We start from the raw sequence: 56302 nt of genomic DNA on the forward strand, positions 1-56302 counted from the left end.
GATCAACTCCACGCTCGAGAAGAAGCGCTGGCTCGACCGGGAGCATCGCTACCTCCAGGAGATAAAAGCGGAAAAGCTGCGGGCGGATTCCCTCATTCGCGCGATCCTGCCCGACCAGATCGTTGCGCGGCTGCAGGATGGCGAAGAGATCATCGCCGACCGCTTCGAAGAGGTCTCCATTCTATTTGCCGACATCGTCGGCTTTTCGCCCATTGCAGCAAGATCGACTGCTTCCGATCTGGTCAGGCGCCTGGACGGAATGTTCAGGAGGTTCGATCTGCTTACGGAGCAGCACCGTGTCGAGAAGATCAAGACCATAGGAGACGCCTATATGGCCGCCTGCGGGATTCCGGAGCCTGCGCCGGATCATGCCGACCGGGTCGTGGCCCTCGGAAAGTCCATGCTTCGATCCTTGCAGGACACGGAAGCCGGGCCCGACCGTTTTCGGGTTCGGATCGGAATCCATACGGGGCCCGTCGTCGCCGGACTGATCGGGCGGCTCCGGTTCGTCTACGATGTTTGGGGAGAGACGGTGAACATAGCGAGCCGGCTCGAATCCCAGGGGGTGGCCGATTGCATACAGATCTCCGAGGCGACGAAGCGCGCGCTGCGCAGTCAATGGACGCTCGAGCGCCGTTGCGCCCTGGAGCTGCGAGGCATAGGCGCAGTCGAGAGCTACCTCGTTCGATGACGGCTCCGGTTTCCGGGGAGGTTCTTTCCGGCATCCCGGCTCTTCGCCCTGCGGGCAGCCTTTATTCCGCCCGTTTCTTCATTCTCTGTTAAGGAATACATTCCTCTGAGGAGATGGTGCTCATGGCCCTCGGCGCATCCCAACGTTTGCATGACGGTGTTGCGGCCGTGGAAACCATGACGCGTTTTGCACTTGCGGTGCTGGCGCTTGCCTCGGGCGTCTATACCTATCTCGGCGTCCGCAGCATTCTCGACGGCTCCCCGACGTCGGTCTTCTTCGCGGCGATCATCTACTCGGCCTCGGTTTCCGTCGGCATCTACGCCTTCTGGTCCTATATGGCCCGCTTCTATCCGCATGTGACCAACCATACGGGCCGAGCCGCCATGCTGGGCGTGATGGCTCTGGGTGCGGCGATGATCATCGCCATGTCGAGCTGGCTCAATGCGGCGGCGCTGGCAGGTTCCGCCGCGCTCGAACAGCATCTTGCGGAAACGGTGGAGGATTATACCGCCGACCTGGACCAGGCGCATCAGAACGCGCTTGCGGCCCAGAGCCTGCTGCCCGATATCCAGCGCGCATCCGAACGCTTCGCCCAGCTTGCCGCTTCGGAGCGGCAATCGGGAGCGCTCACCGGCACGACGGGGTCCGGAAGCGTGGTGCAGCTTCTGTCGCAAATGTCGGCGCAGATGAAGGATCTTGAAAACGGTATCAACGCCTCCCGCGAACAGGTGACGATACTCTTCAACCAGGGACAGAAGCGGCTCGAGACGATGCGGACGCTGGTTTCCGCGCCGGGTGCGGTCGCACCGCGTGCCGATCAGTTCTCCTCGGAAGTGGTGGCGCTCACAGGCGTCATAACGTCGCTCGGACAGACTTCGATCGCGCCTTCGATCCGCCGTGCCGCAGACGACCTGTCGCTCGGCTTCATCGCACCCGTGGCCGACGGCGGCGATGCCGATCTCGTCAATCGTCAGGACCGGGTGATGGAGACTGTACGAGCCTCGGTGGCAGCGCAATCCAAGGTTCTCTCCGAAGCGGCTGACGAAATATTGGCGCGTGCGCCGGTGGCGGAGCGGCGTTTCGTTCCGCTTTCATCCGCTGAGGCGGTGCTGCGCTATGCGACCGATTTCATTCCCGCCTGGGCGGGCGCCATTTCCATCGACCTGCTGCCGGGGGTGCTGGTCTTCATTCTGGCCGCGGTTCACAGCGCCATCCGCAAGCAGGAGGAGAAACTGCCCTTTGCCGAGCGCATCACGGCGGCCGAGCTCCTGCAGGCCTTGGAAGTGCAGCGCGCCGTGACGGCGAATGGCGGGCAACTCGGCGATATAGTCGCTCAGGCGGAAGCGGAGGAGCCGAACAACATCACCAGCCTCGACCCGAGGACGCGTGCAAAGGATCGGTCGCATGAGGATCGATGAAGCGATCAAGGCGCTGGTCCGGATCGACGACGGTGTGCTGATGCGCGGCGCCTTCTTCGCGATGCTGGCGGCCGCGGGGGTCTTCCTGCTGATCGACTTGCGCGAAATCTCCGCAAGGAATGCCGGACTGCCCGGTTTCGATCCGATGCTCGAGGATCGGCCGGTCCTGCCTCCGGCATTGACCGAGGCTGCGCCCAACGGCCCGCCAGTCCAACCGGGAAGCTCCGACGAAGTGCTGCGCCAGCCGATGAGGTTCGATCTCCGATCCGGCGGTGTCCTGCTCGCCGAGGGCACGATCGACCTCGGCGCCGGTTCGCGCTTCGCCGAGGAGATCGAAGCGCGCGGCGAATATGTAAGGACCGTGGCCCTCAACTCGCCCGGTGGTTCGGTGGACGATGCGCTCGCGATGTCGAACCTGATCCGCGAGAAGAAGCTCGATACCAAGGTGGCATCGAAGGCGCTCTGCGCGTCATCCTGCCCGATCGTTTTTGCCGGGGGTGTCGCGCGTGTGGCGGAAAAGGACGCACTGATCGGCGTGCATCAGGTTTTCAGCGGCGGCGGGGAACGGCCGACACCGGCCCAAGCCATGTCTTTCGCACAATCCACCACGGCCAGAGTCGCCCGCCATCTCGATACGATGGGAGTAGGCCCCGGCCTCTGGATCAACGCTCTCGAAACACCGCCGGACCGGCTCTATTACCTGACTGAAAAGGAGATGGTTGATTTTCACCTGACCACGGAGCCGGTCGCGACAGCCAAGACGAAGGGTTAGGTGCAGCGGTTTCGGGCGGAGATGTGTAATATTTAGAGGCGTTTCACTTCTTCATTGAAACACTGAAAGCCTCACGTCTCGTACATCTCAGTCACCCTCATCGGGTATGTTGAGCAGATGACCGCAGGCCTTGCAGTGGACGGCGTCGGTGTCGTGCCTCTGCAAGCCGCATTGAGGGCAGGGGAAACTGACCTTGTAGGGCCTGACAACGGCCTGGGCGAGCCTTACGAACAGCGATATGCCGACGATCATCGTGATGACCGAGGTGAGCTTGCCGAGCGTGCCCGGCAGGGTGATGTCCCCGAAGCCCGTCGTGGTGATCGTAGCCACCGTGAAATAGAGTGCATCGACGAAACCTTCGCCGCCTTCCCGGTGATAGAAGAACGTCGTGTAAACGAAGCCGGTGACGACGAAGAGGAACACGAGAAAGTTCAGGCAGGCACGGAAGACATCCTGCAGATGCGACCATCCGGCGCGGCGAAGACCTTCGAGCAGGAGCGGACTCTTGCCGATCGCCCAGATGCGCATCACCCTGAGGAAGGCGAAGTTGAACAGCAGGTCGGGGAAGAGAAGCGTGCCGAGAATGACCACATCGATCCAGGTCATCGGCCGCCGGAGGAAACGCTCGATCGAAGGCGCGGCCAACGCTCTCGCGATGAGCTCGCAACCGATCCATGCGGCGATGATGTAGTCGATGATGAGATAGGACGGACCCGCTCTCAGATAGGGGCCGAGGATGAAAAAGGCGAGGATGCTGAGGTCGATGATGGCAAGCAGCGCCTGCCAGCGCAACGCCCACGGGTCCCGCCCGCGTTCCAATCTCTGAAGCGCCAGCCTTGTCGAATTTAACTTCGAATGCGCCCGCAGCTGGTCAGTCATATCCATGGAGCTGAAATAGGGGACGCCGAATCCCGGGTCAAGGAGCATGCCTTGGCTGTTCAGGAACGTGGCGAGCTCAAAGTTGCAGCCGTGCCGTTCAGGAAGCAATCCCAATTCAGCATGGGCGCGAGTGTCAGACGCCCGCAAGCTTCCTCAGGTCGTCGACTGCGCCGGGCGCGGCGGCAAGGACGATCGAGCCGCGCGTCAAACTCTCTCCCTCAGTGGGGAAGGGCAGGTGCCAGCCGCCCGCTTCCTGGACGAGACAGTAGCCGGCGAGACAATCCCAAGCGTGCATATAGGGCTCGTAATAGCCCACTAGGCGGCCGGCGGCGACATAGGCAAGCATGAGTGCGCCGGAACCGTTGCGCATGAAGGTGCCGCCGGCCTCCAGCAGGTTTTCCACCATCTGTCCGACGAAGGCCGGCTTGACATAGTTGTTGGCGCCGAGCCCGGTCACGTGGTTGCGGATGGTGCGCGAACCATCGAGCGTGAGCGCCTTGCCGTTGAGACGCGCGCCGAGGCCGAGTGCCGCCGCGTAGAGTTCACCGTGGCATGGTGCGGCGATGACCCCCACCACCGGTATGCCGGCATGAACGAGGGCGATGGAGACGCACCAGTTGGGCATGCCGTTGACGAAAGGGCTCGTGCCATCGATCGGATCGACCGCCCATGTGAAGCCTGAGCGGCCGGGAACGAGACCATATTCCTCGCCGAGCACGCCGTCGTCCGGGTACGCTTCCGCGATCCGATCGCGGATGAGATTTTCGACTTCGCGATCGGCAATGGAAACCAGGTCCTGCGGGTCGCGCTTCGTTTCGATGATCAGCGTTTCGCGGCGCGCGAAAAAATCGAGCGCCATTGCGCCCGCCTCGCGCCCGATGGTTTCGGCCAATGCCAGGCGGGCTTCGAGCCCGGGGACGACGTGAGATGTCATTAGGGAATCCTTGGTTGCAAATTGCCGGGGCTAACCGTTGATGAGGGCAATGCCGCGCTCCTTGAAGGCGATTGCCACATTCGTTTGGGGCGCAAGTGCCCGCTCCACCGCCGGGTCGACCACGAAGAGCGTCCCGGCTGCCGTCTTGACCTCGTACTCCACGTGATCGCCGAGATAGGCCGTATGGGTGATCTCGCCTGAAAAACTGCCGGCTGCGGACGGCTTCAGCGTGATCGCGTTCGGGCGCACCGCAAGCTTCGCCGGTCCGGGGCGCATTCCGCGGCCCCTCACGCGATGCGTCAGCCGTTCCACACGGATCGTGGCCTCGTGACCGTCGACGTCGATCACGTCGCAGGCAACGACATTGGCTTCGCCCATGAAGTCGGCGATGAAGGCGGAGGCCGGCGTTTCGTAGAGTTCGCGCGGGGGACCCTCCTGGGCTATGCTCCCGTCCTTCATCACGATGATGCGGTCGGAGACGGCAAGGGCTTCGTCCTGATCGTGCGTGACATAGACCGCGGTGAAACCGAGCCGCTGCTGCAGTTCACGGATTTCGGTCCGGACGCGGCGCCTCAGCCTTGCATCGAGATTTGACAGCGGCTCGTCGAGGAGAAGAACCTGGGGCTCCAGCACCAGTGCACGGGCGACCGCGACGCGCTGCTGCTGCCCGCCGGAGAGCTCGGCCGGCAGGCGCTGGCCCATGCCGGGCAGGCCGACCAGGGCCAGTCCTTCCTCGGCTCTTTCGCGCGCTTCCTTGCGCTTCATGCCTGACGACTCCAGGCCGTAGGCCACGTTGTCGAGGGCGTTCATGTGTGGGAAGAGAGCATAGGACTGGAAGACCATCGAGACGTCGCGCTCATTTGCGGGCAGCATCGTCACGTCCTTGCCGCCGATCAGGATGCGGCCGGATGTCGGATGTTCGAGGCCGGCCAGCATCCGAAGCGTCGTCGTCTTGCCGCAGCCGGAGGGTCCGAGCAAGGTGACGAGCGTGCCTGGTTCGATGGTCAGCGACAGGTCGGGAATGGCGGTGAAGGCACCGAACTTCTTGCATATGTTCCGGAAGACGACGGAACCGGGAGCCACGACGGTCATGCGGTTTTCTCCTGGGGAAGGGGAGCGGGCGCGCGGGCAACGGCCTGGACGCGGTTTTCGCGCCGAAGCCTGCGTTCGCCGACGACAAGCTGGAAGCCGGCGATGACCGATATCATCACCACGATCAGCATGGAGGAATAGGCGATCGCCACGCCGTATTCGCCGTTTTCGACCAGCCCGACGATATAGGCCGTCGCCATGTTGTACTCGGCGCTGACCAGGAAGATGACGGCGCTGATCGAAGTGATCGCGCGCACGAAGGAATAGACGAGGGCGGCCGTGATCGCCGGCCGCAAAAGCGGCAGAATGATCTTGCGGATGGTGCGGAAGCTATCGGCCCGGAGCGTCAGAGATGCCTCGTCGAGGCTTCGGTCGAGCTGGCTCATCGCCGCCACCCCGCCGCGCACGCCGACGGGCATGTTGCGGAAGACGAAACAGGCAACGAGGATCAGAGCGCTGCCGGTCATTTCGAGCGGCGGCAGGTTGAAGGCCATGATGTAGCTGATGCCGATGACCGTCCCCGGAATGGCGAAGCTCATCATCAGGGCGAACTCGAAGAGTTCGCGGCCGGCGAACCTCTGGCGCACGATCAGATAGGCGGTCAGGAGCCCGACGGCTGCCGTGAGCGGTGCCGATATCAGGGCAATCTCCATCGTCGTCCAGAAGGAGTTCCAGGCAACGCCCGTCCAGGCGATGCCGCCGTCGCGGAACTCGACGGAGAATGCCTTTACGTAGTGGGTGAGCGTCAGCGAGTTGTCCAGCCCCCAGGTCTTCACGAAGCCGCCGACGAGGATCATGCCGTAAACGACGAGCGTGAAGAGCGCCCAGGGGATGACCAGGGCATGGACCGCGATTGAAACCGTGCGCGGCAGGGCGGCGTGGCTGCCGCTGTCGCCCTTTCCGGTAACCGTCGCGAAGCTCTTTCCCGAAAGCCAGAAGCGCTGCGCCAAAAAGGCCGTCAGCGTGAAACACAGGAGAATGATGGCGAGCACGGCGGCGCGGGAGGGATCGTTCTGCGAGCCGACGACGGCGAAGAAAATTTCCGTCGAAAGAACGCCATGGCTGCCGCCCAGCACCAGCGGATTTCCGAAATCGGCCATGCTTTCGATGAAGCCGATGAGGAATGCATTGGCAAGCCCCGGCTTCATCAGCGGCAGCGAGATGCGCCAGAAAGTGCGCCAGCGGTCCGCCCTCAGCGTCTGCGACGCCTCCTCCATTGACGGGCTGACGCCTTCGACGACTCCGATCAGCACAAGGAAGGAGATGGGCGTAAAGGACAGGACCTGCGCAATCCAGATGCCGGTGAGGCCATAGAGCCAGCGGCCGGGCTCGACGCCGATCAGCGTGGACAGGGCTTCGGTGATGACGCCGGAACGACCGAAGAGCAGGGTGAGCGCGAGGCCGACCACGAAGGGCGGCGTGATGATCGGCAGCACCGTCAACAGCCGGAGGCTCCGTTTGTAACGGAAGCCGGTACGGGTCGCGACGAGGGCGAAGGCAAGGCCGAGGATGGTCGAGCCGCCCGCGGTCATCACCGCCAGCCAGAAAGTCCGCCAGGCGATCCCGCAGCGCCCGCCGCCGACGACACAGTCGAGACTCCAGATCGACGGATCCATTATATTGCGGGTGAAGCCTTCCGGATTGAAGGAGCCGTCGAAATCCTGGAAGGCGCCGACCAGCATGCTCCCGACAGGATAGAAGACGAAGACGGCGACGAGAAAGACAAGCATCGAGATGGCCGAGACGACGAAGGCGTCGCCCTTCATCACGCCGCGTTCGGCCAGCCCGAAGGCGAAAAGGAGGACGAAGACGAGCGCCGCGAGCACCGCTCCCGCGCCCATTGAGGGCTGGCCGTCCGCAAGCGCGCCGAACAGCGCTTCGCTAATCGTCCAGTTCCAGCCGGAAAAGCCGATGGCGAGGCCCTGAAGGGCCAGAACGGCGATGCCGCCTGCGCCCGTCCAGGCAAGGAAGCTTCCTCGCCGCGCGGGATCGTGGATGAGGCGAGCAGCGGCGGCGACCATCATGGCCAGCGCCGGAAGTATCAGCCACCATTTACCGAAGGAAGCGATCTGAAGGAGACCCGGCGCTGCGGCCGGTTCTTCCGGAAAGGCGGAAAGCCAGCCGAAGCCGAAGAAACCGCCGTCGATCCTGTACCAGGGAAGGAGGACGAAGGCGGCAAGCCCGAGAGCCAGCGCGATATCCAGTCTGCGGTTGTGGGTTTTCATGGATGGGCTGTCCGTGCCGCCGTGTCACGATGAGTTGTTCCGAATACAAGCGAGATCGCTGCCGCTAGAAAAGAACGCGATGCGAGCGGAACAGCTCATCTGGCCGAGATTGCCGGAGTCGAGCCGACGGTTTCCCGACGGCTCGACTCCGTTTGAAAGGCGCGTTGCGCGATCAGTTCGCGGCTGCGCCGATCTCCCGGTCCCAGCGCTCCAGGAGCTCTTTGCGTTTGGCCGGATCGCCGTAGGTCTTGAAGTCGTAATCGATCAGCTTGATGTCCTCGAACTTCGGCGCCTCTTCCGGCACCTTGGCCGTCTTGTTGGAAGGAAGCTGGAACGATTTCGCCTCCTTCATACTGGACTGCACGTCGGCGGAGAGCGCCCAGTCATACCACTTTTTGGCGCTCTCGAGGTTCTTTGCACCCTTGATGATCGACATCGAGCCGATTTCGTAGCCGGTGCCTTCGCAGGGCGCCACGGACTTCACAGGGAAGCCTTCCACCGTCTGCGCCACCGCATCGTGCATGAACACGATGCCGATTGCGGTTTCCCCCCGCGCCGCGGCCTTCACCGGTGCGGACCCGGACTTCGTGTATTGCGACACGTTTGCGTTCAGCTTCTTCAGATAGTCGAAAGCCTCGTCCTCGCCCATGATCTGAACGAGCGTTGCGAGCGCGGTATAGGCGGTGCCGGAAGAATTGGGGTTGGCAATCTGGACTTCACCCTTGAAGGACGGATCGAGCAGGTCCGCCCAGCACTTCGGCTCCTTCAGGTTCTTCTGCTTGAAGATCTCTGTGTTGTAGCCCCAGCCGAGCGCGCCGGCATAGACGCCGACCGTGCGGTAGCCGGCACTCTCGGCCTGCTTGACGGCCCATTCGTGCAATTCGCCAAGCATCGGCGACTTGTATTCGAGCGTCAGTCCTTCGGAGGCGGCCTGCAGATGCGGGTCGCCGGTGCCCGCCCACCAGATGTCCGTCTTGGGGTTGCGCGCCTCGGCCCGGATCTTCGCGTAGGTTTCGCCGGAAGACAGGCGAACCATGTTGACGGAGATGCCGGTCTTCTTTTCGAAGGCGCCCTTCATCTGCTCGCAGATCACCACGTCGGCCGAACAGATCAGATTGAGATTTCCGTCGGCCTGCGCGGAAAAGGCAAAGAACGTCGCACCCGCGGCGAGCGCTGCCGCGGCCAGTTTAACCAAACCCATCGGTTTCCTCCCAGATTGTGCCGGCGCCTCCGTGCCGGACGCCTTTTGCAAGCGCGTGCAAATGCTGCACGAGGATACAGGGAGTGTCAATAAATTTGTTCGATATTGCGCAATATGACGGCGTTGCACGCAATTGCAAAATAGTGCAATTCTGCGTGCAGGAGCGAGGAGAGGTCGTGAATGCCGCCGAAGCCGTTTGTCAGCGCCCAGGAAGTCGCAGAGCGGGCGGGCGTCTCACGCTCAGCCGTCTCCCGTACCTTTACACCCGGCGCCAGCGTCTCGCCCGAAACCCGGCGAAGGGTTGTGGAGGCGGCGGAAGCGCTCGGCTACCACGTCAACCATCTCGCGCGCGGACTGATGCGCAACGAGAGTGGCATCGTCTGCCTTATCGTATCCGAGATGAGCACGCCCTACCGCGCCAACCTGATCCGGGCGATGACGCAGCAATTGCAGAACGCCGGCAAGGTCGCCATGCTGATCAACACGGACCGCTCGGACGGCAGTGTGGATCTCGCGTTGCGGCAGGCAATCCGGTACCGTGCAGATGCATCGATCATCCTGTCCGGAATGCCCGACCGGTCGATTACCCAGCTCTGCCTCAAGAACGGCCAGCGCCTCGTCCTCATCAACCGCGACGACGACCAGCAGGGCCCTCTTCGTATCAATCTCGATGACGCGGAGGCGGCGGGGCGGGTCGTCACCGCTTTCGTGCGCGCCGGTTGCCGGCGTCTTGCCTTCGCGAATTCGCAAGCCGGCACCCCGAGCCTGATGGCGCGCGAACACGGCTTCGTGGCGGCGGCAAAAGCAGCGGGCCTCCCGGTTCTGGTCGAGCGTCACGGGCCGACAAATTACGAAAGCGGCCGCGTTCTGGCGCAGCGGCTGCTGACACTCGGCGAGCGTCCCGATGCGGTCTTCTGTGCCACGGATCTCCTTGCATGCGGCTTCATGGATGCCGCGCGCCACCAGTTCCGTGTCTCTATCCCCGATCAGCTCTGTGTCGCGGGTTTCGACGACATTGAACAGGCCGCCTGGTCCTCCTATGACCTGACCACTTTCGCGCAACCCGTGGACAGGATAGCCCAGGAGGCGGTTGCTTGGCTCGTCAACGAGAGGCAGGAGCCGGTCGACCAATCGGTTCGCTTCCGGCCTGACCTCATTTGGCGCTCATCCGTCCGGGGAGGGTAACTCCGGTTCGACTCGGAGCAGATGGTATTCACGAGCCGATTTAATGCGAATACCCCCAATTTGTTACTGGTTATAGTAATACGTTTGTGTAATATCCCACTTGCACCGACACATCTTCTTGCATCGCTATGGCTTGTAATGGGCTGTGCTGGAGACCGTATTGCCGTGTCCGTGCTCTCTTATTGAGCTGGTGGGAAATGAATGGGGCCCTGGCCGATAGCGGTCAGGGCCTTCCGCTCGGGTAAGCCCTGATTCCGCCAGGACGTCGAGCTTCGAACCCATCCGGATTGCCGGCGTGCTGTGCCCCAGCCCCCGGCGAGGCCAGTCGCTGAAGCGCCAGGCCTCTGACCGTCTTCCCCCGTCCGAGACGGCTGACGAAGGACTAGCACGCATAATGCTTCGGCTCCACTGACCCATCAGGGCTATCGCCGGTGAATATCGGGGATATCCGGAGCACTTCCAGGAAAAGTGCGCAGCGGTTTTCCGTCCGGAAGTATCGGCTTCAAGGAGCTAGACGGAAGCTTCCAGAAATGCGCGCGAAAAGCCCGGTTCCGTTACTTCGATCGTCCCTTCGGGGATCTTCAGCAGCCGTTCGACAGCCATCCCGTAGGTGCGCATCCAGCCATCCAGCGTCCGCGCCGCGCCGTCCAGGTCGCCGGCTTCGGTCTGCTGCAGGGCCTGATGCATCGTTTTGGCGACGCCAAGCCGCAAATACAACAGCATCGGCGCGAGGGCTTCAGGATCGGGTGCGTCGAGGCTCCCCTCCTTGTGACCGCGCCTCAGAAGTTCGGTTAGAAAGGGGAGTGTCACAGCGCTGACCGCTACGTCGATGCGATGATAGAGAACGATGTTCTCCGGCTTGAAAAGTGCGTTGAATGTATTCTTCAATTGCGGCGCCATGTCCACTTTCAGGCGCCGCGAGCCCGCGAAAAGGGCATTCAGCTGGCCGACGGCGTCGAGGGAGGGATCCTCGAATACCGTTTGCAGTTCCTTCAGGCTTTGGCGTGCCATGCGCGCGGCGACCGCCTCCAGCAGTGCCTCCTTCGAAACGAAGTAGTGATAGAACGCCCCTTTGGAAACATTCGCTTCCCGGATCACGTCGTTAACGGTTGTGTTTTCGTATCCCTGCTCGAAGAACAGGCGTTCAGCGCAACCGATGATCTCATTCGTTCTGACGTCAGGCGATTTCTTGATTCGTGGCATAGACTTGTCCTGAACCGGAGAAGAACGTTCTACACGTGTTGGCAGGATGCGCGAAGTCCTGTGTGCGATTATAGACCGACGGTCGGTCTAATGCTATCCTGACAGTCTATGCGAGTGAGTTTCAGGAGTGGTTCGTGCGGCTTATGCGGCAGATGAGGCGCTACGCGGCGGGTATTTCGATAGCCGCCGCAGTCGGTGCGGTTGCCTTCTGGTATGCGACCCGAGCGGTGCCCGTTTCGGTCGTGACGCCGAAGCGCGGTGATGCGGCGGAGATCGTTTATGCCAGCGGCGTCGTGGAGCCGCGCGTTTGGGCAAAGGTCACTTCGACAGTGCGCGAGCGGATCGTCGAGCAGTGCAACTGCGAAGGCGACCGAGTGGAAAAGGGTGCCGTGCTCGCGCGCCTGGACGATACGGAGGCGCGGGCGATTCTGAGCGAGCTGCAGGCTCGCCTGTCGCTTGCGCAGGAAGAATACCGCCGCAAGCTCGCCTTGGCCGAACGAAACACGATAAGCGAGCAGACTGTAGACCGGGCCCGCACCGACGTCGCTCAATTGGAGGCATTGATCGCGGGGCAGGAGGCGCGGCTTGCGGCCTATGTGCTGCGCGCGCCCAGCGACGGGCGGGTGCTTCGGCAGGATGGAGAGATCGGCGAGGTCGCCGAGCCTGGGACCGTTCTCTTCTGGGTCGGAGAGCCGCGCCCGCTCATCGTGGAGGCGGAGGTGAACGAGGAGGACATTCCGCGGGTCGAAGTGGGCCAGAATGCCTACCTTCGGTCGGATGCGTTTCCAGAGCGCGCGCTCGAGGCGGTTGTCGACAGCATCACGCCGAAGGGCGATCCCGTCACGAAAACTTACCGTGTTCGCCTTCGGCTGCCGGAGGACACGCCGCTCAGAATCGGCATGTCCACAGACGTAAACATCGTGGTTCGCGTGTCGCGCAACGCCTTGGTCATCCCCGCGGCAGCGGTCAGCGGGACTAGAGTCGCGGTGGTTGAAGGCGGGACGGCGAAACTGCGCGAAATCAAGACCGGCATCCGCGGCACGAACGGCGTAGAGATCCTTTCCGGCCTGGAGGAAACCGCACACATAATCTCGCCCTTGCCCCCCGACTTAACCGAGGGGACTCGGGTGGATGTGGTTGAAACAACGACGAATTGAACGCCATGCGCCTGATCCTCGATATCGCCTTGACGCACGTCGCCGGCCGCGGCCGCCAGACCCTCGTCGCGGTCGTCGGTGTCGCCGTTGGCGTCGGCTTCTCGATCGCCATGGCGGCGCTGATGCAGGGCGGGCAGGACGATTTCGTTCGCCAGCTCGTCGACACGATGCCGCATGTCGATGTGACCGATGAGCAGCGTTCGGCGCGGCGGCAGCCGGCGGAAGACCTCTTCGAAGCCGTCGCCATATCCGGGCTGAGGCCGCGGGACGACCGGCGCGGCATCATCAATCCGACCAAGGCGGTCTCCTGGCTGGAAGAATGGATGCCCGGCAGGCTTGCCGCGGTTCTGAACGTTCAGGGCGTGATCCGCTACTCGGGCCGCGAAGTCGGCGCCGTGGTGATCGGGATCGAGCCGGAGAAGGAGGTGAAGGTCTCGCCCATCGTAGAGGATTTCGAGTCCGGCAGCTTCGGCGCGCTTGCGGCCGGCGGCAACAACGTCGTGATAGGCGATACCATGGCCTCGAGGCTGGGTGCCGGGCTCGGCTATACAATTACCGCCGTGTCTTCGGAAGGCCTTGCCCGCAACTTCAAGATCGTCGGCCTGTTTCATACCGGCACCACGGCGCGTGACGAAGGCGAAGCTTATGTGCTGCTGAAGAACGCCCAGATCCTGTCCAACAGGCCGAATGCAATCAACGAGATCCGGATCAAGCTCGACGACCCGAACGCCGCGCCCACCGTGGCGCGTCGCGTGGAGGCCGAACTCGGCTACAAGGCGGTCGCGTGGCAGGAGGCGAACGAGTCCATTCTCGAAGCGCTCGTCGTACGCAACGTCATCATGTACACGGTCGTCGCCGCGATCATGCTGGTAGCGGGTTTCGGCATCTTCAACATCGTTTCCACCATCACGCACGAGAAGGCGCGCGACATCGCCATCATGAAGTCGCTGGGCTTTTCGCAAGCCGACATGCGCCGTCTGTTCGTGATCGAGGGGCTGGCGATCGGCATAGCGGGTTCCCTTCTCGGCTGGGCGCTCGGTTTTGCGATCACCTACGCCCTTTCACGGGTACGGTTCGAAATTGCCGCGACCGGCCAGGAAATGACCAGGCTACCGATCGCGTGGAGCATTCTTCACTATGCCGTAGCGACAGCCTTCGCCCTGTCCTCGGCAGCGGTCGCCGGTTATCTGCCTGCCCGCCGGGCAGCACGCGTCAATCCGGTGGACATCATAAGGGGTGCGACATGAGCCCGCTGATCGAGGCTCGCGGCCTCACGCGTATATTGCATGAGACGGTTCCGGTAACGCTGGTGAAGGACATCGACCTCATCATCGACGAGGGCGAGTTCGTGGCCGTTACCGGCCCCTCGGGATCGGGAAAGTCGTCGCTGCTCTATCTGCTGGGGCTGCTCGACCAGCCGACGCAAGGCATGCTCCGCGTCCGCGGACGCGATACGGAGCCCATGAGTGAGAAGGAGCGGGCGGAGACCCGCCTCGCCACAATGGGGTTCGTCTTCCAGTTCCATTTCCTCCTGCCGGAATTTACCGCGCGTGAGAACGTCGAAATCCCGATGCGCAAGCTTGCCCGCCTCGGCCGCGCCGCGATGCGGGCCCGGGCGACCGAATTGCTGTCCTCGCTCGGCCTCGCCGATCATCTCGACAAGCGGCCGGATCAGCTCTCGGGCGGCCAGCGCCAGCGCGTGGCGGTCGCACGGGCGCTTGCCAACGATCCGCCGCTGATCCTGGCCGACGAGCCGACCGGAAGCCTCGACAGCAGGAGTTCGGAGCAGGTATTCGCAATTCTCGACGGACTTGTCCGCGAGCGCGGCAAGACGGTCGTCGCGGTGACGCACGATCTGGGCATGGCTGCCCGCATGGATCGTCGCATCCACCTCGTGGATGGCGAGGTCAGCAAGGAAGAATAGATGCGCGAGTTTCGCCGAACGGCGCGGAGCCGGCCGGCGGATGCTCAGCGCTGCTCGTCCATTTCGGCGAGCTTGCGCACCCGGCGCCGGAAATCCTCGTCGGTGGAGAATTCGGCGGCGAGGTAGGCTGCAACGAGATCCCTTGCCAACCATGCGCCGACGATCTGGGCGCCGATGCACATGACGTTGACGTCGTCATGCTCCACCGACTGATGGGCGGAATGCACGTCATGGCAGACCGCGGCGCGGATGCCCTTCACCTTGTTGGCCGCGATCGAGGCGCCGACGCCGGTGCCGCAGACCATTAGCCCGCGATCCGCCTTGCCCGCGATGATCGAGGAAGTGACCGTCTTTGCGATGTCGGGGAAGTCTACCGGGTTCGCATCGTACGAGCCTGCGTCATGCACCTCGTGGCCGAGCGAGGTGACGTGGTCGATGATCGTGGCCTTGAGGTGAAAGCCAGCATGGTCGGAACCGATGATGATACGCATATTGGTGTCTCCTGGAGAAAAGATTACTGGGCGATCAGGCGGGGCAGCCACAGCGTGAAGTCCTTCGCTAAAGTGAGGATGACAAGCGTGGAAACCAGCGGAACGTAAAAGGGCACAAGCGCTCGCAGGAGCTGCCGGATGGACACCTTGGCGATGTCCGACACGAGGAACAGCGACAAACCCATCGGCGGCGTCAGCAGTCCGAGCATCAGGTTGAAGATCGTCACGATGCCGAGTTGAACCGGGTCGACACCGGCCATCACGAGCGGCGGCGCGATGATGGGAACGAGAAGCAGCGTTGCGGTTGTCGAGTCGAGGAACATGCCGGCGACGAAGAAGATCAGATTTGCGATGATCAGCAGCATCAGCGGGTCCTTCGACCAGCCGAGCAGCGTCGCCGCAAAGGTCTGAGGCACCTGCTCGACCGCCAGAATCCAGCCGAAAAGCGCGGCCGAGGCGACGATGATGAGGATCGCGCTGGAGCTGCGGGCCGTCAGAACCGCCGAATGCCACAGATGCGCCAGCGTCAGTTCACGGTACAGGACGCCGCTGATGAAGATGACATAGACGGCCGTTATCGCGGCCGCCTCGGTCGGTGTGAAGGCGCCGGCCGTCATGCCGCCGACCATGAGCGCCGGAGCAAGAATGGCCGGTAGCGCCGGCACCAGCGTGCCGACCAGCTCGCCTGCCGTCGGCCAGCGCTCCGCGCGCGCATGGCCATGTCGGATGGCGACCATCAGCACCGTGAGCATCAGCAGGGCGGTACACAGAACGGCGGGCATGATGCCGGCTACGAGGAGCTGGACGATCGAGACGCTCGTGACCGAGCCGTAGACGATGAGCGGGATGGAAGGCGGGAAAATCGGCCCGAGCGTCGCGGAAGCGGCAGTTACCGCGCCGGCGAAGGATGGATCGAAGCCGCGCTTCTTCATGGCGTCGATCTCGATGCGCCCCAGGCCTCCGATGTCAGCCAGCGCCGCCCCGGACATCCCGGAAAAGATCAGGCTTCCGAAGACGTTGACTTGCGCCAGGCCACCCGGCATCCGCCCGACGAGCGTATAGGCGAAGCGGAAGATGCGATCGGTAATGCCGGAGAGGTTCATGAGGTTGCCGACGAAGATGAAGAGAGGCACGGCCACCAGCGGAAACGAATCCAGCGCGTAGGTGATCCGCTGGGCAAGCAGCCCGAACGGCAAGCCCTCAACAAGTACGTAGAGAATTGACGGCAGCAGGATGGCGTAGACCACCGGGAAGCCAAGCATGAACAGACCGAGGAAGGCCGCAACGACCAGAAAACCCATGAACCAACCTTTCAGACTGCGACGTTCTTATCCGCCTGCGGCGGCTTGCGCAGATGCAGAAGATGGACGAGCGCCGCACCCGCGAAACCGAAGAGCGTGGCGCCCAGAAATATCCAGAACGGGATGCCGAGGGTCGGCGTGGCGTTGGTCAGGTTCCGGGTGATGTTCATGGCCGTGACCCAGCCGATGAACCCCGTTACGCCGATCGCGCAGGCCGAGATCGCGACATTCACGATCGCGCGCGCCCTCCTCGACATTGCCGCCTTGAACTCGCCCATGACGATATTTTCGCCATGCCCGACCACGAGTGGATAGGCGAGGAACACCAGGCAGATGAGCAGGAAGCGGGTCAGTTCCTCCGCACCGATGAAAGGCAGGCCGAAGACGCTGCGCATGACGACTTGAGCCGTCGGAACGATGACCAGCCCCGCCATCACGGCAACCACGGCAATCGTCAGGACACGTTCGGGCAGACGCATCTTCTCCCCTCCCATTCTGGCTAAAAAAATACAGGCGCTGCTGGGACAAGGGACAGTGGCTTGCCCCTGCAGCTGTTCGGTTTACTTCACCGCTTCGATCTGCTCGATGAGCGGTGCGAAATTCGGGAAGTCCTGCCGGATCTGGGCGCTGACCTTTTCACGGAATGCCGCGACGTCGAGCCCTTCGGCCTCGGTGATGACGGTCATGCCGCGGCCCTTGAGTTCCTTCACCAGATCGGCCTCGGATTCGGTCGCCATCTTCAGCGATTTCTGAGCCTCCTCGTCGAGGACCTTCGTCAGAGCCGTCCGCTGCTCTTCGCTCAATCCCTGCCAGACTTCCTCATTGATGAAGACGGCGAGCACGGCGCGCATGTGACCCGTCATCGACAGATGCGATTGCACCTCGTTGAGATTGTTGGAGGCGATCATGGTCAGCGGATTTTCCTGGCCGACGACCACGCCCGTCATCAGCGCTGTCGGGAGTTCGGCAACCTCGACGGGGGTGGGAATGGCGCCGAAGCCCTTGACCATGGAAACCCATAGCTCGAGGGGGACCGCTCGGAAACGCTTGCCGGCAAGGTCCGCCGGCGTCTTTACCGGGAAGTTGGAGGAGATGTGGCGGTCGCCGCGATAGATGCGCCCGATGATCCGCACGCCCTGTGCGATGAGCTTTTCGTTGATCGCCTGGAGGGCGGGCGACGACTGCGGGTCCGTCGCAGCGAGCGCATGGGCGCCGTCGCGGTAGATGAAAGGCGCGTTGAAGACGGCGACCTCAGGCACCAGTCGTGCGAGGGAAGCGAAATCATGATGGCCCATGGAGATCGAACCCATGCGCACACCGTCCACCATTTCCGCAACCCCGCCGAGCTGGCTGGCGGGATAGACTGTGACGGTGATTTCGCCGCCGGTCGCGGCCGCAATGCCCTCCGCTGCCTGTGCCGCATAGACCGTTTGGATGTCCCCCTCTGCGCCCACATGCGCATAGCGCAATTCGGTTGCGGAAGCGGCTCCGGCAAACAATGCGGCTCCCAGCACGGCGCCGGCCATCCGGCCATGTTTCAGAAAGTTCAGCATGCTCTCCTCCTCCCTGGATAAAACTAGCTGTCTGCTTCTTTTTCCTCTTCTTGCGGCGCGCCCTTCCTGGTGAAGGCAGCTATGTAGCTTTTGCGCCGAAGCTCGTCGCCGATGGCGAAATGTTCGCGCAGCATCCTGTCGGCCTTGTCCGGATCGCGCGCAAGAATGGACAGAAAGACCTCCCGATGGGCCTCCACGAGATAGTCGGTGATGCCGTGCGCGTCGCTCGTCTCGGCGCGCCGCTGGACATGGCTGCGCTTCAGAAGGTCGGATATCGAGCGGTAAACCGTGACGAGCGCGGGACTGCGGCTGGCCTCGACGATCGCCATGTGAAAGGCGAAGTCCGCAGCACCCCCGTCTTCCGCGTCGTGAAGCGTGTCCATCAGCCGTGTCAGCAGGCCGCCGATGCGTGAGAGGTCGCTATCCGTCGCGCGGATGCAGGCAAGACGGATAGCCTGGCATTCGATCGCGACACGAGCCTGCATGATGTCGTCGAGCATGTCGGGCTGCTGGGCGAGGCAGAACGTCAGGAAATCGCCGAAGACGCCCACGTCGGCCTTGCGCACGAAGGCGCCCTTGCCATGGCGGATATCGAGGAAGCCCAGATTGGCGAGCGACCGCAAAGCCTCCCTCAGCACCGGCCGCGATACGCCCAGAGCGAGGCAAAGCTCCCTCTCGCCCAGCAGCCTGTCGCCCACCTTGAGCGCACCGGACAACAGCTGCTCCCGGAAGAAGGAGAGCACCTTTTCCGTTCCCGCAAGTTCGTCGGCGCCTTCGGATAGCACAGGGTTCATGGAAATGGTCCCAACTGGTATTACCAGTAAGCACCACATGCGCATGCCGGTCAAGCCGCGCTGCTTGAATTCGCGGAAAATTGTTGAGAATGGTCGGTCCGCCCGCCCGGCCAGGCCCGCGGATCACAAGAATCTCAGATGCGGCGAGGGACTCCGCTGCAGCAGCAACGCGTGCAGCCGGCTTGGGCTGCCGCTTGAACTGCTCAATCCGGGGAGCAGACCGCAGTGGCGAGGATTTCCAGGCGGATACCGGGTGAAAGGAGCTCCGTGACGACCGTCGCCCGCACGGGAAAGGGAGGCGCGAAGGCTCGCCGGTGACCGGGTCTTCCGAGATGTGCACCGACCAGAAAGACCGCCAGGCCGTGGCCTACCGAGCGACAGAAACGACGACGTTGCCGACCGGTTTCCCGCTCTCGACCGCCTCGTGGGCTGCGGCGATGTCGTCCAGCGCGAATGTTTCGGCGATATGATGTCTGAGAAGCCCGGATGCCAGCTGCCCTTTAAGCGCGCCGACGGTCTGCTCGCGCACTTCCGGCGACATCTCATAGACGATGAAGAACCGCGCCGCAGCGCCGGCGAGAATCATCGGAAAGAACTCGAATGAGATTTCCGGTTTGCTGGAGCCGTAGATTACGCAAAGCCCGTCCCGCGCTATAATGCCTGGCAGCATCTCGAGATTCGTGGCGGCGTCCACCTCTATGACACGGTCGACGCCGCGCCCGTTGGTGATGCCCCCTATCCGGTCGACGACATCTTCCGTTCTGTAGTTGATCGTGTGGTCGGCTCCCAGCCGCGTGCAGATTTCAGCCTTTTCCGACGAACTGACGGTCGTGACGATGCGAGCCGCGCCATAAAGCCTGGCGAACTGAATGGCGTAAGCGCCGACTGCGCCCGCACCTCCGGTGACCAGCACGGTTTTTCCAAATACGGCTCCGTCCGTGGTCACGGCGCGAAGTGCCGTCAGCGCTGGAATGCCGAGGCAGGCGCCCTCCTCGAAAGATACGTTATCGGGCAGGTGAACCGCATGATCCTGCGGAAGGACGACATATTCGGCAGCCGTACCGTTCGAACGCCGCCAGGCGGCATTCCAGGTCCATACCCGCTCGCCGATGCGCTCGCCTGCGACACCCGTTCCCACGGCATCGATAATGCCCGCGCCATCACTGTGCGGGATCATTCTCCCGGCAATGAGGGGCCGTCCCGCCCTGGCCTTCACATCGGACGGATTGACGCCGGACGCATGTATGCGGACGCGGACCTCTCCGGGGCCGGGGATAGGCTCGGGAAGGCTGCCAACCTCCAGGACATCGCGGGCGGCGCCATTCTTCTCGTACCATGCAGCTCTCATTGTCGTTGCCTGTCCGTCAGACGTCGAGGACGACGAAACGGTCGCGACCGTTACGCTTTGCCGCGTAGAGAGCCCTGTCGCAGCTGTTCAGCAGCTCCGCTCGTTGCTGCCCATTGGACGGGGCGAGGGCGCCGCCGATGCTGATGCGTGCGAGGACCATCTCGCCGTCGACCCGGAAGGGTTCGCGAAAAGCCGCGACCAGCCGCTGCGAAACCGCTGCGAGCGCTGGTGCATTAAGCGGATTTGGAATGAAAACGGCGAATTCGTCGCCGCCCATGCGGATCGGGATGTCGCCTGCTCTGATGACCGAGCGAATCCGGTTGGCGGCCTCGTACAGAACCGCGTCGCCGGCGGGATGGCCAAGCTCGTCGTTGATCGCCTTGAATCCATCCATGTCGAGGTAAAGAGCCCCGAAGGTCTGACCCGCCGCAATCGCGTGGTGGAGAGCCCCGTCGACGATCGACGAGAGGGCCGAGCGGTTGAACAGGCCCGTCAACGGATCGGTGATGGCCGCATTCTGTAATTGGTTATGGGCGAGGCCCATGACGAGATTCGCCTTCTGCAGGCTCAAAAGCGCACTGGCGACCGCCGCAAATCGGCGCAGGTTCTGCGCCTGCTCGTCGGAAAGATCCCTGGGCCGGCCATCGAGGATGCAGAAGCTGCCGACGGGCAGGTTCTCGAGATAGACGGGCGCGCCGGCGTAAAACCGGAAGTGCGGGCTTCCGACCACATACGGTCTCGTTTTCAGTTCACGGTCTTCCGCCAGATCCGGGATAATGAGGAGTTCGTCCGCGAAGACGACCCGCGTGCATATGGACATCTCGCGCGAGCATTCGCCGATCCTCAAGCCCGCCTGACCGGCGATCCGCTGCCAGTCTTCGTCGATGATGTTTATGGCGGCGTAGGAAACGTCGAAGATGCCCTTGGCAAGCTCGGCCAGGGTTGCGAGTTCGGGCGTGGGAGCGCTGCCGATTGAATTGAGCGAACGGACTGCGAGCAACCTTTGACGCTCGTTCGTGGGGATTCTTACGGCTTGTCCCATTTCTGTCTCCGTCGTTCGTGAAAGATGGCGATCCGGGCGACCCGTCCATTGTTAGGGGAAGCCCGGCGGCGTTCCGACCTATCGCAAAAAAACGTCGGCGCGCTATCCTTAAACCTTAGAGTAATGCGGGCACTCTCCGTCACTCGCCGAAGTTTTACGCAGTTCACCATGGAAACATGCAAATTTGAGGGTTGCTCAGCAAAGAATACCATTCAATCGTGACGGGATGCGGCGAGGCGGACTTGAGTTCGGGCACGGCGTCGCGAGAAGAGTTGCAGCAGCGTATCAGCCGAACGGGCTGACCCCAGTGAGTATTTTGACATGATCCTCAATCATCGGCTCACACGTATTACCGTCGGCATCCTCCTCCTGGCGCTTGCAATTGCCGTCCTGCTGCCCGGGTTGACTGGCTACAGCAGCCTGGATGGGACGGTAAACGCACGCCTTGCCGTGATAAATGCGCCGATCGACGGCGAAATCGAGAAACCGGCGCCTCGAATCGGAACGCCGGTGGCAGAGGGTGAAACGCTCGCGACGATCCGTAAGCAGCGTGTCAACAGAGCGATCCTGGCGTCGCTGCGCACCGATCATCGAACCGCCGTCGAGCGCGTCGCGGCGCTGCGGCGGGAGCGGGATGAACTCGCGCGATTGCGGGACGATCTTGCCGGGCGGCTCGACATCTTCAGGAACGCGACCATCGCCAGCCTGGAGCGCGAGGTTCAGATCCTCCAGAAGAGGGTCGAAGTGTCGCGCGCGCAGGACGTCGTAGCGAGGGTCGACCTCGTCCGGCGGCAGGACCTCGAGGCCAAGGGGATATTCACCCGCAAGATGGTGGAGGCGGCGGAAGCCGCCGGTGCGGCCGCCGGCGGCGAACTCGAGATCAGCAATCTGACCGTGGAATTGCTGCAGCAACGCCTCAAAGCCGTGCGTCAGGGCATATTCATCGTCGGCGATGGTCAGAACGACGTGCCTTATTCCAGGCAGCGCCAGGACGAGGTGATCGTCCGCATCCACGATCTCAATACGCGGATCGCGGAGAACGAGGCACGGGCAAAACAGACGGACCAGCAGATAGCCGAGGAGGAGAGGCGGGTTCTCAGTCTCGAAGCCGCGACGATCCCGTCGCCCCTCGATGGCGTGGTGTGGAGCCGCAACGTGGTCAGCGGTTCCAATGTCATTTTGAACAACGAGATGATGCGCATCCTCGACTGCCGCGAGCTGTTCGTCGATATTCTGGTTCCTGAAGTCGATTATGACGAGATCTATCCCGGCCGCGAGGCGGAGGTCCGGCTCTTCGGTCGCGGAGATGTCTTCAAAGGCCGCGTGCAAGCGGTCAGGGGATCGTCCGCGGTCGTGGAAAAGGACACGCTGGCCGCCAACGAGCCGGAGACAGAGGAGCGAAATGCCCGCATCCGCGTCACGCTCGCTCCGTCGGCACTCAACACCGATTTCGCGAATTTCTGTCAGGTCGGGCGAACGGCCCAGGTTCGTTTCTCCAAGCGCAGCCTTCACCTGGCGCAGTGGGTTCAAAGCTTGTGGTTCAGTCTCTTCTAGCGCTGGCGCCGACCTTACTCGTCATCGCCTTTTTTCTCCTCGGGCCTTTCAACTGGCCGCGCCACAGGAGCTGGTCGCGCGCGGTCACCTGCGCGGTCGTCGCTGCCTTCGCGCTGCGTTACCTGATCTGGCGCTTCACCGAAACCGTTCTCCCCTATCCGAACGACGGCGCCAATTTCTATTGGGTCTGGTTCGTTTTCATCGTGGAGTTCCTCGCCTTTTCGGAGGTTGTGCTCTTCCTCATCCTGATGAGCCGCTACGTCGACCGCAGCGCCGAGGGGGATCGGCTGGAGCGGCAGTTTTTTGAGCGGGATGAACGGGAACTTCCCACGGTCGACGTCTTCATACCGACCTATAACGAGCCGCTCGACGTTCTGGAACGGACGATCGTCGGGGCGCTTGCGCTCGATCATCCCAAGGACAAGCTGAAGGTTTATGTGCTCGATGACGGCCGGCGCGACTGGCTCAGGACGTTCTGCGAGGGGCGCGGGGCGATCCATGTCACGCGCAGCGACAACGCGCATGCCAAGGCCGGCAACATGAACAACGGATTGCGCGTCAGCGCAGGCGATTTCATCGCCGTCTTCGATGCCGATTTCGTGCCCTATCGCAGTTTCCTCCGGCGCACCTTGCCTTTCTTCATGGACGACACCATCGGCATCGTGCAAACACCGCAGCACTTCTTCAACGTCGATCCGATCCAGTCCAATCTCGGACTGGAGAACCTATGGCCCGATGAGCAACGCTTGTTTTTCGACGAGATCGCCCCCAGCCGCGACGGCTGGGACGTCAGCTTCTGCTGTGGCTCCTGTTCGATCGCAAGGCGCAAGGCCGTAGACGCCATCGGCGGATTTCCCACCGAGTCGATCACCGAGGACCTGCTGACGACGCTGTCGATGCTCAACAGGGGTTTCAAGACGCGCTATCTCAACGAGCGCCTTTCGATGGGTCTGGCGGCCGAGAATCTCACCGGCTATTTCGTCCAGCGCGAGCGCTGGTGCCAAGGCGGTATCCAGACGCTCTACCTGCACAACGGCCCCTTGCGCGGGCCGGGTCTCTCGCTCTTTCAGCGCGTCATGTTCCTGCCCATGTCGTGGCTGGTGCAATATCTGGTCCGCTTCATCGTGCTTCTCATTCCCATAATCTATCTGTGGTTCGGCGCCCTGCCGCTCTATTTCACGGATGTGGCCGACTATGTCTCGAACCAGGTGCCCCTGCTCGCGGCCTATTTCCTGCTGATGTTCTGGCTCACGCCGACGCGCTACCTTCCGGTGGTTTCCACCGCCGTCGGTACCTTCTCGACCTTCCGCATGCTGCCGACCGTCCTTTCGAGTCTGGTCAGGCCCTTCGGCAAGCCATTCAAGGTGACCCCGAAGGGCAGCAGCAACGAGGAGAACGTCTTCGACGCCTATACTTTCACCTGGATCGCCGGCTTCATCGTGGTTACCGCGCTGGGCCTCCTGATCAACATCGTTCCGGAGACGGCGCGGGTAGAGGGTTCGTTCTCGGCGATTGCCGCGCTTTGGTCGGGCATCAACATCGTGGTGCTGATCATCGCCTCGCTTATCTGCTTCGAGAAGCCGCGGCGCCTGCTGCAGGCGTTCAAGCTCGACGAGCCGGTGGATGTGGATGGCGTCGAAGGCCGCCTCGTGAGCCTCTCGCTGGACAAGGCGGTGGTGGCGGTTTCGACGGAAACGCGGTTCAAATCGACCAAGGTCAGGTTGAACATCGAAGGCTTCGCGCCGCTCGAAGCGGATCTGAAGCAGGTAACGCAGCGGCGCGGGGACATCACCCGCACCGGCGACAAGCAGCGTTACTACCTTCATCTTCACTACGACCTGCGTGGATTCGAGCGGGACAAGATGATCATCAAGCTCTACACCGGGCGCTATTCCCGGGACGTTCCCGATATCGACAAGATCGCCGTTTCGGTGAATTTGCTGTTGCGCGCTTTCGGTCGCACGCGAACCGCCTGATCAGCGGTTCTGCAGCCGGGCGGGATGCCTCCGCTCTACCTGCCCTTCGGGGCATAGAGCGTGCGGGAGCGCTCGAGGTGTCTGATCATCGCCTGCTCGGCTTCGTCCGGATTTCCGCGACGGATACAATCGATGATTTCCTCGTGTTCCGTGAGGGTCACGTTCTCCCGGCCGGTCCAGATCAGCATTTCCGTATGATACTCTTTGAGCCAGCCGAGCATCGCCTCGCTGACGGCGGTATATATCGGATTGCCGGAAATCTGGGCAATGCGGGTGTGGAACGCCATGTCCGCGGCGATGAAGGCATCGGGATCCTCGAGTGCCGCCTGCTGCCGCTTCAAGGTTTCCTCCAGCGCCGCGATATCGCCGGCTTCGGCCCTGCTTGCCGCCTCCCGCGCCATGCCGCGTTCGAAGAAGATGCGCGCGCTCTTCAGGTGTTCCAGCGAATCCGAGGAGGCCGCGAGCATGATCTTGGCCGCGGCATCCACCTGCCGAAGCAGCGACCGCGCCGTCGGCTGCAGCACCTTGGCCCGCTCGCCATGCGAAATCTCGATCAGCCCCATATTGGCAAGCGCCTGCATCGCCTCGCGAATGGCCGGGCGTCCCACCTGGAAGCGCTCCATCAGCATCCGCTCGGAGGGCATCTCATCTCCCGGTTGCAGCTCGCCGGTTTCGATCAACGCCTTCAGCCGCGCAAACACCTCGTCGGAAAGTTTCCTGCGGATGATGGGCTCGGATTGCATGACCATGTGAACTCCAGCAGCTTGCGGATCATTCTCTATAGGCAGGTTTCTTCCGGCAGGCGAGATTTCTCTTGCCTAACTCAGATACTCATTATACCAGTTGCGCGAGAGAAGCTACTGAATCGAATGCAAAGAGCGCTGCCGTGATACGCATCACCTACCGCATCGAGACCCCGGGCGATGTCGAAGTCCTGGCGAGAAAGATCGCAAGCGACCAGTCGACCGGAACGTTCGTGCCGGTGCCGGGCGAAAGCGAAGAGCTGAAGGCGCGGGCGGCCGCGCGCGTAGTGGCTATCCGCCACCTCGAACCCGCCGATCGAGCCTCATGGCCGGACGAGGCCGGAGGTGCCACGCGCTTCAACCGGGCCGATGCGGAGATTGCCTTCCCGCTCGATGCGGTAGGAACGGATCTTTCCGCCTTGATGACCATTGCGATCGGCGGCGTCTATTCCATCAAGGGAATGACCGGCATCCGCATCGTGGATATGAAGCTGCCGCCGGAGTTCGCGGCGGCGCATCCGGGGCCGCAGTTCGGTGTTGCCGGCAGCCGGCGCCTGACCGGTGTCGAAGGCCGTCCGATCATCGGGACGATCGTCAAGCCGGCGCTGGGTTTGCGGCCCGAGGAAACGGCGATGCTCGTCGGCGACCTGCTTTCCTCCGGGGTGGATTTCATCAAGGACGACGAGAAGCTGATGAGCCCGGCCTATTCCCCGCTGAGTGCGCGGATTGCAGCCATCATGCCGAGAATCCTCGACCACGAGCAGAAGACCGGCAAGAAGGTGATGTATGCCTTCGGCATATCCCATGCCGATCCGGATGAGATGATGCGAAACCACGATCTGGTGGTCGCGGCCGGCGGCAATGCGGCGGTCGTCAACATCAATTCCGTCGGAATGGGCGGCGTCGCTTACCTGCGCAAGCGCTCCGGCCTCGTTCTCCACGCCCATCGCAACGGCTGGGACATTCTCACGCGTCATGGCGGCTTGGGAATGGAGTTTTCTGTCTGGCAGCAATTCTGGCGCCTCCTCGGGGTCGACCAGTTCCAGATCAACGGCATCCGCGTCAAATACTGGGAACCTGACGAGAGCTTCGTGAAGTCCTTCGAGGCCGTGAGCACGCCGCTCTTTTCCAAGGAGGATTGTCCGCTGCCGGTCGTGGCGTCGGGTCAATGGGGCGGACAGGCGCCCGAGACCTATGCACGAACCGGGCATACGACCGATCTGCTCTATCTCTGCGGCGGCGGCATCGTCAGCCATCCGGGCGGACCCGGCGCCGGCGTCAGGGCCGTATGCCAGGCCTGGGAGGCGGCAGTCGCCGGGATCCCGTTGGCCGATTATGCCAGAGATCACCCCGAACTGGCGCAATCGCTCGAAAAATTCGCCGACGGCAAGGGCGCCTGACTTCCGTTCGACCGGAGACCCCAATGCACATTCCCTTGCTCAGCTACTACGGCGACGATCTGACCGGCTCGACCGACGTGATGGAGGCACTCTCCTCGCACGGGGTCGAAACCGCGTTGTTTCTCAAGGTGCCTGAGCCTTCGCTCTTCGAGCGCTTCGGCCATTGCCGTGCCTTTGGGCTCGCGGGCACCAGCCGCAGCCAGACACCGGGCTGGATGGCGGAAAACCTTCCTCCGGCCTTTCTGTGGCTGAAGGCGCTGAAGGCGGAGATCGCCCACTATAAGGTTTGCTCGACCTTCGATTCGAGCCCCGGTGTCGGCAACATAGGCAAGGCGATCGAGATCGGGCGGGATGTCTTCGGCGCCGCGCCGGTACCGCTGGTCATCGGCGCGCCGCAGATCCGCCGTTACACCGCCTTCGGCAATCTGTTCGCCGCCTTTCGCGGCGAAACCTACCGCATAGACCGGCATCCGGTGATGAGCAGGCATCCGGTAACCCCGATGAACGAGGCGGATATCCGCCTTCACCTTTCGCGTCAGACATCGCTCAGCGCGGCACTTGTAGACCTCGTGCAACTCGCATCGCCGGACGTGGACGCGTTCGCCGACAGGGTTTTCGCGGATCACCAACTCGTCCTTCTCGATGTCGCGGATGAGGGGAGCCAGGCCGTCGTCGGGCGCCAGCTCTGGCGGACGCGAGCGGCGGAAGGGCAATTCGTCTGCGGTTCGTCCGGCATCGAATATGCGCTCGTTCGCGAATGGCGTCGCCTTGGCCTGCTCGGCGAAGCGCCGGCATTCGCGCCGCCCGGACCGGTCGACCGGATCGCGGTGGTTTCGGGCAGCGTCTCTCCGACCACGGAGCGGCAAATCCGTCATGCGATGGAGAACGGTTTCGAGGGGATAGGGCTCGATGCAGTCGCACTCGCGGCGACGGATGCCGGCTCGGCATTCGAGGATGCCGTTGCGCGGGGGCTTGCCTGTCTGGAGAAGGGCCGGAGTATCATTCTCTATACCGCACTCGGCCCCTCTGCCGATCGGGGCGAAGCCATTCCTCTGGAGGATGGCTCGCGTCACCGGATCGGCGAACGGCTCGGATCGCTGCTGAGAGAACTGGTGACGCGGGCCGGGCTCCGCCGCGCTGTGATCGCCGGGGGCGATACGTCGAGCCACGCCCTTGGCCAGCTTTCTGTCGACGCGCTTACATTGCGGCTGCCGCTTCCGCAGTCGCCGGGATCGCCTCTCTGCACCGCGCATAGCGCCGATCCGAGGGTGGACGGCATGGAGGTCGCTCTGAAGGGCGGCCAGGTCGGGTTCGACGACTATTTTTCGATGATCCGGGATGGACGGGGCTAAGGCTCTTCCGAGGAAAAGTGCGTCGTTCCGAAAGCGCTCTCATAGCAGCTTGTCGAGCGTTATCGGCAGATCGCGAATGCGTTTTCCCGTCGCGTGAAAGATGGCATTCGCAATTGCCGCCGCCGCGCCCGTTATGCCGATTTCGCCGACCCCGTGTGCGCCAAGCGGCGCATGTTCGTCGGGAATGTCGTTGTAGATGACCTCGATATGCGGCACGTCGAGATGCACCGGGACATGATATTCGGCGAGTGACGGATTCATGATCCGCCCGCGGCGCGTGTCGAGCAAGGTTTCCTCCGCGAGAGCCATGCCGATCCCCATGACGATCCCGCCGCGAAGCTGGCTGACGGCCGTTTTCGGATTGAGGATCCGGCCGCAATCGAAGGAGCCGAGCCAGCGCGAGATCCGCACTTCGCCTGATTCCCCGTTGACGCGAGCTTCGCAGAATTGCGCGCCGTAGGAGGCCATGGAGTACTTCATTACCTCGAACGGCATTCCCGAAGTCTCTTCCACTTCAATGAAATCACGGCCGGCGCGCTTCAGGATCGAGGCATAGGTCTCGCCCTTGCTTCCCTCGCCGGACAGGAAAAGCCCGCCGTCGCGTGCCTCGATCTCTACGTTTGCACCTGCCAACGGCGAGCCGTTACCGGCGAGCTTGATGAGTTCGCGATGGATCTTTTCGACGGCCACCTGCACCGCCGCGGCGATGCTGCCGGTCTGGCTCGAGCCGCCGGCGATGATCGGCGAGTCCGGCAGGGCGGAGTCGCCATAGCGGAATGAAACCATCTCCAGCGGCAGGCCGAGACGGTCGGCTGCGTGCTGAATCTGCACCGTAGCGGTTCCCATGCCCATTTCGTTCGCCGCCGCTTGCACGAGTGCGCTGCCGTCGGCGGAAATGCGAAGGCGAACTGCGGCGGGAAAGCGGAAGACCGGGTAATAGGCCGTCGCCACGCCTTGTCCGATCAGCCATTTTCCATCGCGCTGCGAACACGGTTCGGCCGGCCGCCGGCTCCAGCCGAACTTTTCCGCGCCGCGCCGATAGGCCTCGACGAGATGACGGCTCGAAAATTCCGTGCCTTTCGTGGGATCCTTTTCGGGCTCGTTCAAACGGCGAAGTTCGACCGGATCGATCTTAATCGCGTAGGCGAGTTCGTCTATGGCCGATTCCAGAGCGAAAGTGCCAATCGATTCCCCCGGCGCGCGCATCCATGTGTTGGCGACGGTATCGAGATCGACGACCTTCTGACCGACGGTCATTGTCCGCGAGGCGTAGAGATGCCGCGGAGTCAATGAAAATTGTTCGGGATACTTGGCGTGGGTCGTCGTCGCCGTCACCCCGGTGTGAATGATCGCCGCGAATTTTCCATCCTCATCGGCGCCGAGCGCGACGCGCTGTTCCGAAGGCGTGCGGCCGCCGATGAGGCGGAAAACGTCTTCGCGAGCGAGCGCCATTTTGACGGGGCGATTGGCGACTTTGGCCGCCGCCGCACAGAGCGCGGTGTGATTCCACAAGGCGGCCTTGCCGCCGAAGCCCCCGCCGACGAATGGTGCGATGACGCGCACGTCGTCCCCCTTAAGGCCGAACATGCCTGCGAGTGCGTGCTTGCAGCCGTTTACGAATTGGGTCGAGTCGAAAACCGTCAGCCTGCCGTCTTCGTCCCAGGCGGCGATCGTCGCATGCGGCTCTATGGCGTTGTGGTTGTAGTGCGGTGTCCGGTAGAGATGGTCGACCTTGACTGCCGCCGCCGCGAAAGCCTTCTCCGGGTTGCCGATCTCGAGTTCCGGATCTTCGCCCATGACGGCGGATGGCACGGTCGCTTCCGCCTTGAGGTCCTCGAACGAAACCCGCGCTGCTTTCTCATCATAGTCGACGCGCACGAGCGAAGCCGCATGCTCCGCCTGTTCGAGCGTTTCGGCAACGGCAACCGCGACGGGCTGCCCATTCCAACTGATCTCGTCGTCCTGCAGAACGGCGAGATCACTGGCCGCGAACCCCTTGTCCATGTGCCTTACGTCCATGAGTGGCGGCCGTTTCATCTTCGGGGCGTTTTCGGCAGTGACGATCGTTATGACGCCTGGACTCCTCTCGGCATCGGAGGCGTCGATTCCGACAATTCGCCCCTTGGCGATCGTGCTGCAGACCGGAACGGCATAAGCCAGATTTTCGATCTCGAATTCCGCGGCGAAGCGCGCTTCACCCTTCACCTTCCGTTGCCCGTCAACGCGGCTGACGGGCGTGCCGAGGTAACCGTGTTTGTGGATGAGCGGGTCCGGCGCCTTGTCGGGCATGAACTGGACGACGGTTTCCATAAGCTTCTGCAGGACGCTCATCTTACCCTCCGGCCAATTCGCCCAACACGCCGACGATCGTGCGCTTCGCCAATTCGACCTTGAAGGCGTTATGGGCGAGGCCTCTTGCCGGCGCGAGTTCGGCTTCCGCCGCCTGTCTGAAGCTCTCGGCACCAGCGTTCGCTCCCGCCAGGACGCGCTCGGCTTCGGTAGCCCGCCACGGCTTGTGCGCCACGCCCCCGAGCGCCAGGCGGACGTTCCTGACCTTGCCGCTGTCGATCTCCAGAGCTGCGGCCACGCTGACCAGGGCAAAAGCATAGCTCGCGCGGTCCCGGACCTTCCGGTAGAGCGAGCGCCTGGCGAAGCCGAGCGGCGGGATCTCGATGCCGGTGATAAGTTCGCCGGGCTGCAGGTCGGTCTCGATATGGGGGGTATGCTCCGGCAAACGGTGGAAGTCCTCGAAGGCAATCGTGCGCGCGCCGCTGGGCCCGACGACGTTCACCTTCGCATCGAGAGCCGCCAGGGCGACGCACATATCGGACGGATGCGTGGCGATGCAGCTGTCCGAGGCTCCGAGGATCGCGTGCATCCGATTGAAGCCCCCGATCGCATCGCATCCCGCTCCCGGGGCACGCTTGTTGCAGCGCGCCGCGTGGTCGTAGAAATAGAGGCAACGCGTTCGCTGCATGAGGTTGCCCGCAACGGTCGCCATGTTGCGGATCTGGCCCGATGCTCCGAACACGATCGCCTGGGCCAGAAACGGATAGCGGTCCCGCACGACCGGATGACCGGCGACCGCCGTGTTCCGCACCGTCGCACCGATAGCAAGGCTGCCATCCGGCCGCTCCTCGATCCGGTCCAGAGGCAGCCCGGTCACATCCACCAGCGCGTCCGGCTGTTCGATGTTCTCGCGCATCAGGTCCACAAGGTTGGTGCCGCCGCCGAGCAACTTCGCATTCGGGGTCTTGGAGAGGAGCTGCACGGCGGTTTCCAGATCAGTCGCTCTCGCATAGGCGAAGCTCTTCATTTCGCCACCTCGCGGTCAAATGCGCCGTGGATCGCCTCGCAGATGCCGACATAAGCCCCGCAACGACAGAGGTTTCCGCTCATGCGTTCCTTGATCTCGGCGTCCGAGAATTCGATCGTAGCCGCGGCCATGTCCCCGGTCACGGCGCTCGGCAAGCCGCTTTGAAATTCTTGGAACATTCCGATCGCCGAACAGATCTGCCCGGGGGTGCAATAACCGCATTGGAAACCGTCATGCTCTATGAATGCGGCCTGAAGCGGGTGAAGCTCGCCATTGGCAATGCCTTCGATCGTGGTGATCTCCCGGCCTTCAAGCTGAAGCGCCAGCGACAGGCAGGACAGGACGCGCTGACCGTCCACCAAAACCGTGCAGGCGCCGCAGGCGCCCTGGTTGCATCCCTTCTTGGGGCCGGTAACGCTCAAATGCTCGCGCAGAACGTCCAGCAGAGAGGTGCGTGGGTCGATCGACAGGGAATGGTCGACGCCGTTGATCTTCAGCAGGATCAGCGCTGAGCCGGCAGGCGGGATGGGTGCCGCCTTAGGCGTTCGGTGGGGCGATGGCATGAGCACACCCTCTCGATTTGCATCAGCCGCGGCATCTCGCGCCGGAGCGGGGCAGGTCAGTCGCGCGAGGCGGCAGGGGTTGCCAGAACCCGGCAATCGGATGAATGTTCCGAAGATTGTTCGCATGCGGCACGACCGCGGCGGCCGGGCAGGGACAGCGATTGGCGAGATGATCTATTTCACGGGCGACACGCATTACGGCGATCCGCGTGTGCTTCGCATCGACCGCCGCCCGTTTTCCAATATGGCCGAACATGATGCCGCCCTGATCGCCAATTGGAACGAAACCGTCTCGCCGCAGGACGACGTCTGGCACCTTGGCGACTTCGCGGCAAAGAGAACCGGGCTTGCCGAAGATCTGCTGTCCCGTCTGAACGGCCGCAAGCACCTCATCGTAGGCAACAACGACCCGATCGACACGACCGGGGCGAGCGGCTGGCACAGCGTGCAGCATTACGCGGAGCTGATGGTCGATGGGCGGCTGCTCGTCCTTTGCCATTATCCGTTCCGGACATGGAACCAGATGGGAAAGAAGTCGATCAATCTGCACGGGCACTCCCATGGCAGGCTGAAGCCGATCCCGCGGCAGTTCGATGTGGGCGTGGATGCGAGAGGCCTGCGTCCGGTCCGGCTGGTTGATATTTTCCCCCAGGCCGGGCGGTAAACTCCCGCTTGGCGCTTCGGGGAACGTGCGAGCCTTTCGAATGTTCTCCAATATCGGTGGCAGGCTTGCGTCCCGAATGCGAGGTGCTTCAATGCAAGGAGACCTATTCGGAAACCCGCCCGGCAATCTGCCCGAGGGCTTCCGCTACCAGGCGGATATCGTTCCGCAGAAGCTCCAGGAGGTACTTTTGGAGGCGCTGCCGGGGCTTCCCTTCAAGCCTTTCGACTTTCACGGCTACGAGGGCAGGAGGCGTGTGGTTTCATTCGGCTGGAAGTACGACTTCGACACCGAGGCGGTCCGGAAGATCGATGCCATTCCCCCGCTGCTTCTGCCGCTCAGGCAACTGGCGGCCGACTTTTCCGGACTGCCGGCGGAGGGACTCCAGCAGGCACTGGTCACCGAATATGATGTCGGGGCCCCGATCGGCTGGCACAGGGACAAGGCGGTGTTCGGCGATGTCGTCGGGATATCGCTGCTGGCTTCCTGCACATTCAGGTTGCGCCGAAAGCGGATCGGCAAATGGGAGCGGGCTTCCGTCATTCTCGAGCCGGGCTCGGCATATCTCCTCTCCGGCAGTGCGAGATCCGAATGGGAGCATTCCATCCCGCCGGTAGAGCGCCTGCGCTATTCGATCACCTTCCGGGAGCTGCGCTCAGGGATTACCGCCGGCGGCCGTGCGTGACTCTGTCGATATCAGCCGATCAACGTGCCCCAGGACGGGTCCCATTCGACGTCCTCCACGAGCTCGACATAGATCGGGGCCGACGCTTCGCTGTGGCTTGCCGCCAATCTGAAGGCCGACTCGGCCTCCATTTCTTCTCCGGGAAAGATGACGTCATCCTCGGAGGGGTCGGTGACCTTTCGCACATATCCCCGCACGGCGTCGCCGGAGTGGTAGAGTTTCACGACCATGGCGCCCGGCACGGGTCTTTCCGGAAGCCGCTGATAGACGGACATCGGGACCTCCCTCGGTCGCGGCAAGCTAATTCCGGCCATCGTTCGGCCTTGCCTTGTCGCCCTTCTTCTTCACCGTCGTCGCTGTCTTGGCATCCGGCTCCTGTCCGTAATACGTGCCACCCAAATGACCCCCGGCGCTCGTCTTCTCGGCCTGTTTTCGTGCGTCCTTCTGGGCTTGCTCGACATTGGTCTTGCTCATCTTGGGAACTCCTCTGATTGCTGCTGTGTAACCACAGGCGCGCGCTTCTGTTCCGGGGCAGCGTTTACGTCGGGCACACATCAAAGCCGCTTGGAACACATCGGCAATTGCGGCGTTTCCCCAAATCGGCGGAGATTCCCGATGCGAGCTTTGAGGGTGGCGATCGGCATCGCGGCGGTCATCTTTGTGGCTGTTGCTGGTTTCCTTTTATTTGCGTGGCGTTCGGAGTTACCCGAAGACACCGCGGCGGCGGAGGCGCGCTTTGCTCCGGAGCTAGTTGCCAAGGGCGCGGAACTGGCGGCGCTCGGCAATTGCATCGCCTGCCACACCGTGCCTGGGAGACCGGCATTTGCCGGCGGCCTTGCATTGCCCACCCCCTTCGGCACGATCTACTCCACCAACATCACCCCTGATCGCGAAACGGGCATCGGCGGCTGGAGCGAGGCGGCCTTCGAGCGCGCCATGAGGGAAGGTGTCGACCGGGAGGGAAGTCACCTCTATCCGGCGTTCCCCTATGAGCACTTCACGCGTGTTTCGGCAGACGACAATCGCGCCCTCTACGCATTCCTCATGACGCGTGTTGCAGTGAAAGCCGAGGCGCCGGAAAACGACCTTCCGCTTCCCCTGCAGTTCCGGCCCCTGCTTGCCGGCTGGAAGCTGCTTTTCCTCGACGGTGGCGAGCGGGAGCCGGATCCCGGCCAGAGCGAGGCCTGGAACCGCGGGCGTTATCTTGTCGAGGGCCTCGGCCACTGTGGCGCCTGCCATACGCCCCGCAACCCATTTGGCGCCGAAGACCGTGACCGGCATTTCGGCGGCGGCGAAGCGGAAGGCTGGCAGGCCTATGCGATCAACACGGAGTCGAAGGCGCCGATCCCCTGGGACGAGCAAAGCCTCGCCTTCTATCTTCGCAACGGCTGGCACGAATTCCATGGCGTTTCGCGCGGGCCCATGGCCGAGGTGACGGGCAATCTGGCCTTTCTGCCGGACAGCGATATCGCGGCGATCGCCACCTATGTAATGTCGATCATGGGCGCCCCGACGCCGGAACGCGAGCAAAGGGCGGCACAGTTGCGCGAGGCTTTTGGAGGGCAACGCCCGGAGCAGGCGGCGGACAGCCAGCGTTCACCGGCCAGTGGGGCAGGCGGCCAGCCCGGCGAGGCAATTTATCTTGCCGCCTGTGCAAGCTGTCACGAGAGCGAGCGGCGTCAGCCCTTCGGAGGGCTGAATTTCCAACTCAGCACCGCTGTCAATGCGCCGAACCCGCAAAACATCGTCAACGTGGTGCTGTTCGGCCTACCGCCGGCCGATGGCGAAGCGAGCGCGGTGATGCCGGCTTTCCGCCATCTGCTCAGCGATCAGCAGGTGGCCGATCTCCTTGCCTACATGCGCGAGCGGTTCTCGCAGGAGCCACCCTGGGCCGGGCTCATCGAGCAGACGGCCAGAACCCGTTCCGGGACCTCCAAGGTGGCAATCCGGCCCTCTGACGCCATTGAAAGGGCGCCGCACCATGTCGGCGCCGAGGAGGATTGAAGATGGTATCGCTGACAGTCAACGGCAGCCCGCATCAGATCGAGGCAGATCCGGCGACGCCGCTGCTTTACGTCCTGCGTGACGAACTGGCGCTCAACGGGGCCAAATACGGCTGCGGACTTGGGCAGTGCGGCTCCTGCACCGTGGTCGTCGATGGCGAGGCGGTGCTTTCCTGCATGGTGCCTATAATGCTGCTGGAAGGGCGGGAGATCACCACCATCGAGGGCTTGGGAACGATCGACGCGCCGGGGCCGCTGCAGGAGGCGTTCATCGAGCTGCAGGCGGCGCAATGCGGCTATTGCATCGCGGGCATGATGATGAGCGCGCATGCGCTTTTGCGCCGCAACGCGCAGCCGAGCGAAGAGGACATCCGCGAGGCGCTTGCGACCAATCTTTGTCGTTGCGGCACCCATATGCGGATTCTCGCGGCGATCCGGCGCGCCGGCGAACTGATGCGGGCCGCCTCGTTGCCTGCCACTGATCAGGGGAGGGCCGGCTAATGGGCATGCTTCAGGAAGACATCACCCGCCGCAGCGTCATCGCAGGTGCCGGCGGGCTTGTCGTCGGTTTCTCGCTCGGCCGTGCGTTTGCCCAGGAGCTTCCGCCGGCAATGCCGCCGGCTGCGCCGGTGTCCCTGCCGGGCAGCCTTGATGACGAGCGTTTCCTCGATTCATGGATACGCATCGATCCCGACAATTCGGTCACGGTCTTCACCGGCAAGGCGGAACTCGGGCAGGGCATTCGAACGGCCCTGTTGCAGGTTGCCGCCGAGGAGCTCGAAGTCGACCCCGCGGAGATCCGGCTGATAACGGCCGACACCGGCCGAACCCCGAATGAAGGGTTCACGGCCGGCAGCCAGTCGATGCAAAACAGCGGTACCGCCATCAGGAACGCTGCAGCGCAGGTGCGGGTCCTGCTACTGGCCGAAGCTGCCAGGCGCTTCGGCATGGCGGCGACGGAACTCAGGGCGGAAAACAAGGCGGTGCTGGCAAAAGACGGACGGCGGGCGACCTACGGCGAGCTCGTTTCCGGACAGATTCTGCACGTGGAAGCTCAACCGCAATCGGCATTGAAGCCGCCGGGTACTTTCCGAGTGATCGGCAAAACACTGCCGCGCGTCGACATCCCGGGCAAGGTGACGGGCGAGGCGGCCTATGTTCATGATCTTCGCCTGGAGGGCATGCTGCATGCGCGCGTCGTGCGCCCGCCGAGCCCGGCTGCCAGACTATCGGAGGTGGATGCGAGCGCCGCCGAGGCGCTGCCGGGCGTCGTCTCGGTCGTGCGCGACGGCAATTTCCTGGCGGTGGTGGCCTCGAAAGAGTTCCAGGCGGTGAGCGCCATGCGGGCGCTGGCGGCGGCCGCGCGGTGGCAGGAAAGCGAGACGCTCCCCGACCAGACCGACCTGCCGGCGGAATTGCAAAGACTCGAGAGCGAGGTGGGGACGGTCGCCGAGGCCGGCATGCTTTCGTCTGATGGCAAGGTCTTCGAGGCGACGTTTAGCCGGCCCTATCAGATCCACGGCTCGATCGGCCCGTCCTGCGCCGTCGCGCGGATGAACGCGGACGGGGCGTTGGAGGTCTGGTCGCACACGCAGGGTGTCTTTCCCGATCGGGCGGCGATCGCCGAGATGCTGGCCATGCCGGAAGACAAGGTCCACGTCGTCCATATGGAAGGATCGGGCTGTTACGGCCACAATGGCGCCGATGACGCGGCTGCGGATGCGGCCCTCATCGCCAGCAAACTGCCGGGCAAGCCGATCCGGGTCCAGTGGATGCGGGAGCAGGAGCACAGCTGGGAGCCCTATGGTCCTGCAATGCTCATGAAGATCAGTGCAGCACTGGACGACCAGGGCAGGATCGCCAGCTGGGCCTATGACCTTTGGAGCAACACCCACTCCACCCGTCCGGGCGGAGCCGGTGCGCTCCTGGCGGCGCGCCACAAGGCCGAAGCCTTCCAGCCGAAGCCCGCCAAGCTCAATATCAGCCCGTCCGGCAACGGCGACCGAAATGCCAATCCGCTCTATGTGATCCCGAACAAGCGCGTGCTCTGGCATTTCCTGGCCGAAATGCCGCTCCGCGTATCGGCGCTTCGCGCGCTTGGGGCCTATGCCAACGTCTTCGCGATCGAAAGCACGATCGATGAGCTGGCGCTGATCGCCGAAGCGGATCCGGTCCAATTCCGGCTACGCCACATGGAGGACCCGCGAGCCCGTGCCGTGATCGAGCTGGCGGCGCAGCGCTTCGGCTGGGACAAGGCGCAAATACCCCGCAACCGCGGACGCGGCTTCGGTTTCGCCCGCTACAAGAACCTTGCCGCCTATCTGGCGGTGGCGATGGAGGTGGATGTCGAACCCGAAACGGGCCGTGTTCATGTGGTCCGCGCCGTTTCGGCCATCGACAGCGGCGAGATCGTCAATCCGGACGGCATCCGCAATCAGACCGAAGGCGGAATTTTGCAGGCGATCAGCTGGACGCTCTACGAGGCCGTCGCCTTTGACCGGACCAGGATCACCAGCACCGATTGGTCCAGCTATCCGATCCTGCGTTTCGCCAGTGTACCGGAAAGCGTGGAGGTCCACATCGTCGAGCGTCCCGGGGAACCTTTCCTCGGCACCGGGGAGGCGGCCCAGGGCCCGGCCGCCGCAGCCGTCGCCAACGCGATCAGGGATGCGACCGGCAAGCGCCTTTACGATCTGCCCTTTACCAGGGATCGAATTCGAAGCGCCGTCGGGCGCGCGTGATCCAACGGCAGGTCCTCATCCTCACGACAGCCGGTATTGCTGGAAGACCTGCAGGAAGAGTTCGCGCTCCGTCGTGATGTCGAGCTTTTCATAGATGTGCGCCCGGTGGTTCTTGACTGTGCCCGGGGCGATCCCGAGCCTAGACGCGATGGTCGCGTTAGGGTGTCCCTGCAGAATGAGGGCGACGAGTTCGCGCTCCCGTGCCGTCAGATCCGGCCACAGGATCAGCGAGGCCTGGACGGTACTCACCGGTGCTTCCCCCATGGCTTCGGGCGTGCTGGTTCGCCTCAGATCGGGGTCCCGCGTGCGGGTATCGGTTGCGTGCAGTGCTTCGAAAACCGGAAAACGGCTGCGCAGAGCCGCGACCTCGCCATCGCTGAACATCGATGTGGAGCGGTCGAGAAAAATACCTAGGCACCAGTCGTCTCCGTCTTCCAGCAGGATGCCGACCTCGTCGCAGATTTCGGATTGCGCCAGGAACTCCGCTATGTAGCGGCCGCGCTTGGGGGCGTCGTCCGCCAGGCTCTTGAGAGGCACGATCCCTGCGCGCCTGTTCAGGCGCCAATAGGCATAGAAGGGATCGAATACATAATAGGTATCGAGGTAACGAGCCACCATCTCGTCGGAGTAACCGCGGTGCTTGACGAATTCGGGCTTGCGGGTGGCGGAATAACGGGTGACCGTGATCAGATTCTGCGGCACCACGGCTCCGATCATGTCGATCAGCCGGTCGACATGCCTGTCGGTACCGGTGGCGCCGATCGCTTGCGCCAAGATCTTCCAGAACCCATCGCCGCTCATAAGTTCGTCTAGCACTGTTCCCCCCGCCGGTCATTGTGCCTTTTGGCACATTTCCCGGCCGAAAATTCCCACCTAGGTTTCCTCCATCAGCAAAGCCATGGAGGTAAGACCTTGGAAAACCCAATCGTGATCGGCATCGACGCGGGCGGCACGATGACCGACACCATCCTTGTCGATCAAAACGGGCACTTCAAGATCGGCAAGGCCGCGACCACGCCGAAAAACGAGGCCGAAGGCTTCATTTCGTCCGCTGTCGATGCGGCGGACGCCTGGGGTATCTCCCTCGACAGTCTTTTTTCCGGTCTCGACGTGGTGCTCTATTCCGGTACCGGCATGCTCAACACCTTGCTCTCCCGCACCGGTCGTAAACTTGGCCTGATCACCACCAAAGGCATGGAGGACATGGTGTTGATGGGCCGCGGCCTGCAGGCCTGGGCGGATTATTCCTATGCCGACCGGCTCCATGCGGTCACCCACGCCCACCCCGATCCGCTGGTGCCGCGCCGCCGCACCCATGGCGTTACCGAACGCATCGACCATTTCGGCGATATCGTGCTGCCGCTCTACGAGCACGAGGTAACGGCCGCGGCCCGTGCGCTGATCCGCGACAAGGTCGACGCGATCTGCATCATGACGATCTTCAGCCACGTCAATCCGGTGCATGAGAAGCGCATCGCCGAGATCTGCCGCGAGGAGGTTGCCGCCGCCGGCGTCGAGATCAATGTCTATACCAGCCACGAGGTGCGCCCGGTGATCCGGGAACAGTCGCGGCTGAACTCGGTGCTGATCGAAGCCTATGCGACGTCGCGCGGCCGCCAGCAGCTCAAGGGAATCGAGGAGGCCTCGCACAAATACGGCTTCAAATACGGCGTGCAGACGCTGCTCTCTTTCGGAGGCTTGACGTCGATCAACCATCCGCGCCTCCACGAGACGATGATTTCCGGGCCGATCGGCGGCATTCTCGGGGCAGCCTATGTCGGCAAGCTCATAGGCAATGACTCGCTGATCTGCTCGGACATGGGGGGAACCTCCTTCGACATGGGCGTCATCTCGCGCGGCCAGACCCGCATCGAGAACGAGCCGCTGATGGACCGCTTCAAGCTCAATGTGCCGACACTCCATCTCGACACGATAGGGGCGGGTGCCGGCATGATCCTCAAGGTCGACCCGCTGACCAGGAAGGTGTCGCTCGGACCTGAAAGCGCCGGCGCAGATCCCGGTCCGATCTGCTTCGCGAAGGGCGGCACGGAGCCGACCATCGCAGATTGCGATGCGATCCTCGGCCGGTTGAACCCGTATTACTTCCTCGGGGGCAAGGTGGTGCTCGAGGTCGAGAAGGCACGCGCCGCCTTCAAGGAAAAATGCGCGGACGTGCTCGGGGTCGGTGTAGAGGAAGCGGCTGAAGGCATGATCGAGATGCTGGAGCAGGACGCCAATAACGCGCTGCGACGCGTTATCTCGGGCCAGGGCATCCATCCTTCCGAGTTCACGCTTCTTTCCTACGGCGGCTCGGGCCCGCTGCATCTTGCCGGCTGCTCGAGGGGCATCGGCTTCAAGGACATCATCACGTTCCAGTTCGCCGCCGCTTTCTCCGCCTTCGGCTGTACGACGGCCGATTATATGCGCCGGCATTCGGTGTCGACCCAGATCGATATCGGCGCCCGCGCCTCGGACGACAGGCTCGCTGCAGCCGGCGCGCAGGTCACCCGGGTGTGGCAAGACCTCGAAAAGGCCGCCGTCGACGAGATGCTGACCGACGGCCATGCGCGGGAAAAGATCAGGACCGTCCCCTTCTTCATGGCCCGTTACACCGGCCAGCTGGAGGACGTCGAAGTCATTGCGCCGCTTGCGTCCATCAACGGCCCCGACGACATGCGCGCGGTGCTGGCGCAGTTCGAGGAGGTCTATGCCAAGGCCAATCACCGCGTTTCGAAATACGGCGAGGCGGGCTTCTCCCTGATGGAACTCGGCGTCATCGCCACTGCCGAAAAGATCAAGCCGGTGCTTGTCAGGCGGCCTCTCGGGAGCGCCGATCCGCAATCCGCCCACAAGGGCGTGCGCGAAGCCTATATCGGCGGCCGCTGGCACAGGGCAGATCTCTACGAGATGGATCTGCTTGAGCCCGGCCACGAGGTGATCGGCCCCGCAATCATCGAGCACCCGGCAACGACGCTGGTGGTGCATCCGAACGATCGCGTCTTTATCGATGAATGGACGCTGCTTCATTACAACCATGCCTGAGCTGAAGGATGACAGACATGCTGGACAAAACGGCAAATCCCCTGCAGCGGCGGCTGCTCGAATCCGAACGGCTGATGGAGGAGACCGGCTGCTATGACGGCATCACCGAACTTCGGCTGCGCAGGCAGGATCCGCTGAAATTCGAGACCCTGCACACGAAGCTGCGCGCCTATTGCGTCTCGGCCAGGGAAATGGCCCGTCGCATCTCCGCCTCGCCGGGAGTGCGGGAAGTCGGCGAAATGGTAGTGGCGATCTACACGCCGGAAGGCGACGCGATCGCGCTTTCGAACGGCATCATGGTGCATGTGCACACGATGAGCCGCTTCATCAAGTGGATGATCAGAAACGGCTACGAGCAGAATCCATGCATCCGCGACGGCGACATCTTCGCCAATAACGACGCCTTCATCGGCACGGTGCAGGTGCCCGACGTCATGGACGTGGTGCCGATCTTCCACGAGGGCACGCTGGTCGGCTGGGCGGGCGCCGTCTGCCATGAACTCGAGGCGGGTGGCATCACGCCCGGCGGCGATGTGTGTCTTGCGCAGGAACGCTTCACCGAGGGGCTTTTCGTCTGTGCCGAAAAGATCGGCGAGAATGACGAGATCCGCCGGGATTACGTAATCCGTTGCGAGCGCAATCTACGCATGCCTATCTACTGGGTGCTGGACGAAAAAGCCAAGGTCGCCGCCTGCATCGACATGCGCGAGAGCGTAAAGCAGCTCATCGACGAGGTCGGCCTCGAATATTGGCAGCGGCTTTCCAAGGAATTCATCGAAGAGGGCAGAAGAGCACAGCTTGCCCGCACACGGCAGTTGACCGTGCCCGGCATCTATCGCGGCCACACCTTCTACGGTCACGTGACCGAGGGCAAGCCGGGTTTTCAGCCGCTCGCCGACCCGAACTGGCTCTACAATATCCCGATCGAGATGGAGATCACCAGCGAGGGCAAGATCAGGCTCGACTTCGACGGCACGCAGCCCTGGGGCTATCACTCGATGAACTGCACCCCGGCCGGCATGGACGGCGGCATGTTCGTGACGCTCACCCAGCACATGAACTTCGAGGGGCTCGTCAATGACGGCGCCTGGATGGCGACCGAGATCAATATTCCTCACGGCACCTGGACCAACCCGGACAACGAGATGGCGGCGACAGCCACTTCCTGGGCCTTGCTGCTCCCGGCTTACGGCGTGTTCCAGCGGCTGCTCTCACGCGGTTTCATCGCCCGGGGCTTTGTCGAGGAAGCTTTTGTCGGTCAGGTGAATTCCCCGATGATCGAGATGGGAGGCACCAGCCAATACGGCACGGGCTTCGGCATGGCCCATTTCGAATGCGCAGCCGCGGGCTCCGGAGCGCTGGCGATCAAAGACGGGCTCGACACCGCCTATGTCGGCTGGAACCCCGAATCCGACATGGGCAATATCGAGATCTGGGAACAGAACATGCCGATGGTCTATATCGGTCGCTCGATCGTGCCGAATTCCGGCGGTGCTGGAAAGTACCGCGGCGGCTGCGCCTTCATCTCGACCTGGCTCATCAACAAGACCGATCACCTGCGCCTCGTGACGTCGGAGCATTCCTCGCGCGTGTTCGACAATGGCGGCCTGTGCGGCGGCTATCCGGCACCGACCTGCGAGAAACATCACGCGGTCAGGAACTCCGATATTCACGAGCGCGCCGAACGCCGGGAGCCGCTCGCGCATGCGCCGGGCACCGACCCGCTGGTGTCGGATTTCGAGCGCACCTACAAAGGCGAGCAGGTCTGGGAGGAGGGTCCCTACATCACCCGGCCCCACAAGGCCGGCGACATTTTCAGCCATGCCTATAATGGCGGCGGCGGCTTCGGCGACGTGTTGGAACGCGACCCGATCAAGACGGCATGGGACGTGGAAAACGGCTTCCTGACGCGCGAAGCCGCCGAGAAGGTATTCGGCATCATCCTCAAGGAGGATGCCGAAGGTTATCCGCAGGCCGACATCGACGCGACCGTCGCCCGCCGCGCGGAACTGCGCAAGAAGCGGCTGAAGCAAGCCATTCCGGTATCGGAATGGATCGCCAGGGAGCAACGGCGAGTGGAGGCTTCGGACTTCGCGCCGGAAGTCGCCAAAATGTACCGGAGCGCGATGAAGCTCTCGCCGCGCTTTTCCAGAGATTTCAAGGAATTCTGGGGCCTTGCCTCCGATTTCGTTATCGCCGGGGAGAATTGAGCCATGACCGAATATTCGAAGGAAGTCATCAATGACCTCGTCAACGGCACGCTCCCCTGGGCGCAGACGCGGCGGATCATGAGCGGCTATAAGGACGACGACCGCTTCTTCAAATATCTGGCCGTGCTGCAGGACCGCGTTGTCTGGAGCGATCCGATCCTGCTCCCGGTCGGCGACCGGCTCTTCATCTGCGACAGCGCCGAGGGCCGGGTCACCCGCTGCGAATGCGGCCACTCCTTCGGGGACTATCGCAGGAACTGGAAGCTGAACGCGGTGATCAACGTGCGCGACACCGAGGAGAGCTTGCGGGAAATCTACCCGAACAGCGATATCCCGGATCCGAAATGGATGGAGATCCGCGAGTTCTTCTGCCCCGAATGTGCGCATCTGCACGAAGTCGAAGCGGCGGCCCCCGGCTATCCGATCGTCCATGATTTCGAGCCGGACTTGGAAGGCTTCTATCGCGACTGGCTCGGCAAGCCTTTGAAGGATCTGTCATGACGGGCAGGCTCAAAGGCCGTAGCGCGGTCATCACCGGCGGGTTGACGGGGCAGGGGCTGGCCATTGCGGAGGCGCTCGCTGCCGAGGGCGCCAACGTCGCCGTCGGCTCCTTCGTCCGCGAGGCGGCCGAGCGGCAGAGCGATGCCGCGGCCTATCCCGATCCGCAGGAGATCGTCGAGGTCCAGAAGCGGCTTGCCGTTGGCGGCATGGCTGTTTACGCCGGCCACCTGGACGTTCGCGACAGCGAGGCGATCGAGCTATTCGTGTCGGCGGCGGAAGCCGCATGCGGCCCGGCCGACATTCTCGTCAATGCCGCAGGGACGACCGCCGAGCAGCCGGTGTCGGGCCATTCCGACGAATTATGGTTGAAGATCATCGACACCAATCTGAACGGCGCATTCCGAATGACGCGCCGGCTGCTGCCCGGGATGATCGGGCGCAAATGGGGCCGCATCATCAATATAGGCTCGACGGCTGCCACGGTCGGCTGGAAGGACAACCCGGCCTATTGCGCCTCGAAGGCGGGGCTCCTCGGCCTCACCCGCTGCGTAGCCCTCGAAGGGGCGCCGCATGGCGTGACCTGCGTGATGATCAGCCCGACCTGGGTTGAAACGGAACTGATGCGCCGCAACGTTCAGCAGGTCGTCGAAAGGGAGGGCAGGGGGCGGACGATGGAGGAGGCGATGTCGGATATCGCCGCCCAGAACCCGCAGAACCGCATCATTCAGCCCGACGAGATAGCGGCCCTGGCCGCCTTCCTCTGCGGCGAGGGCGCCAGGGGCATCACCATGGAGAACATACAGATCACGGGCGGCGCACTTTGGTGAGCCGCCTTTCTGGTCTTTTGACGTGAGTTTCGCAGTGCATACAGAACCTAAGAAGAGGGAACATGACAATGCTGAAACAGATCACTGCAATGACCGCCGGGCTGCTCATGACGATCGGCGTCGCCGCTGCCGCTGAGCCGGAGAGCTGCAAGACCGTCCGTTTCTCCGATGTCGGCTGGACCGACATCACGTCGACGACGGCTGTCGCCTCGACCATTCTCGAAGCGCTCGGCTACGCGCCGCAGAGCAAGCTCCTATCTATCCCCGTCACCTATGCGAGCATGAAGAACAAGGACATCGACGTCTATCTCGGGGATTGGCAGCCGAGCATGGAAGCCGACCGCAAGCCGTTCCTCGAGGACAAGTCGATCGAGGTGATCGGTCCGAACCTCACCGGCGCGAAATATACGTTCGCCGTACCGAAATACGTCGCCGATGCAGGCGTCAAGGACATTTCCGACCTCCAGAAGTTCTCCGCCAGATTCGGCCGCAAGATCTACGGGATCGAGCCCGGCAACAACGGCAACCGCATGATCCTTGACATGATCGAAAAGGGCGACTTCGGGCTGACCGGCTGGGAGCTCGTGGAGTCATCCGAGCAGGGCATGCTCGCCGAGGTCGAAAGAGCGACAAAGGACGACCAGTGGATCGTCTTTCTCGGATGGGCTCCGCATCCGATGAACTCGCGCTACCAGATCGATTACCTTTCGGGCGCGGACGCCTATTTCGGGCCGAACTACGGCGGTGCCGATATCTATACCAACATCCGGGCGGGTTATGCGCAGGAATGCCCGAATGTCGCGAGATTCGTGACGAACCTGCGCTTCACCCTGGAGATGGAAAACGAGATCATGAACGGGATATTGAACGACGGCAAAGACCCGAAGGAAGCCGCTGCCGATTGGCTGAAGGCTCATCCCGAGGCAGTCGCTCCGTGGCTTGAAGGGGTGACGACGTTTAACGGCGCACCGGCAAAGGAAGCGGTTGAAAGCGCGTTGAAAAGCTAGGCTCCAGTGAGGAACTCACGACCTGTTCGTCGCGGGCGGTGCGTCCGGACCAGGCGACAAGAGAGGACCCGATCACTTTGCCGGCGGCCACGGTCGAAAACACATTTTCCAATCGGCGGGAGAACCGCGAGGGCTCCGGTTCAGATCTGGTCAACCCGCCTTCGACATTACCAGTCAAATATCGGCCGCGTGATCATGAGCCAGAAGATTGCGACGACGGCGCCGAAGGCCGGGAAGCCGAAGGCAAACCATAGGCGGAAAAGTTGATGATAGCGCTTCGGCAGCGGCTCGCCGGACTTGCGTGCCGTTTCGGCGAGCCGGCGCATTTCCATCTGCATCCACACCACCGGCAGCCAGAATGCACCTGTGATCACGTAGAGGAGAAGCGAGAGCAGGATCCATCCTTCCGTGAGCGAATAGCCGACGTTCCAGGCAAGGGCGATCCCCGTGACGGGCTGCAACACCACGGCGGTGGCGGTGAAAAGAAAATCGGCGACGACGACCATGCGGGCCACGGCCGCGACCGTTTCTGTGCGGCCGGTCCGATGCGCCAGAAGCATGAAGAACGCGATCCCGGCGCCTGTGCCGAGGAGGACGGAGGCGCCGATGATGTGCAGGAACTTGAGAACGAAGTACAGCATCAACGCTCCTCCAGGATCGCAAGGGCAGCGAGATGCAGTACCAGGATGGGCCAGATCTTCAGAAGCGGTCCAAGCGGCTCGTTCCACAATTCCGGGAGCAGGACCGTTCCGGCGATGGCATAGAAAAGCGAGAGGCCGACCGCGCCGTAAAGGCCGATGCGGCTGGTGCGGCGAAACGCAATTGCCATGCCGATCAGGATATCGGCGAGGGCTCCGGCGATGACGCTCGGCCCGGCAAGAACGCCGGCGCCTCCTCGTTCCATCAGATCGACGCCGATCTCATACCCCGATGTGAGCGAGATGACGCCCGTCGTGATCCAGAAGAGCGAGAGGACGACGAAGATGACGGGCTTGAGCAGATAGAGCTTGGCGAACCAGCGCTCCTGGACGGAGACCGGCGTTCTCGCCAGCGCGTCTGCGAGCGCCACCGGTTCTATCTCGGTCGTCTCGGCCCACGCCCGGACGTCGCCGACGGCGCCGCGCACGATCTCCTTCTGCGCGGTGCTGCGGGTCGGCGGTCGCCAGCCCAGTGCCCCGGCGATATCGCTGAGCTTGTAGGTGAGGTTCGCGAGCGGTGTTGGCATGTTCACGACGCGAGCCGCGGGCCATCCGAACCAGCGCCTGTAGGCGCCTACCACGTCTTTGAACGACAGGGCCTCGGGTCCCGCGACCTCGAGGATAAGCCGCGAAGGAGCATTCCGGTCGACGAATATCTCGACCGTGCGCACTACGTCTTCGAGGCGCACGACCTGAAGCAAGCCGGTATTCGGCATGACCGGTAGCCAGGGCAGAGCGGCGAGGCCCCTGAAAAGAGCGCTGGCGCCGTAGGCTCCAGGGCCGAGCACGACGGAGGGGCGCAGGATGATCCAGTCGAGATCGCATGCCATCAGCGCTTCGTCGCCCTGAAGCTTGGTGCGCGAAAAGGGCGACGGCTGGGCCCTGTCGACCCCCATTGCCGAAAAGTGGATGACGCGGCGCACCCCCGCCTGCTCGCAGGCTTTGAAGAGGGAGGCGGGACCGCGGGCATGGACTGCCGTCGTATCGTCCCCCGGACCGTCCTGGAGCGTTCCCGCGCAGTTTACCACGGCGTCGATACCTGAGAGATGCGGCAGCCAGTCCTCAGGGCCGACGGACCGAAGGTCGAGTTCAAGAGCCCTGCCGGCCGTGCGGGGGCTTGGTGCCGAGCCGGGCCGGACCACGCGGACGATCTCGCTTCCGCGGCCATGGAGCCCCGCGCACACGGCGGAGCCGATCAGGCCGGAGGCGCCGACCACAAGCACTCTCGTCATTCGTCCTCACAATCTTCCCGGGCGAGCCGCTATTCGCACTCGCCTACGTCCGAGGCCAAACAATTGCGGCAAGGAAGATGTTCCTTTTGACTTGACCTGCGCTTTTTATGCGGCACTCTCCCGGTGGAAGAGTCTTAAGACCCTCTCCGCGAGGGCTCTCGACAATGGCCAGCTCTGCTCTATTTGGATCGAGGCGGTGCTGGATGCGAAAAGGTGGCTGTAGCACTTTGATTTACTGCATGTTTTTGTCTTGGAATCATCGGGATTCAAGGGAAGACGCAGTGGAGAGGAAGACGAGTGGTTCGCTTGACATCGGGAGTGTCTGCGAGCGTCTCGGGTGTGGTTGAGTACAAGGGAGGAGAATATTATGCGGTTGATTTCCATTTCCACGACCATTGCCTTCGGTTTCGCTTTTCAGGCGCAGGCCGCCACGGAACTGCAGTGGTGGCACGCAATGACGGGTGCCAACAACGAAATGATCGAGGAACTCACCAAGGAGTTCAACGAGAGCCAGAGCACCTACAAGGTGGTGCCTGTGTTCAAGGGCACCTATCCCGAGACGCTGAATGCCGGGATCGCGGCTTTCCGGTCGAAGCAGCCGCCGGCGATCATTCAGGTGTTCGATGCCGGCAGCGGCACGATGATGGCCGCCGAGGGTGCGATCGTGCCGGCAGCGGAGATCCTCCAGAAGGGCGGCTTTACCTTCGACAAGTCGCAATATCTGCCCGGGATCGTCGCCTATTATTCGAAGCCGGACGGAACGATGCTGTCCTTTCCGTACAACTCCTCCTCGCCAATCCTTTATTACAACAAGGACGCTTTTCAGAAGGCGGGCCTGAACGTCGACAACCCGCCGAAGACCTGGCCGGAAGTCTTCGAAGCGGCGAAGAAGATCAAGACGAGCGGTGCGGCGCCTTGCGGAATGACGTCGACCTGGTTGACGTGGATCCAGACGGAGAACTTCGCGGCCTGGAACAACGTGCCCTACGGAACCAATGAAAACGGCCTCGGCGGCACCGACGTGAAGCTGCAGATCAATGCGCCGCTTTACGTGGAGCATTTCCAGGCCATTGCGGATCTCGCCAAGGAGGGCGCCTTCCGCTATGGCGGGCGCACCTCGGAGGCAAAGCAACTCTTCACCTCAGGTGAATGTGCCATCCTGACCGAGTCTTCGGGCGGTCTCGGCGACATCGCCAAGAGCGGCGTGAACTACGGTATCGGTCAACTCCCCTATTACGAGGGTCACGGGCCGCAGAACACGATCCCCGGCGGAGCGAGCCTCTGGGTATTCGCCGGCAAGTCCGACGAGGAATACAAGGGCGTAGCGGAGTTCTTCAACTTCCTTTCTCAGACCGAGATTCAAGCCAAGCTGCACCAGGTCTCGGGTTATATGCCGGTCACGATGGCCGCCTACGAGGAAACCAAGAAGTCGGGCTTCTACGAGAAGAACCCCGGGCGCGAAACGCCGCTCCTGCAGATGATGGGCAAGGCGCCGACCGAAAACTCGAAGGGCGTCCGGCTGGTCAACCTGCCCCAGGTTCGGGACATCCTCAATGAGGAGTTCGAAGCGATGCTGTCCGGGCAACAGGATGCCAAGACGGCGCTCGACAAGGCGGTCGAACGCGGCGACGCCGCAATCGCAGCAGCAATCAGCAATTGATCGAAGCAGGTTGCCCGGCGCCGTCGTTCGACGGCGTCGTGCTTTCTGCGGTCATGCCACCCTGACGTGATCTCGGGCCGATCCCGCCCAAGATCATCGTGATCCAGGAGATTGCTCGTGCAGCGTGTCGTCTTTCCGAACAAAATCCTCCCTTACCTGCTCGTCGCTCCGCAGATCGTGTTGACGATCGTCTTCTTCTTCTGGCCGGCAAGCCAGGCGCTCTACCAATCGGTGATCCGTGAAGACCCGTTCGGCCTGAAAAGCGGCTTCGTCGGTTTCGCAAACTTCAGCGCCGTGCTTTCGGAGGCGAATTATCTCAACTCGCTGAAGGTCACGGTGATCTTCAGCATTCTCACCGCGCTACTGGCGATGGGCGTCGCCCTGCTTCTCGCCACGGCCGCCGACCGCGTCGTGCGCGGCAAGACCTTCTATCGCACCCTGCTGATCTGGCCCTATGCCGTGGCACCGGCCGTCGCGGGCATGCTGTGGCTGTTCATGTTCAATCCGGCGATGGGCACCTTCGCCTACATGCTGAGGCGCAACGGCATTCATTGGGATCCGTTGCTGAACGGCAATCACGCCATGATCCTGATCGTCGTTGCCGCGGCCTGGAAACAGATCAGCTACAATTTTCTCTTCTTCGTCGCCGGGCTCCAGGCCATACCCAAGTCGCTCATCGAAGCGGCGGCGATCGACGGAGCGCGCGGCACTCGGCGTTTCTGGACGATCATCTTCCCGCTGCTGGCGCCGACGACCTTTTTCCTGCTGGTGGTCAACACCGTCTACGCCTTCTTCGATACGTTCGGCATCATCCACTCGGTGACGGGCGGCGGGCCGGCGAGGGCGACGGAAACGCTGGTCTACAAGGTCTATAACGACGGCTTCGTCAATCTGAACCTCGGCTCGTCCGCGGCCCAGTCCGTGATCCTCATGGCGATCGTCATAGGCCTTACCGCCTTTCAGTTCCGGTTCGTCGAAAGGCGTGTCCACTATGGTTGAAATCGCCAATGATTGAAAAACGCCCCATATCCAACCTGATCGGGCACCTGATGCTGATCATCGGCATCATCATCGTGGTCTTCCCGATCTATTACACCTTCGTCGCCTCGAGCATGAGCTCGGTCGAGATCATCCGGCCGCCGATGCCGCTCGTTCCCGGCACGCGGCTTGCCGAGAATTATGGCGAAGCGCTTTCCGGTGGCGTCGAGCGCGTGGTCGGCGTCAGCCTGGAACGCTTGCTGTTCAACACATTCGTGGTGGCGATCGCGATCGCCGTGGGCAAGATCGTCATTTCCTTCCTCTCGGCCTTCGCCATCGTATTCTTCCGATTCCCGCTGCGCATGGCCTTCTTCTGGATGATCTTCATCACGCTGATGCTCCCGGTGGAAGTGCGGATCCTGCCGACCTACAAGGTGATCGTCGATCTCGGACTGATCGACACCTATGCGGGGCTGACGCTTCCCCTGATGGCCTCAGCGACGGCCACCTTTCTTTTCCGGCAGTTCTTTCTCACCATACCGGGCGAGCTCGTTGAAGCGGCCCGAATCGACAATGCCGGGCCGTTCCGCTTCATGCGGGATATTCTGCTGCCGCTTTCAAAGACGAATATCGCGGCACTTTTCGTGATCCTCTTCATCTACGGCTGGACGCAATATCTCTGGCCGCTGCTGGTCACGAATGACAGCCGGATGAACACGATCATCATCGCCCTGAGAAAGATGGTCGATTTCACGGATGCGTCGACCCCGTGGAACTACGTCATGGTGACCGCCATCCTCGCGATCATCCCGCCTGTCGCTGTGGTCGTCCTGATGCAGCGCTGGTTCGTCAAGGGCCTCGTCGAAACGGAGAAGTAATGGCAACGATCACTCTCAAGGATGTCCACAAGACCTATCACGGCGACATCGCCGCGATCCGCGGCGTTTCGCTTGCGATTGCCGACGGCGAATTCATCGTGCTCGTCGGCCCTTCCGGCTGCGGAAAATCGACACTGCTGAGGATGATCGCGGGGCTCGAGAGCATCACGTCAGGCGAGATCTCCATCGGCGACCGCGTCGTCAACGGGCTGGAGCCATCCGAGCGCGACATTGCGATGGTCTTTCAGAACTACGCGCTCTATCCGCATATGACGGTGCGTCAGAATCTCAGCTATGGCCTGAAGAACCGCAACACGCCGAAGGAAGAAATCGAACGCCGGATAGCCAAGGCGGCGAAGTCCCTGGAGATAGAGCCCTTCCTGGATCGAAAGCCCCGTCAGCTTTCAGGCGGGCAGCGCCAGCGCGTGGCCATGGGGCGCGCCATCGTCCGGGAGCCTGCGGCCTTCCTGTTCGACGAGCCGCTCTCGAACCTCGACGCCAAACTCAGGGTCCAGATGCGTGTCGAAATCAAGCGCCTTCAACGGGCGCTAGGCACGACCAGCGTCTACGTCACCCACGATCAGCTTGAAGCGATGACGCTCGCCGACCGCTTGGTGGTCTTGAACGGGGGCAGGATCGAGCAGGTCGGTACGCCGATCGAGCTGTACGAGAAGCCGGCGACGGCTTTCGTCGCAACTTTCATCGGCTCGCCGTCGATGAACCTTCTCGATGTCGATACCGGCAATGCCGCCTGGTCCGCTCCGGCGGCGCTCGTCGGGAAGCCGGGGCTTGCGACGATTGGGATCCGACCTGAGGACATTACCCTCGCCGGTGCCACGGACGGCGGCGACCGCTTCAGAGCCCGCGTGCGCGTCGGCGCCGTGGAACTCGTCGGCGCCGAAAGCTATGTGCACGGCACGCTGGCGAACGGCGAGCCGCTCGTCTTCAGGGTTGCCGGCCGTTCCCGCATAGCGATTGACGAGGAGGTCGAAGTCGCCGCGGCGCCGGAAAGCCTGCATTGGTTCGACGCCGCCGGGCGGCGTTCATAGCGCGAAAGGGGTAAGGGCGTCCCGCTCGCCAGGTTTTTTGCAATCCCTTGTCGGCACGGCCTTTCCTCCGACGTCCTTGTGGGTAGCCATGTCGACGATGGCGAAAAATCAGGAGACCCGAGATGATGAAATTATATGGATTAGGTCCGACGCGCTCGCTTCGCGCGCTTTGGGCGCTTCAGGAACTGGATGCGGAGTTCGAGTTCGTGCGCGTCAACATACTGGCCGGCGAGAACCTTCGCCCGGATTTCCTGCGCCTCAACCCGGCGGGCAAGCTTCCGGTGCTGGTCGACGGCGACTTCGTCCTCACGGAATCCGCCGCGATCGTCATGTATCTGGCGGAAAAGTATGGTGACAAAGGGCTAATGCCAGCGGACCTGAAGGAAAGGGCGCAGGCATATCGATGGTCTCTGTTCGCGGTTACCGAACTCGAACAGCCGCTATGGCGGATAGCCAAGCACACATTTCTTTATCCCGAAGACAAGCGCCTGCCTGAAGATATCGCTCTAGCCAGAGAGGAATTCGCGGCCATGGCAGCAGTGCTTGACCGGCACATGGACGGGCGCGCGTTCATCGTCGGCGACAACATAACCGTGGCCGACTGCGTCACAGCCTATGTCCTGGACTGGGGCAACGAAAACGGGCTGATCGACAGCTTTCCAAATCTAAAAGCATATCTGGAACGGATGTATGCGCGTCCCAGGGCGCCGCAGCGCATTGCGGAGGCCGTTGCGAGCCTCCAGAACTAGAACGGGATCAGGAATGATCCAGAGCGCTGATCCCCTCTGCCCTGCCGGCCATCGGCAGGGCAGAGGGGGCGTACTTGGTCGGCTCTGCCGCCCCGCGCCGTTGTGCCCTTAATCCGGCACGACCACGAGCTTGCCGACGAAGTTCTTCGCCATGAAGTCCGTCTGTGCCCGATGGAATTCCGATAGCGGATAGACGCCGCCGACGAGCGGCCGGATCTTTCTCTCCTCGATATAACGGACGAGGCGGCGGAAATCGGCGCGGCTGCCCTGGCTCGATCCGTGCAGCTCCAACTGCTTCAGATACATCGTCCTGAGATCGAGCTGCACGACCGGCCCGGCGATTGCGCCGGCGGTGGTGTAGCGGCCTTCCGGGCGCAGGATCTTCAGGAGGTCGTTGAAGAGGGGACCGCCGACGAGATCTGCGACCACATCGATCGGCCGGCCGCCGCTTGCCGCCTCCACCGCTTCGGCGAGGTCGCCTTGACCGCGGGTGACGACGGCCTGCGCGCCGATGTCGAGCATCGCCGCTTCCTTGCCCGGTCCGGCAACTGCGATCGGAACGGCGCCACGGGCGCGGGCGAGCTGGACGATCGCGGAGCCGACGCCACCCGAGGCGCCGGTCACGAGCACGGTTTCGCCGGTGGCAAGCCGCGCCCGTTCCAGCATTCGCTCGCCGGTGAGATAGGCGCAGCAGAAGGTGGCGAGCTCGACGTCGGTCAGGTCGGTCGCGACCACATGGGCGTTTTCGGCCGGAAGCGCCATATATTCGGCATAGCCGCCATCGCGGCCATGACCCATGTAATCGATGTCGGCAAGACTGTCGTCGTCGCGGTTGTAGATCGAGAAATCGACCATGACGCGTTCGCCGATGCGCGCCCGGTCGACGCCTTCGCCGACGGCAACGATATGGCCGACCGTGTCCGTACCCTGAATGCGCGGGAAGGTCAGGGTGTTGCCGTGGCGGCGCCAGGTCGAGACGGCGGACGGATCGTCCTCCGTCCCATAGGCGCCTTCGCGCACCCAGACGTCGGTATTGTTCATGCCGCAGGCAGTGACCTTGATCAGCACCTCGCCCGCAGCCGGAGCCGGGACGGGTACGTCCCGGCTGTAGACCAGCTTCTCCAAGCCGCCGTGCCCCGTCAGGAGCACCGCGGTCATGGTCTTCGGAACAGAATGCATCATACGCATTTTCCTCAGCGGCCGAGTACGGACTGGATGGCTTCGGCTGCCGCCTTGACGACGATGTCGGCTTCGTCTCGCGTCAGGCAGAGCGGCGGCGCGAAGCCGAGAATGTCGCCCTGCGGCATGGCGCGGCCGATGACGCCGCGTTCGAGGAGCGCTGCTGCGACCTGCGGTCCGACCTTGCGGCCCGGATCGAAGAAGGCGCGATCATCGCGGTCCTCGACGAACTCGATCGCCGCCATCAGGCCGTCGCCGCGCACTTCACCGACATGGCGATGATCGCCCACGGCCTTTTCCAGTTCGGCTCGGAAATAGGCACCCGTCGAACCGGCATTCTCGACGATGCCGAGTTCGTCGATCAGTTCCAGGTTCGCGATGCCGGCGGCAGCGCAGATCGGATGGGCCGAATAGGTCCAGCCATGGCCGATGGCGCCGAGCTCGTCCGAGCCCTTCACCAGCACCTGCCAGAGCTTGTCGGACACGATCGTGCCGGAAAGCGGCGCATAGGCGGAGGTCAGCCCCTTGGCGATGGTGATCAGGTCCGGCTTGATGCCGTAATGGTCGGAACCGAACATCGTGCCGAGACGGCCGAAGCCGGTGACCACCTCGTCGGCGACAAGCAGGATATCGTATTTCTGAAGGACGGCCTGGATCTTCTCCCAATAGCCCTTCGGCGGCGGCACGATGCCACCGGTGCCGAGGATCGGCTCGCCGATGAAGGCGGCAACGGTGTCGGGACCTTCGGCGAGGATCATCTCTTCCAGCTTGTCGGCGCAGTACTGCGAGAATTGCTCTTCGTCCATCGAGCGATCGGGACGGCGGAAGTAGTAGGGCGCTTCCGTGTGCAGGATCGGCGCCCGCGGCAGGTCGAAGGCGTTGTGGAAGAGATGAAGGCCGGTCAGCGAACCGGTCATCACGCCCGAGCCGTGATAGCCGCGCCAACGCGAAATGATCTTCTTCTTCTCCGGGCGGCCGAGAATGTTGTTGTAGTACCAGATCAGCTTGATGTTGGTTTCGTTGGCGTCGGAGCCCGAAAGTCCGAAATAGACGCGGCTCATGCCTTCCGGCGCCCGGTCGATGATCATCTTGGAGAGCCGGATCGACGCTTCGGTGCCGTGGCCCACATAGGAATGGTAGTAGGCAAGGTTCTTAGCCTGTTCGGCAATTGCGTCGGCGATCTTCTGGCGGCCGTAGCCGACATTGACGCAATAGAGGCCGGCAAAGGCATCGAGGCTGCGCTTGCCGGATATATCGGTGATGTAGACGCCTTCGCCGCCGCCGATCACGCGGGTCGGGGTTTCGCCGCGCGCATGCATCCCCATATGGGTCGAGGGATGGAAGAAGTGGTCGCGGTCCCAGGCGGTGAGTTCGTTGCTTCTTTCGAGCATGGTCTTTCCTTTCATGAAATCCGGAGCATTTCGGCCGAACCGCGAAAACGCCCTATCCTGTTGTTTTTACCCAATTCCGAACGCAAAATCGCTACGCAGTTTTGCTGAAACGGCCCAGGTCAGGCAGCGGTGTCGATGCAGAGATATTTGAGCTCGGTGAAGGCCTCCATGCCATGGCGGGAGCCTTCCCGGCCGAGGCCCGATTGTTTCCAGCCGCCGAAGGGGATCGGGCCGCCGGTGATCTTCACCCGATTGATTGCCACCATACCGTATTCGAGGGCGCGGGCGAGCCGCATCTGGCGGGCGCCATTTTCGGTCACGACATAGGCGACGAGCCCGTATTCCGTGTCGTTCGCCCGCGCGACCACTTCGTCTTCGCTGTCGAAGGCGGTTACGGCCGCCACGGGGCCGAAGGTCTCATCGCGCATGATGAGCGCGTCGTCGGGCACATCCGTCAGAAGAGTGGGCTGGAAAAAGAGCGGCCCGGCGGCGTGGCGCTTGCCGCCGACGGCAAGCCTGGCGCCCAGCTTCACTGCGTCCGCGACCTGTTCCTCGACTTTGGCGACGGCGCGTTCGTGCATCAGCGGACCGATATCCGTGTTTGGCTCCATCCCGGAGCCGACTTTCAGGCCGGCAATTCGTGCGGCAAAAGCTTCCTGGAATGCCTTGAGAACAGGCCGCTCGACGTAAATCCGAT

General features: G+C 62.7%; 51 protein-coding genes (2 of these 51 only partly in view). 26 read left to right on the forward strand and 25 right to left on the reverse strand.

Annotation, left to right across the window (positions count from 1 at the left end; translation table 11 throughout):
- From BHD07_RS22740 to BHD07_RS22750, 3 genes are all read left to right on the forward strand, one after another.
- A protein-coding gene (locus BHD07_RS22740) for an adenylate/guanylate cyclase domain-containing protein (RefSeq protein ID WP_338283177.1) crosses the window boundary here: on the forward strand, positions 1-691 show its end. Its footprint begins 872 nt before the window's first position; the window shows 691 of its 1563 coding nt (coding positions 873-1563); its start codon lies beyond the left edge, outside the window; it ends in the stop codon at positions 689-691.
- Positions 692-813: 122 nt separating this feature from the next.
- On the forward strand, positions 814-2109 hold the full coding sequence (locus tag BHD07_RS22745) for a hypothetical protein (protein ID WP_033046208.1): 1296 nt from the start codon (positions 814-816) through the stop codon (positions 2107-2109).
- Positions 2096-2881 (forward strand): hypothetical protein, encoded by a 786-nt coding sequence (locus BHD07_RS22750; RefSeq protein ID WP_338283178.1) that lies wholly within the window; start codon positions 2096-2098, stop codon positions 2879-2881. The genes BHD07_RS22745 and BHD07_RS22750 overlap by 14 nt, the downstream gene beginning before the upstream one ends.
- Before the next feature lie 87 nt (positions 2882-2968).
- Here BHD07_RS22750 and BHD07_RS22755 read toward each other — a convergent pair whose 3' ends face one another.
- The 5 genes from BHD07_RS22755 to BHD07_RS22775 form a co-directional block, all read right to left on the reverse strand.
- Positions 2969-3766: a potassium channel family protein gene (locus BHD07_RS22755; protein WP_102762907.1), complete on the reverse strand. Its 798-nt coding sequence runs from the start codon at positions 3764-3766 to the stop codon at positions 2969-2971.
- A gap of 127 nt (positions 3767-3893) precedes the next feature.
- Positions 3894-4694 (reverse strand): inositol monophosphatase family protein, encoded by an 801-nt coding sequence (locus BHD07_RS22760; RefSeq protein WP_018097887.1) that lies wholly within the window; start codon positions 4692-4694, stop codon positions 3894-3896.
- A gap of 30 nt (positions 4695-4724) precedes the next feature.
- Positions 4725-5786: an ABC transporter ATP-binding protein gene (locus tag BHD07_RS22765; protein WP_338283179.1), complete on the reverse strand. Its 1062-nt coding sequence runs from the start codon at positions 5784-5786 to the stop codon at positions 4725-4727.
- Complete coding sequence (locus BHD07_RS22770) at positions 5783-8011, reverse strand: ABC transporter permease (RefSeq protein WP_338283180.1); 2229 nt, start codon at positions 8009-8011, stop codon at positions 5783-5785. Before BHD07_RS22770 ends, BHD07_RS22765 begins: the two co-directional genes overlap by 4 nt.
- A gap of 172 nt (positions 8012-8183) precedes the next feature.
- A complete protein-coding gene (locus tag BHD07_RS22775) occupies positions 8184-9212 on the reverse strand; it encodes an ABC transporter substrate-binding protein (RefSeq protein WP_338283181.1) in 1029 nt (342 codons plus the stop codon).
- Between the two features lie 180 nt (positions 9213-9392).
- Here BHD07_RS22775 and BHD07_RS22780 point away from each other — a divergent pair, with 180 nt between their 5' ends.
- On the forward strand, positions 9393-10397 hold the full coding sequence (locus BHD07_RS22780) for a LacI family DNA-binding transcriptional regulator (protein ID WP_324764191.1): 1005 nt from the start codon (positions 9393-9395) through the stop codon (positions 10395-10397).
- A 510-nt stretch (positions 10398-10907) separates the two neighbouring features.
- Here BHD07_RS22780 and BHD07_RS22785 read toward each other — a convergent pair.
- The gene (locus tag BHD07_RS22785; protein WP_338283182.1) at positions 10908-11600 is read right to left on the reverse strand and encodes a TetR/AcrR family transcriptional regulator; all 693 of its coding nucleotides are present in this window, start codon (positions 11598-11600) and stop codon (positions 10908-10910) included.
- Positions 11601-11734: 134 nt separating this feature from the next.
- Here BHD07_RS22785 and BHD07_RS22790 point away from each other — a divergent pair, with 134 nt between their 5' ends.
- The 3 genes from BHD07_RS22790 to BHD07_RS22800 are packed head-to-tail and all read left to right on the forward strand — an operon-like array spanning position 11735 to position 14681.
- Entirely contained in the window at positions 11735-12757 is a 1023-nt protein-coding gene (locus BHD07_RS22790) for an efflux RND transporter periplasmic adaptor subunit (RefSeq protein ID WP_338283184.1), read from the forward strand.
- Positions 12758-12762: 5 nt separating this feature from the next.
- The gene (locus tag BHD07_RS22795; RefSeq protein WP_338283185.1) at positions 12763-14004 is read left to right on the forward strand and encodes an ABC transporter permease; all 1242 of its coding nucleotides are present in this window, start codon (positions 12763-12765) and stop codon (positions 14002-14004) included.
- The gene (locus tag BHD07_RS22800; protein WP_338283186.1) at positions 14001-14681 is read left to right on the forward strand and encodes an ABC transporter ATP-binding protein; all 681 of its coding nucleotides are present in this window, start codon (positions 14001-14003) and stop codon (positions 14679-14681) included. The genes BHD07_RS22795 and BHD07_RS22800 overlap by 4 nt, the downstream gene beginning before the upstream one ends.
- Positions 14682-14725: 44 nt before the next feature.
- On the opposite strand, the gene rpiB is transcribed toward BHD07_RS22800, so the two are convergent.
- From rpiB to BHD07_RS22835, 7 genes are all read right to left on the reverse strand, one after another.
- Complete coding sequence (gene rpiB, locus BHD07_RS22805; RefSeq protein WP_338283187.1) at positions 14726-15172, reverse strand: ribose 5-phosphate isomerase B; 447 nt, start codon at positions 15170-15172, stop codon at positions 14726-14728.
- A 23-nt stretch (positions 15173-15195) separates the two neighbouring features.
- Positions 15196-16473: a TRAP transporter large permease gene (locus BHD07_RS22810; RefSeq protein ID WP_324764185.1), complete on the reverse strand. Its 1278-nt coding sequence runs from the start codon at positions 16471-16473 to the stop codon at positions 15196-15198.
- A gap of 11 nt (positions 16474-16484) precedes the next feature.
- A complete protein-coding gene (locus BHD07_RS22815) occupies positions 16485-16952 on the reverse strand; it encodes a TRAP transporter small permease (RefSeq protein WP_338283189.1) in 468 nt (155 codons plus the stop codon).
- 81 nt (positions 16953-17033) lie between these two features.
- Positions 17034-18026, reverse strand: coding sequence for a TRAP transporter substrate-binding protein (locus tag BHD07_RS22820; protein ID WP_338283190.1), 993 nt, complete (start codon positions 18024-18026; stop codon positions 17034-17036).
- A gap of 23 nt (positions 18027-18049) precedes the next feature.
- Positions 18050-18820 carry a FadR/GntR family transcriptional regulator gene (locus BHD07_RS22825; RefSeq protein WP_338283192.1) on the reverse strand — a complete coding sequence of 257 codons (771 nt, stop codon included), beginning with the start codon at positions 18818-18820 and terminating at the stop codon, positions 18050-18052.
- Positions 18821-19187: 367 nt separating this feature from the next.
- A complete protein-coding gene (locus tag BHD07_RS22830) occupies positions 19188-20168 on the reverse strand; it encodes an NADPH:quinone reductase (protein WP_338283193.1) in 981 nt (326 codons plus the stop codon).
- A gap of 16 nt (positions 20169-20184) precedes the next feature.
- A complete protein-coding gene (locus BHD07_RS22835; RefSeq protein ID WP_338283195.1) occupies positions 20185-21210 on the reverse strand; it encodes a sensor domain-containing diguanylate cyclase in 1026 nt (341 codons plus the stop codon).
- A gap of 321 nt (positions 21211-21531) precedes the next feature.
- Here BHD07_RS22835 and BHD07_RS22840 point away from each other — a divergent pair, with 321 nt between their 5' ends.
- Together BHD07_RS22840 and BHD07_RS22845 are read left to right on the forward strand one after the other, a co-directional pair.
- Entirely contained in the window at positions 21532-22764 is a 1233-nt protein-coding gene (locus BHD07_RS22840) for an HlyD family secretion protein (protein WP_338283196.1), read from the forward strand.
- The gene (locus tag BHD07_RS22845; RefSeq protein ID WP_324764167.1) at positions 22746-24740 is read left to right on the forward strand and encodes a glycosyltransferase; all 1995 of its coding nucleotides are present in this window, start codon (positions 22746-22748) and stop codon (positions 24738-24740) included. The genes BHD07_RS22840 and BHD07_RS22845 overlap by 19 nt, the downstream gene beginning before the upstream one ends.
- A gap of 35 nt (positions 24741-24775) precedes the next feature.
- Here the strand turns inward: BHD07_RS22845 and BHD07_RS22850 are convergent, their stop codons facing one another.
- Positions 24776-25489, reverse strand: coding sequence for a transcriptional regulator NanR (locus tag BHD07_RS22850; protein ID WP_338283198.1), 714 nt, complete (start codon positions 25487-25489; stop codon positions 24776-24778).
- A 137-nt stretch (positions 25490-25626) separates the two neighbouring features.
- Here BHD07_RS22850 and oiaX point away from each other — a divergent pair, with 137 nt between their 5' ends.
- Positions 25627-26883, forward strand: coding sequence for a 3-oxo-isoapionate-4-phosphate decarboxylase OiaX (gene oiaX, locus BHD07_RS22855; protein ID WP_338283199.1), 1257 nt, complete (start codon positions 25627-25629; stop codon positions 26881-26883).
- Positions 26884-26906: 23 nt separating this feature from the next.
- The gene (locus BHD07_RS22860) at positions 26907-28235 is read left to right on the forward strand and encodes a four-carbon acid sugar kinase family protein (RefSeq protein WP_338283200.1); all 1329 of its coding nucleotides are present in this window, start codon (positions 26907-26909) and stop codon (positions 28233-28235) included.
- Positions 28236-28274: 39 nt separating this feature from the next.
- On the opposite strand, the gene BHD07_RS22865 is transcribed toward BHD07_RS22860, so the two are convergent.
- The 3 genes from BHD07_RS22865 to BHD07_RS22875 are packed head-to-tail and all read right to left on the reverse strand — an operon-like array spanning position 28275 to position 32114.
- A complete protein-coding gene (locus tag BHD07_RS22865) occupies positions 28275-30566 on the reverse strand; it encodes a xanthine dehydrogenase family protein molybdopterin-binding subunit (protein WP_338283201.1) in 2292 nt (763 codons plus the stop codon).
- A gap of 1 nt (position 30567) precedes the next feature.
- Entirely contained in the window at positions 30568-31551 is a 984-nt protein-coding gene (locus BHD07_RS22870; RefSeq protein WP_275598763.1) for an FAD binding domain-containing protein, read from the reverse strand.
- On the reverse strand, positions 31548-32114 hold the full coding sequence (locus BHD07_RS22875; RefSeq protein ID WP_338283202.1) for a 2Fe-2S iron-sulfur cluster-binding protein: 567 nt from the start codon (positions 32112-32114) through the stop codon (positions 31548-31550). Before BHD07_RS22875 ends, BHD07_RS22870 begins: the two co-directional genes overlap by 4 nt.
- Before the next feature lie 124 nt (positions 32115-32238).
- Here BHD07_RS22875 and BHD07_RS22880 point away from each other — a divergent pair, with 124 nt between their 5' ends.
- Positions 32239-32778, forward strand: a complete 540-nt coding sequence (locus BHD07_RS22880; RefSeq protein ID WP_338283204.1) for a metallophosphoesterase family protein — start codon at positions 32239-32241, stop codon at positions 32776-32778.
- Between the two features lie 91 nt (positions 32779-32869).
- Positions 32870-33460, forward strand: a complete 591-nt coding sequence (locus BHD07_RS22885; RefSeq protein WP_338283206.1) for an alpha-ketoglutarate-dependent dioxygenase AlkB — start codon at positions 32870-32872, stop codon at positions 33458-33460.
- A gap of 11 nt (positions 33461-33471) precedes the next feature.
- On the opposite strand, the gene BHD07_RS22890 is transcribed toward BHD07_RS22885, so the two are convergent.
- Together BHD07_RS22890 and BHD07_RS22895 are read right to left on the reverse strand one after the other, a co-directional pair.
- A complete protein-coding gene (locus BHD07_RS22890; RefSeq protein WP_338283208.1) occupies positions 33472-33735 on the reverse strand; it encodes a hypothetical protein in 264 nt (87 codons plus the stop codon).
- 25 nt (positions 33736-33760) lie between these two features.
- Complete coding sequence (locus BHD07_RS22895) at positions 33761-33934, reverse strand: hypothetical protein (RefSeq protein ID WP_100672369.1); 174 nt, start codon at positions 33932-33934, stop codon at positions 33761-33763.
- A gap of 141 nt (positions 33935-34075) precedes the next feature.
- Between BHD07_RS22895 and BHD07_RS22900 the strand changes: the two genes are divergently transcribed.
- From BHD07_RS22900 to BHD07_RS22910, 3 genes are read left to right on the forward strand one after another with little or no spacing between them, the layout of a single operon-like run.
- The gene (locus tag BHD07_RS22900) at positions 34076-35464 is read left to right on the forward strand and encodes a c-type cytochrome (RefSeq protein WP_338283209.1); all 1389 of its coding nucleotides are present in this window, start codon (positions 34076-34078) and stop codon (positions 35462-35464) included.
- 2 nt (positions 35465-35466) lie between these two features.
- Positions 35467-35964, forward strand: a complete 498-nt coding sequence (locus BHD07_RS22905; protein ID WP_338283210.1) for a (2Fe-2S)-binding protein — start codon at positions 35467-35469, stop codon at positions 35962-35964.
- Positions 35964-38204: a xanthine dehydrogenase family protein molybdopterin-binding subunit gene (locus tag BHD07_RS22910; RefSeq protein WP_338283211.1), complete on the forward strand. Its 2241-nt coding sequence runs from the start codon at positions 35964-35966 to the stop codon at positions 38202-38204. The genes BHD07_RS22905 and BHD07_RS22910 overlap by 1 nt, the downstream gene beginning before the upstream one ends.
- 21 nt (positions 38205-38225) lie before the next feature.
- Here BHD07_RS22910 and BHD07_RS22915 read toward each other — a convergent pair whose 3' ends face one another.
- On the reverse strand, positions 38226-39005 hold the full coding sequence (locus BHD07_RS22915; RefSeq protein WP_338283445.1) for a helix-turn-helix transcriptional regulator: 780 nt from the start codon (positions 39003-39005) through the stop codon (positions 38226-38228).
- A 111-nt stretch (positions 39006-39116) separates the two neighbouring features.
- On the opposite strand from BHD07_RS22915, the gene BHD07_RS22920 reads away from it, so the two are divergent.
- From BHD07_RS22920 to BHD07_RS22940, 5 genes are all read left to right on the forward strand, one after another.
- Complete coding sequence (locus BHD07_RS22920) at positions 39117-41246, forward strand: hydantoinase/oxoprolinase family protein (protein WP_275598769.1); 2130 nt, start codon at positions 39117-39119, stop codon at positions 41244-41246.
- A gap of 17 nt (positions 41247-41263) precedes the next feature.
- Positions 41264-43456: a hydantoinase B/oxoprolinase family protein gene (locus tag BHD07_RS22925; RefSeq protein WP_275598770.1), complete on the forward strand. Its 2193-nt coding sequence runs from the start codon at positions 41264-41266 to the stop codon at positions 43454-43456.
- 3 nt (positions 43457-43459) lie between these two features.
- Positions 43460-43957 carry an acetone carboxylase subunit gamma gene (locus tag BHD07_RS22930; protein ID WP_338283212.1) on the forward strand — a complete coding sequence of 166 codons (498 nt, stop codon included), beginning with the start codon at positions 43460-43462 and terminating at the stop codon, positions 43955-43957.
- Positions 43954-44784, forward strand: coding sequence for an SDR family NAD(P)-dependent oxidoreductase (locus tag BHD07_RS22935; protein WP_338283213.1), 831 nt, complete (start codon positions 43954-43956; stop codon positions 44782-44784). Before BHD07_RS22930 ends, BHD07_RS22935 begins: the two co-directional genes overlap by 4 nt.
- A gap of 68 nt (positions 44785-44852) precedes the next feature.
- Positions 44853-45791 carry a choline ABC transporter substrate-binding protein gene (locus tag BHD07_RS22940; protein ID WP_338283446.1) on the forward strand — a complete coding sequence of 313 codons (939 nt, stop codon included), beginning with the start codon at positions 44853-44855 and terminating at the stop codon, positions 45789-45791.
- A gap of 167 nt (positions 45792-45958) precedes the next feature.
- Here BHD07_RS22940 and BHD07_RS22945 read toward each other — a convergent pair whose 3' ends face one another.
- Positions 45959-46432 (reverse strand): DUF2269 family protein, encoded by a 474-nt coding sequence (locus BHD07_RS22945; RefSeq protein ID WP_100672359.1) that lies wholly within the window; start codon positions 46430-46432, stop codon positions 45959-45961.
- Positions 46432-47721, reverse strand: a complete 1290-nt coding sequence (locus BHD07_RS22950; RefSeq protein WP_338283215.1) for an SDR family oxidoreductase — start codon at positions 47719-47721, stop codon at positions 46432-46434. The genes BHD07_RS22945 and BHD07_RS22950 overlap by 1 nt, the downstream gene beginning before the upstream one ends.
- A 367-nt stretch (positions 47722-48088) precedes the next feature.
- Between BHD07_RS22950 and ugpB the strand changes: the two genes are divergently transcribed.
- The 5 genes from ugpB to BHD07_RS22975 all read left to right on the forward strand — a co-directional run bounded on the left by ugpB (position 48089) and on the right by BHD07_RS22975 (position 53035).
- Positions 48089-49381: a sn-glycerol-3-phosphate ABC transporter substrate-binding protein UgpB gene (ugpB, locus tag BHD07_RS22955; protein WP_018098460.1), complete on the forward strand. Its 1293-nt coding sequence runs from the start codon at positions 48089-48091 to the stop codon at positions 49379-49381.
- Between the two features lie 117 nt (positions 49382-49498).
- A complete protein-coding gene (gene ugpA, locus BHD07_RS22960) occupies positions 49499-50380 on the forward strand; it encodes a sn-glycerol-3-phosphate ABC transporter permease UgpA (protein ID WP_018098461.1) in 882 nt (293 codons plus the stop codon).
- A gap of 8 nt (positions 50381-50388) precedes the next feature.
- Entirely contained in the window at positions 50389-51237 is an 849-nt protein-coding gene (gene ugpE / locus BHD07_RS22965; protein WP_018098462.1) for a sn-glycerol-3-phosphate ABC transporter permease UgpE, read from the forward strand.
- Complete coding sequence (locus BHD07_RS22970; RefSeq protein ID WP_100672356.1) at positions 51237-52286, forward strand: sn-glycerol-3-phosphate import ATP-binding protein UgpC; 1050 nt, start codon at positions 51237-51239, stop codon at positions 52284-52286. Before ugpE ends, BHD07_RS22970 begins: the two co-directional genes overlap by 1 nt.
- A gap of 122 nt (positions 52287-52408) precedes the next feature.
- Positions 52409-53035, forward strand: a complete 627-nt coding sequence (locus tag BHD07_RS22975; protein WP_338283217.1) for a glutathione S-transferase family protein — start codon at positions 52409-52411, stop codon at positions 53033-53035.
- Between the two features lie 108 nt (positions 53036-53143).
- Here BHD07_RS22975 and BHD07_RS22980 read toward each other — a convergent pair whose 3' ends face one another.
- The 3 genes from BHD07_RS22980 to BHD07_RS22990 form a co-directional block, all read right to left on the reverse strand.
- On the reverse strand, positions 53144-54217 hold the full coding sequence (locus BHD07_RS22980) for an alcohol dehydrogenase family protein (RefSeq protein WP_338283218.1): 1074 nt from the start codon (positions 54215-54217) through the stop codon (positions 53144-53146).
- A gap of 11 nt (positions 54218-54228) precedes the next feature.
- Positions 54229-55605, reverse strand: a complete 1377-nt coding sequence (locus BHD07_RS22985) for an aspartate aminotransferase family protein (protein WP_338283219.1) — start codon at positions 55603-55605, stop codon at positions 54229-54231.
- Between the two features lie 119 nt (positions 55606-55724).
- Positions 55725-56302, reverse strand: partial view of an NAD-dependent succinate-semialdehyde dehydrogenase gene (locus BHD07_RS22990; protein WP_338283220.1) — the 3' end only. The gene runs 919 nt beyond the window's last position; only the last 578 of its 1497 coding nucleotides appear in the window; its start codon lies off the right edge, out of view — the gene reads right to left on this strand; the stop codon is at positions 55725-55727.

It is taken from the genome of Sinorhizobium sp. KGO-5, from assembly GCF_036245905.1.
Lineage (GTDB): Bacteria > Pseudomonadota > Alphaproteobacteria > Rhizobiales > Rhizobiaceae > Sinorhizobium > Sinorhizobium meliloti_A.

Excerpts from the sequence above, each read along its gene's own strand:
- BHD07_RS22745 (WP_033046208.1), top strand. The coding sequence starts at position 814 with ATGGCCCTCGGCGCATCCCAACGTTTGCATGACGGTGTTGCGGCCGTG.
- BHD07_RS22750 (WP_338283178.1), top strand. The coding sequence starts at position 2,096 with ATGAGGATCGATGAAGCGATCAAGGCGCTGGTCCGGATCGACGACGGT.
- BHD07_RS22755 (WP_102762907.1), bottom strand. The coding sequence starts at position 3,766 with ATGGATATGACTGACCAGCTGCGGGCGCATTCGAAGTTAAATTCGACA.
- BHD07_RS22760 (WP_018097887.1), bottom strand. The coding sequence starts at position 4,694 with ATGACATCTCACGTCGTCCCCGGGCTCGAAGCCCGCCTGGCATTGGCC.
- BHD07_RS22765 (WP_338283179.1), bottom strand. The coding sequence starts at position 5,786 with ATGACCGTCGTGGCTCCCGGTTCCGTCGTCTTCCGGAACATATGCAAG.
- BHD07_RS22770 (WP_338283180.1), bottom strand. The coding sequence starts at position 8,011 with ATGAAAACCCACAACCGCAGACTGGATATCGCGCTGGCTCTCGGGCTT.
- BHD07_RS22775 (WP_338283181.1), bottom strand. The coding sequence starts at position 9,212 with ATGGGTTTGGTTAAACTGGCCGCGGCAGCGCTCGCCGCGGGTGCGACG.
- BHD07_RS22780 (WP_324764191.1), top strand. The coding sequence starts at position 9,393 with ATGCCGCCGAAGCCGTTTGTCAGCGCCCAGGAAGTCGCAGAGCGGGCG.
- BHD07_RS22785 (WP_338283182.1), bottom strand. The coding sequence starts at position 11,600 with ATGCCACGAATCAAGAAATCGCCTGACGTCAGAACGAATGAGATCATC.
- BHD07_RS22795 (WP_338283185.1), top strand. The coding sequence starts at position 12,763 with ATGCGCCTGATCCTCGATATCGCCTTGACGCACGTCGCCGGCCGCGGC.
- BHD07_RS22800 (WP_338283186.1), top strand. The coding sequence starts at position 14,001 with ATGAGCCCGCTGATCGAGGCTCGCGGCCTCACGCGTATATTGCATGAG.
- rpiB (WP_338283187.1), bottom strand. The coding sequence starts at position 15,172 with ATGCGTATCATCATCGGTTCCGACCATGCTGGCTTTCACCTCAAGGCC.
- BHD07_RS22810 (WP_324764185.1), bottom strand. The coding sequence starts at position 16,473 with ATGGGTTTTCTGGTCGTTGCGGCCTTCCTCGGTCTGTTCATGCTTGGC.
- BHD07_RS22815 (WP_338283189.1), bottom strand. The coding sequence starts at position 16,952 with ATGCGTCTGCCCGAACGTGTCCTGACGATTGCCGTGGTTGCCGTGATG.
- BHD07_RS22820 (WP_338283190.1), bottom strand. The coding sequence starts at position 18,026 with ATGCTGAACTTTCTGAAACATGGCCGGATGGCCGGCGCCGTGCTGGGA.
- BHD07_RS22825 (WP_338283192.1), bottom strand. The coding sequence starts at position 18,820 with ATGAACCCTGTGCTATCCGAAGGCGCCGACGAACTTGCGGGAACGGAA.
- BHD07_RS22830 (WP_338283193.1), bottom strand. The coding sequence starts at position 20,168 with ATGAGAGCTGCATGGTACGAGAAGAATGGCGCCGCCCGCGATGTCCTG.
- BHD07_RS22835 (WP_338283195.1), bottom strand. The coding sequence starts at position 21,210 with ATGGGACAAGCCGTAAGAATCCCCACGAACGAGCGTCAAAGGTTGCTC.
- BHD07_RS22840 (WP_338283196.1), top strand. The coding sequence starts at position 21,532 with ATGATCCTCAATCATCGGCTCACACGTATTACCGTCGGCATCCTCCTC.
- BHD07_RS22850 (WP_338283198.1), bottom strand. The coding sequence starts at position 25,489 with ATGGTCATGCAATCCGAGCCCATCATCCGCAGGAAACTTTCCGACGAG.
- BHD07_RS22860 (WP_338283200.1), top strand. The coding sequence starts at position 26,907 with ATGCACATTCCCTTGCTCAGCTACTACGGCGACGATCTGACCGGCTCG.
- BHD07_RS22865 (WP_338283201.1), bottom strand. The coding sequence starts at position 30,566 with ATGAGCGTCCTGCAGAAGCTTATGGAAACCGTCGTCCAGTTCATGCCC.
- BHD07_RS22870 (WP_275598763.1), bottom strand. The coding sequence starts at position 31,551 with ATGAAGAGCTTCGCCTATGCGAGAGCGACTGATCTGGAAACCGCCGTG.
- BHD07_RS22875 (WP_338283202.1), bottom strand. The coding sequence starts at position 32,114 with ATGCCATCGCCCCACCGAACGCCTAAGGCGGCACCCATCCCGCCTGCC.
- BHD07_RS22880 (WP_338283204.1), top strand. The coding sequence starts at position 32,239 with ATGCGGCACGACCGCGGCGGCCGGGCAGGGACAGCGATTGGCGAGATG.
- BHD07_RS22885 (WP_338283206.1), top strand. The coding sequence starts at position 32,870 with ATGCAAGGAGACCTATTCGGAAACCCGCCCGGCAATCTGCCCGAGGGC.
- BHD07_RS22890 (WP_338283208.1), bottom strand. The coding sequence starts at position 33,735 with ATGTCCGTCTATCAGCGGCTTCCGGAAAGACCCGTGCCGGGCGCCATG.
- BHD07_RS22895 (WP_100672369.1), bottom strand. The coding sequence starts at position 33,934 with ATGAGCAAGACCAATGTCGAGCAAGCCCAGAAGGACGCACGAAAACAG.
- BHD07_RS22900 (WP_338283209.1), top strand. The coding sequence starts at position 34,076 with ATGCGAGCTTTGAGGGTGGCGATCGGCATCGCGGCGGTCATCTTTGTG.
- BHD07_RS22905 (WP_338283210.1), top strand. The coding sequence starts at position 35,467 with ATGGTATCGCTGACAGTCAACGGCAGCCCGCATCAGATCGAGGCAGAT.
- BHD07_RS22910 (WP_338283211.1), top strand. The coding sequence starts at position 35,964 with ATGGGCATGCTTCAGGAAGACATCACCCGCCGCAGCGTCATCGCAGGT.
- BHD07_RS22915 (WP_338283445.1), bottom strand. The coding sequence starts at position 39,005 with ATGAGCGGCGATGGGTTCTGGAAGATCTTGGCGCAAGCGATCGGCGCC.
- BHD07_RS22925 (WP_275598770.1), top strand. The coding sequence starts at position 41,264 with ATGCTGGACAAAACGGCAAATCCCCTGCAGCGGCGGCTGCTCGAATCC.
- BHD07_RS22930 (WP_338283212.1), top strand. The coding sequence starts at position 43,460 with ATGACCGAATATTCGAAGGAAGTCATCAATGACCTCGTCAACGGCACG.
- BHD07_RS22935 (WP_338283213.1), top strand. The coding sequence starts at position 43,954 with ATGACGGGCAGGCTCAAAGGCCGTAGCGCGGTCATCACCGGCGGGTTG.
- BHD07_RS22940 (WP_338283446.1), top strand. The coding sequence starts at position 44,853 with ATGCTGAAACAGATCACTGCAATGACCGCCGGGCTGCTCATGACGATC.
- BHD07_RS22945 (WP_100672359.1), bottom strand. The coding sequence starts at position 46,432 with ATGCTGTACTTCGTTCTCAAGTTCCTGCACATCATCGGCGCCTCCGTC.
- BHD07_RS22950 (WP_338283215.1), bottom strand. The coding sequence starts at position 47,721 with ATGACGAGAGTGCTTGTGGTCGGCGCCTCCGGCCTGATCGGCTCCGCC.
- ugpB (WP_018098460.1), top strand. The coding sequence starts at position 48,089 with ATGCGGTTGATTTCCATTTCCACGACCATTGCCTTCGGTTTCGCTTTT.
- ugpE (WP_018098462.1), top strand. The coding sequence starts at position 50,389 with ATGATTGAAAAACGCCCCATATCCAACCTGATCGGGCACCTGATGCTG.
- BHD07_RS22970 (WP_100672356.1), top strand. The coding sequence starts at position 51,237 with ATGGCAACGATCACTCTCAAGGATGTCCACAAGACCTATCACGGCGAC.
- BHD07_RS22975 (WP_338283217.1), top strand. The coding sequence starts at position 52,409 with ATGATGAAATTATATGGATTAGGTCCGACGCGCTCGCTTCGCGCGCTT.
- BHD07_RS22980 (WP_338283218.1), bottom strand. The coding sequence starts at position 54,217 with ATGATGCATTCTGTTCCGAAGACCATGACCGCGGTGCTCCTGACGGGG.
- BHD07_RS22985 (WP_338283219.1), bottom strand. The coding sequence starts at position 55,605 with ATGCTCGAAAGAAGCAACGAACTCACCGCCTGGGACCGCGACCACTTC.